The 56,926-nt window shown below is 71.5% G+C and carries 62 protein-coding genes, 1 tRNA gene and 1 pseudogene (1 of these 64 cut by a window edge); 33 read left to right on the forward strand and 31 right to left on the reverse strand.

Annotated elements, in window-relative coordinates:
• Positions 1-236: 236 nt before the first annotated feature.
• Positions 237-413: a hypothetical protein gene (locus KY462_02305; GenBank protein MBW3576573.1), complete on the forward strand. Its 177-nt coding sequence runs from the start codon at positions 237-239 to the stop codon at positions 411-413.
• On the opposite strand, the pseudogene KY462_02310 reads toward KY462_02305, so the two are convergent.
• A pseudogene (locus KY462_02310) lies at positions 376-1,081 on the reverse strand (hypothetical protein). The gene KY462_02305 and the pseudogene KY462_02310 sit on opposite strands and share 38 nt — an antisense overlap.
• A gap of 68 nt (positions 1,082-1,149) precedes the next feature.
• Positions 1,150-1,443: a hypothetical protein gene (locus KY462_02315; protein MBW3576574.1), complete on the reverse strand. Its 294-nt coding sequence runs from the start codon at positions 1,441-1,443 to the stop codon at positions 1,150-1,152.
• Positions 1,444-1,564: 121 nt separating this feature from the next.
• Between KY462_02315 and KY462_02320 the strand changes: the two genes are divergently transcribed.
• On the forward strand, positions 1,565-2,986 hold the full coding sequence (locus tag KY462_02320; protein ID MBW3576575.1) for an NAD(P)/FAD-dependent oxidoreductase: 1,422 nt from the start codon (positions 1,565-1,567) through the stop codon (positions 2,984-2,986).
• 408 nt (positions 2,987-3,394) lie between these two features.
• On the forward strand, positions 3,395-4,081 hold the full coding sequence (locus tag KY462_02325; GenBank protein ID MBW3576576.1) for an NAD(P)H-hydrate epimerase: 687 nt from the start codon (positions 3,395-3,397) through the stop codon (positions 4,079-4,081).
• A 463-nt stretch (positions 4,082-4,544) separates the two neighbouring features.
• On the opposite strand, the gene KY462_02330 is transcribed toward KY462_02325, so the two are convergent.
• On the reverse strand, positions 4,545-4,862 hold the full coding sequence (locus tag KY462_02330; protein MBW3576577.1) for a hypothetical protein: 318 nt from the start codon (positions 4,860-4,862) through the stop codon (positions 4,545-4,547).
• A gap of 111 nt (positions 4,863-4,973) precedes the next feature.
• Between KY462_02330 and KY462_02335 the strand changes: the two genes are divergently transcribed.
• Positions 4,974-5,243: a zf-HC2 domain-containing protein gene (locus KY462_02335; GenBank protein MBW3576578.1), complete on the forward strand. Its 270-nt coding sequence runs from the start codon at positions 4,974-4,976 to the stop codon at positions 5,241-5,243.
• Positions 5,244-5,385: 142 nt separating this feature from the next.
• Here KY462_02335 and KY462_02340 read toward each other — a convergent pair whose 3' ends face one another.
• Together KY462_02340 and KY462_02345 are read right to left on the reverse strand one after the other, a co-directional pair.
• Complete coding sequence (locus KY462_02340) at positions 5,386-6,291, reverse strand: sulfite exporter TauE/SafE family protein (GenBank protein MBW3576579.1); 906 nt, start codon at positions 6,289-6,291, stop codon at positions 5,386-5,388.
• A gap of 97 nt (positions 6,292-6,388) precedes the next feature.
• Positions 6,389-7,312, reverse strand: coding sequence for a patatin-like phospholipase family protein (locus KY462_02345; protein MBW3576580.1), 924 nt, complete (start codon positions 7,310-7,312; stop codon positions 6,389-6,391).
• A 368-nt stretch (positions 7,313-7,680) separates the two neighbouring features.
• On the opposite strand from KY462_02345, the gene KY462_02350 reads away from it, so the two are divergent.
• The 3 genes from KY462_02350 (at position 7,681) to KY462_02360 (ending at position 9,407) form a co-directional block, all read left to right on the forward strand.
• A complete protein-coding gene (locus KY462_02350) occupies positions 7,681-7,890 on the forward strand; it encodes a hypothetical protein (GenBank protein ID MBW3576581.1) in 210 nt (69 codons plus the stop codon).
• Between the two features lie 139 nt (positions 7,891-8,029).
• The gene (locus tag KY462_02355; GenBank protein MBW3576582.1) at positions 8,030-9,001 is read left to right on the forward strand and encodes an NAD(P)/FAD-dependent oxidoreductase; all 972 of its coding nucleotides are present in this window, start codon (positions 8,030-8,032) and stop codon (positions 8,999-9,001) included.
• A 148-nt stretch (positions 9,002-9,149) separates the two neighbouring features.
• Entirely contained in the window at positions 9,150-9,407 is a 258-nt protein-coding gene (locus KY462_02360; GenBank protein MBW3576583.1) for a hypothetical protein, read from the forward strand.
• On the opposite strand, the gene moeB is transcribed toward KY462_02360, so the two are convergent.
• From moeB to KY462_02440, 16 genes are all read right to left on the reverse strand, one after another.
• Positions 9,404-10,567, reverse strand: coding sequence for a molybdopterin-synthase adenylyltransferase MoeB (gene moeB / locus KY462_02365; protein ID MBW3576584.1), 1,164 nt, complete (start codon positions 10,565-10,567; stop codon positions 9,404-9,406). The genes KY462_02360 and moeB overlap by 4 nt on opposite strands.
• 87 nt (positions 10,568-10,654) lie before the next feature.
• The gene (locus tag KY462_02370; GenBank protein MBW3576585.1) at positions 10,655-12,478 is read right to left on the reverse strand and encodes a complex I subunit 5 family protein; all 1,824 of its coding nucleotides are present in this window, start codon (positions 12,476-12,478) and stop codon (positions 10,655-10,657) included.
• A 1-nt stretch (position 12,479) separates the two neighbouring features.
• Positions 12,480-12,830, reverse strand: a complete 351-nt coding sequence (locus KY462_02375) for an NADH-quinone oxidoreductase subunit K (protein ID MBW3576586.1) — start codon at positions 12,828-12,830, stop codon at positions 12,480-12,482.
• Positions 12,827-13,588 (reverse strand): sodium:proton antiporter, encoded by a 762-nt coding sequence (locus tag KY462_02380; protein ID MBW3576587.1) that lies wholly within the window; start codon positions 13,586-13,588, stop codon positions 12,827-12,829. The genes KY462_02375 and KY462_02380 overlap by 4 nt, the downstream gene beginning before the upstream one ends.
• Entirely contained in the window at positions 13,585-13,824 is a 240-nt protein-coding gene (locus tag KY462_02385; protein ID MBW3576588.1) for a DUF4040 domain-containing protein, read from the reverse strand. The genes KY462_02380 and KY462_02385 overlap by 4 nt, the downstream gene beginning before the upstream one ends.
• Positions 13,821-14,147, reverse strand: coding sequence for a monovalent cation/H(+) antiporter subunit G (locus tag KY462_02390; protein MBW3576589.1), 327 nt, complete (start codon positions 14,145-14,147; stop codon positions 13,821-13,823). The genes KY462_02385 and KY462_02390 overlap by 4 nt, the downstream gene beginning before the upstream one ends.
• The gene (locus KY462_02395; protein MBW3576590.1) at positions 14,144-14,404 is read right to left on the reverse strand and encodes an MrpF/PhaF family protein; all 261 of its coding nucleotides are present in this window, start codon (positions 14,402-14,404) and stop codon (positions 14,144-14,146) included. Before KY462_02395 ends, KY462_02390 begins: the two co-directional genes overlap by 4 nt.
• On the reverse strand, positions 14,392-14,880 hold the full coding sequence (locus KY462_02400) for a hypothetical protein (protein ID MBW3576591.1): 489 nt from the start codon (positions 14,878-14,880) through the stop codon (positions 14,392-14,394). The genes KY462_02395 and KY462_02400 overlap by 13 nt, the downstream gene beginning before the upstream one ends.
• A gap of 94 nt (positions 14,881-14,974) precedes the next feature.
• Positions 14,975-15,289, reverse strand: coding sequence for a metal-sulfur cluster assembly factor (locus tag KY462_02405; GenBank protein ID MBW3576592.1), 315 nt, complete (start codon positions 15,287-15,289; stop codon positions 14,975-14,977).
• Positions 15,290-15,447: 158 nt separating this feature from the next.
• Positions 15,448-15,924: an SUF system NifU family Fe-S cluster assembly protein gene (locus tag KY462_02410; GenBank protein ID MBW3576593.1), complete on the reverse strand. Its 477-nt coding sequence runs from the start codon at positions 15,922-15,924 to the stop codon at positions 15,448-15,450.
• 23 nt (positions 15,925-15,947) lie between these two features.
• Entirely contained in the window at positions 15,948-17,249 is a 1,302-nt protein-coding gene (locus KY462_02415; protein MBW3576594.1) for a SufS family cysteine desulfurase, read from the reverse strand.
• 103 nt (positions 17,250-17,352) lie between these two features.
• A complete protein-coding gene (sufC, locus tag KY462_02420; protein MBW3576595.1) occupies positions 17,353-18,105 on the reverse strand; it encodes a Fe-S cluster assembly ATPase SufC in 753 nt (250 codons plus the stop codon).
• A 74-nt stretch (positions 18,106-18,179) separates the two neighbouring features.
• Positions 18,180-18,524 (reverse strand): non-heme iron oxygenase ferredoxin subunit, encoded by a 345-nt coding sequence (locus KY462_02425; GenBank protein ID MBW3576596.1) that lies wholly within the window; start codon positions 18,522-18,524, stop codon positions 18,180-18,182.
• Positions 18,524-19,912, reverse strand: a complete 1,389-nt coding sequence (sufD, locus tag KY462_02430) for a Fe-S cluster assembly protein SufD (protein ID MBW3576597.1) — start codon at positions 19,910-19,912, stop codon at positions 18,524-18,526. The genes KY462_02425 and sufD overlap by 1 nt, the downstream gene beginning before the upstream one ends.
• Complete coding sequence (gene sufB / locus KY462_02435; protein ID MBW3576598.1) at positions 19,909-21,357, reverse strand: Fe-S cluster assembly protein SufB; 1,449 nt, start codon at positions 21,355-21,357, stop codon at positions 19,909-19,911. Before sufB ends, sufD begins: the two co-directional genes overlap by 4 nt.
• Positions 21,358-21,426: 69 nt before the next feature.
• Entirely contained in the window at positions 21,427-22,170 is a 744-nt protein-coding gene (locus KY462_02440) for a transcriptional regulator (GenBank protein ID MBW3576599.1), read from the reverse strand.
• A gap of 380 nt (positions 22,171-22,550) precedes the next feature.
• On the opposite strand from KY462_02440, the gene KY462_02445 reads away from it, so the two are divergent.
• From KY462_02445 to KY462_02455, 3 genes are all read left to right on the forward strand, one after another.
• Complete coding sequence (locus KY462_02445; protein MBW3576600.1) at positions 22,551-22,778, forward strand: hypothetical protein; 228 nt, start codon at positions 22,551-22,553, stop codon at positions 22,776-22,778.
• A 105-nt stretch (positions 22,779-22,883) separates the two neighbouring features.
• Positions 22,884-23,669, forward strand: a complete 786-nt coding sequence (locus tag KY462_02450; GenBank protein MBW3576601.1) for a PIG-L family deacetylase — start codon at positions 22,884-22,886, stop codon at positions 23,667-23,669.
• Entirely contained in the window at positions 23,666-24,685 is a 1,020-nt protein-coding gene (locus KY462_02455) for a GNAT family N-acetyltransferase (GenBank protein ID MBW3576602.1), read from the forward strand. The genes KY462_02450 and KY462_02455 overlap by 4 nt, the downstream gene beginning before the upstream one ends.
• Here the strand turns inward: KY462_02455 and KY462_02460 are convergent.
• Entirely contained in the window at positions 24,636-26,105 is a 1,470-nt protein-coding gene (locus tag KY462_02460; GenBank protein MBW3576603.1) for an MATE family efflux transporter, read from the reverse strand. The two genes, KY462_02455 and KY462_02460, sit on opposite strands and share 50 nt — an antisense overlap.
• Before the next feature lie 84 nt (positions 26,106-26,189).
• Here KY462_02460 and KY462_02465 point away from each other — a divergent pair, with 84 nt between their 5' ends.
• On the forward strand, positions 26,190-27,191 hold the full coding sequence (locus KY462_02465; GenBank protein MBW3576604.1) for a flippase-like domain-containing protein: 1,002 nt from the start codon (positions 26,190-26,192) through the stop codon (positions 27,189-27,191).
• Positions 27,192-27,217: 26 nt separating this feature from the next.
• Here KY462_02465 and KY462_02470 read toward each other — a convergent pair whose 3' ends face one another.
• The 5 genes from KY462_02470 to KY462_02490 form a co-directional block, all read right to left on the reverse strand.
• The gene (locus KY462_02470) at positions 27,218-27,631 is read right to left on the reverse strand and encodes an HIT family protein (protein MBW3576605.1); all 414 of its coding nucleotides are present in this window, start codon (positions 27,629-27,631) and stop codon (positions 27,218-27,220) included.
• A complete protein-coding gene (locus KY462_02475; protein ID MBW3576606.1) occupies positions 27,628-29,811 on the reverse strand; it encodes an AAA family ATPase in 2,184 nt (727 codons plus the stop codon). The genes KY462_02470 and KY462_02475 overlap by 4 nt, the downstream gene beginning before the upstream one ends.
• A gap of 116 nt (positions 29,812-29,927) precedes the next feature.
• Entirely contained in the window at positions 29,928-30,437 is a 510-nt protein-coding gene (locus tag KY462_02480) for a hypothetical protein (GenBank protein ID MBW3576607.1), read from the reverse strand.
• Positions 30,438-30,574: 137 nt separating this feature from the next.
• A complete protein-coding gene (locus KY462_02485) occupies positions 30,575-31,012 on the reverse strand; it encodes an HIT family protein (GenBank protein MBW3576608.1) in 438 nt (145 codons plus the stop codon).
• Positions 31,009-32,112: a saccharopine dehydrogenase NADP-binding domain-containing protein gene (locus KY462_02490; protein MBW3576609.1), complete on the reverse strand. Its 1,104-nt coding sequence runs from the start codon at positions 32,110-32,112 to the stop codon at positions 31,009-31,011. The genes KY462_02485 and KY462_02490 overlap by 4 nt, the downstream gene beginning before the upstream one ends.
• A 205-nt stretch (positions 32,113-32,317) precedes the next feature.
• Between KY462_02490 and KY462_02495 the strand changes: the two genes are divergently transcribed.
• The 8 genes from KY462_02495 to glpK all read left to right on the forward strand — a co-directional run bounded on the left by KY462_02495 (position 32,318) and on the right by glpK (position 41,517).
• Positions 32,318-32,662, forward strand: a complete 345-nt coding sequence (locus tag KY462_02495) for a hypothetical protein (protein ID MBW3576610.1) — start codon at positions 32,318-32,320, stop codon at positions 32,660-32,662.
• Positions 32,663-32,959: 297 nt separating this feature from the next.
• The gene (locus tag KY462_02500) at positions 32,960-33,547 is read left to right on the forward strand and encodes a hypothetical protein (protein MBW3576611.1); all 588 of its coding nucleotides are present in this window, start codon (positions 32,960-32,962) and stop codon (positions 33,545-33,547) included.
• A gap of 221 nt (positions 33,548-33,768) precedes the next feature.
• Positions 33,769-34,185 (forward strand): GatB/YqeY domain-containing protein, encoded by a 417-nt coding sequence (locus tag KY462_02505; protein ID MBW3576612.1) that lies wholly within the window; start codon positions 33,769-33,771, stop codon positions 34,183-34,185.
• A 113-nt stretch (positions 34,186-34,298) separates the two neighbouring features.
• Positions 34,299-35,906 carry a methylcrotonoyl-CoA carboxylase gene (locus tag KY462_02510; GenBank protein ID MBW3576613.1) on the forward strand — a complete coding sequence of 536 codons (1,608 nt, stop codon included), beginning with the start codon at positions 34,299-34,301 and terminating at the stop codon, positions 35,904-35,906.
• A gap of 57 nt (positions 35,907-35,963) precedes the next feature.
• Entirely contained in the window at positions 35,964-36,761 is a 798-nt protein-coding gene (locus tag KY462_02515; protein MBW3576614.1) for an enoyl-CoA hydratase/isomerase family protein, read from the forward strand.
• Positions 36,762-37,029: 268 nt separating this feature from the next.
• Positions 37,030-39,054 (forward strand): ATP-grasp domain-containing protein, encoded by a 2,025-nt coding sequence (locus KY462_02520; protein MBW3576615.1) that lies wholly within the window; start codon positions 37,030-37,032, stop codon positions 39,052-39,054.
• On the forward strand, positions 39,051-39,977 hold the full coding sequence (locus tag KY462_02525; protein ID MBW3576616.1) for a hydroxymethylglutaryl-CoA lyase: 927 nt from the start codon (positions 39,051-39,053) through the stop codon (positions 39,975-39,977). The genes KY462_02520 and KY462_02525 overlap by 4 nt, the downstream gene beginning before the upstream one ends.
• A gap of 37 nt (positions 39,978-40,014) precedes the next feature.
• Entirely contained in the window at positions 40,015-41,517 is a 1,503-nt protein-coding gene (glpK, locus tag KY462_02530) for a glycerol kinase GlpK (GenBank protein ID MBW3576617.1), read from the forward strand.
• A gap of 2 nt (positions 41,518-41,519) precedes the next feature.
• Here glpK and KY462_02535 read toward each other — a convergent pair whose 3' ends face one another.
• The gene (locus tag KY462_02535; protein MBW3576618.1) at positions 41,520-42,647 is read right to left on the reverse strand and encodes an aminotransferase class I/II-fold pyridoxal phosphate-dependent enzyme; all 1,128 of its coding nucleotides are present in this window, start codon (positions 42,645-42,647) and stop codon (positions 41,520-41,522) included.
• On the reverse strand, positions 42,644-43,096 hold the full coding sequence (locus KY462_02540; protein MBW3576619.1) for a PGPGW domain-containing protein: 453 nt from the start codon (positions 43,094-43,096) through the stop codon (positions 42,644-42,646). Before KY462_02540 ends, KY462_02535 begins: the two co-directional genes overlap by 4 nt.
• Positions 43,097-43,132: 36 nt before the next feature.
• Here KY462_02540 and KY462_02545 point away from each other — a divergent pair, with 36 nt between their 5' ends.
• Positions 43,133-44,221 (forward strand): ABC transporter ATP-binding protein, encoded by a 1,089-nt coding sequence (locus tag KY462_02545; protein MBW3576620.1) that lies wholly within the window; start codon positions 43,133-43,135, stop codon positions 44,219-44,221.
• Positions 44,222-44,230: 9 nt separating this feature from the next.
• Here the strand turns inward: KY462_02545 and KY462_02550 are convergent, their stop codons facing one another.
• Entirely contained in the window at positions 44,231-45,844 is a 1,614-nt protein-coding gene (locus KY462_02550; protein MBW3576621.1) for a flippase-like domain-containing protein, read from the reverse strand.
• 96 nt (positions 45,845-45,940) lie between these two features.
• Here KY462_02550 and KY462_02555 point away from each other — a divergent pair, with 96 nt between their 5' ends.
• From KY462_02555 to KY462_02595, 9 genes are all read left to right on the forward strand, one after another.
• The gene (locus KY462_02555; GenBank protein MBW3576622.1) at positions 45,941-46,867 is read left to right on the forward strand and encodes an NAD(P)-dependent oxidoreductase; all 927 of its coding nucleotides are present in this window, start codon (positions 45,941-45,943) and stop codon (positions 46,865-46,867) included.
• Positions 46,868-46,890: 23 nt separating this feature from the next.
• Positions 46,891-47,946 (forward strand): iron ABC transporter substrate-binding protein, encoded by a 1,056-nt coding sequence (locus KY462_02560; protein MBW3576623.1) that lies wholly within the window; start codon positions 46,891-46,893, stop codon positions 47,944-47,946.
• 16 nt (positions 47,947-47,962) lie between these two features.
• Positions 47,963-49,612, forward strand: coding sequence for an iron ABC transporter permease (locus KY462_02565; protein ID MBW3576624.1), 1,650 nt, complete (start codon positions 47,963-47,965; stop codon positions 49,610-49,612).
• A complete protein-coding gene (locus KY462_02570) occupies positions 49,609-51,219 on the forward strand; it encodes a hypothetical protein (protein ID MBW3576625.1) in 1,611 nt (536 codons plus the stop codon). Before KY462_02565 ends, KY462_02570 begins: the two co-directional genes overlap by 4 nt.
• Positions 51,220-51,383: 164 nt before the next feature.
• Positions 51,384-52,685, forward strand: a complete 1,302-nt coding sequence (gene icd, locus KY462_02575) for an NADP-dependent isocitrate dehydrogenase (protein MBW3576626.1) — start codon at positions 51,384-51,386, stop codon at positions 52,683-52,685.
• A gap of 249 nt (positions 52,686-52,934) precedes the next feature.
• Entirely contained in the window at positions 52,935-53,195 is a 261-nt protein-coding gene (locus KY462_02580) for a hypothetical protein (GenBank protein MBW3576627.1), read from the forward strand.
• Positions 53,196-53,592: 397 nt separating this feature from the next.
• Positions 53,593-53,964, forward strand: a complete 372-nt coding sequence (locus tag KY462_02585) for a type II toxin-antitoxin system Phd/YefM family antitoxin (GenBank protein ID MBW3576628.1) — start codon at positions 53,593-53,595, stop codon at positions 53,962-53,964.
• Positions 53,861-54,124, forward strand: a complete 264-nt coding sequence (locus KY462_02590) for a type II toxin-antitoxin system RelE/ParE family toxin (GenBank protein MBW3576629.1) — start codon at positions 53,861-53,863, stop codon at positions 54,122-54,124. The genes KY462_02585 and KY462_02590 overlap by 104 nt, the downstream gene beginning before the upstream one ends.
• Before the next feature lie 339 nt (positions 54,125-54,463).
• Entirely contained in the window at positions 54,464-54,910 is a 447-nt protein-coding gene (locus KY462_02595; GenBank protein ID MBW3576630.1) for a hypothetical protein, read from the forward strand.
• Positions 54,911-54,971: 61 nt separating this feature from the next.
• Here KY462_02595 and KY462_02600 read toward each other — a convergent pair.
• Positions 54,972-55,048 (reverse strand) — tRNA-Val (locus KY462_02600).
• Positions 55,049-55,279: 231 nt separating this feature from the next.
• On the opposite strand from KY462_02600, the gene KY462_02605 reads away from it, so the two are divergent.
• The 4 genes from KY462_02605 to KY462_02620 form a co-directional block, all read left to right on the forward strand.
• Positions 55,280-55,585, forward strand: a complete 306-nt coding sequence (locus KY462_02605; protein ID MBW3576631.1) for a WhiB family transcriptional regulator — start codon at positions 55,280-55,282, stop codon at positions 55,583-55,585.
• A gap of 3 nt (positions 55,586-55,588) precedes the next feature.
• Entirely contained in the window at positions 55,589-55,813 is a 225-nt protein-coding gene (locus KY462_02610; GenBank protein ID MBW3576632.1) for a hypothetical protein, read from the forward strand.
• Between the two features lie 87 nt (positions 55,814-55,900).
• Positions 55,901-56,572, forward strand: coding sequence for a metal-dependent transcriptional regulator (locus KY462_02615; protein ID MBW3576633.1), 672 nt, complete (start codon positions 55,901-55,903; stop codon positions 56,570-56,572).
• 86 nt (positions 56,573-56,658) lie between these two features.
• On the forward strand, positions 56,659-56,926 hold the start of the coding sequence (locus KY462_02620) for a citrate synthase (protein MBW3576634.1). Its footprint extends 869 nt past the window's final position; 268 of the gene's 1,137 nt are visible here — the first part of the coding sequence; it begins with the start codon at positions 56,659-56,661; its stop codon lies off the right edge, out of view.

A 56,926-nucleotide genomic window follows, 5' to 3' on the forward strand; every position in this document is an offset into this window, starting at 1 on the left:
CCGGACGATCGGCCCGCCCGGGGCGGAACCGCGTCAACGCCAGGTCGTCCCGTCGGCCCTCCGCCTCTTCGAGACCGCGACCGGCCCGGGGACGGTCGTCGACCTGCGACCTGCGACCGCGGCCTGGCACGCTGAGCGGTCGAGGCGGGAGCAGCGTCCGGCGCGTGGAAGCACGCGGGAGACGAACGGGTTAGACCTGTGGAGGGATTGATCCCGGCGATCGATGAGGGGCACGCTTGGAGGAGATCCTCCAACCAAGGACGGATGGCGGTGTCCTCGCGCAGGGCGCCATCATCGCGCTCGTGTTCGCTCTGGGCTTCATCCGCGTTCGCCACGACCGTGACTGGCGCCTGCTCCTCGCCGGCCTCGCGGTGTTCACCCTCGGCCTCTTCGCGCTCCGCGCGACCCACTGACAAGGAGCGAATGTCGTGACTGCCGCGCCGAACACCGGAGAACGTCCGCCTGAGTTCGACCTGCCCACCATCGAGGGCGGCGGTCGTGTTCATCGCGTTCGACGACCCCCGACTCCTGAGGTTGGCAGAGACGCCCAGGCGCACGACGTCTTTCGATTGCTCCCCGGTGGTGTGGTCGTTGCGCGCTGCCCTGCAGTGCTGCGAACACGGCCCTATCGAGGGCGTTGACGTGCTCCTCGTCGCACAACAGCATGGCACCGCGGGGCCGGGCAGGGTGTTGTGCGTCGTCGTTGAGATGACGGTGGCGTGGCCGACCGGTGAGGGGTGGGCACCGCCGACGATGAGCCTCGCGATGTGTGCGGTGTCGGCCACGAGGATCGTCTCGACCTCCCGGGGATCTCGGCGAAGGTGGCGAGGTCGATCCTGCGGGGAATGGCGGTGCCGCCGCACAAGATCGGCTTCGCTCGGTCGCGCTTGGCCACATCGCGGACCTCTTCGATGTGGATGCGTCCGGTGCCGTTGTGGACCCCATAGGAGACGCAGGACCACGACGTCCACGGCCGCAAGGAAGGGCGCCGAGCCGGCCGGCCTACGGTCGCACCGAGCAGCGCGAACGCGAACGCCCCCGGGGATGCGGTCGCACGACGTCGTGCGACCGTCGGATCGATGTCAGCCCGGCGACGTAGTCCAGTGCGTTGAACGGCGCGAGTGGGACGAGTCGCAGCACGAGAAGTGCCTACCCAGCATCGTCCCGGTCGCCGCTCCGAACAGCGCCCCGCCCACGGTCGTCACCACCGATCCGGGGCGCCATGAGGACCGTGAGGGTCGCGCAGGCGGCGATGTCGGCGATCGGGGATGAGCGCGCCCGCGCGGCGACCCAGCCCTCGACCGCCATGTCGGCAGAACCGCGGGCAACGATGGCCGCGACGGGACCTGCCAAGAGGAGCACGAGGACCACCATCCGCAACAGCGGCGACGTGACCAGCCGCACTGGTCGCTGGGGCGGGTCGTCGTGGAGGGTCATCGGCACGGCAACGCCGCGCTGCTGAGGGTCCTTCCACGACGTGGTCCTTCCGCAACACCGATGGACGGACGCTTTCGCGGCGCGGCCGTGTTCCCTGCAAGGACGGCACCCGACACCAGGAGCAGACGTGGGCGAGACGAGACGGTACGACGTCGTGGTCATCGGCGGCGGCTCGACAGGAGAGAACGTCGCGTGGTACGCGCGCGAGAACGATATGAGCGTCGCCCTCGTCGAGAGCGAACTCATCGGCGGGGAGTGCTCGTACTGGGCCTGCATGCCGTCCAAGGCGCTCCTGCGACCCGGCGAGGCGCTCGCCGCGGCACGCCGGGTCCCCGGTGCGGAGCGGGCCGTCACCGGCCAGGTCAGCGTGAAGCGGACGTTGTCCAGCCGTGACTCGTTCGCCAGCAGCTGGGACGACACGTCCCAGGCCAACTGGGTCGAGTCGGTCGGCGCGGACATCGTCCGTGGTCACGGCCGCATCGCGGGAGAGCGGAGGGTCGAGGTCGAGACCTCAGAAGGCGACGCCGTGACGCTCGAAGCGTCCCGGGCGGTGGTTGTCGCGACGGGAACGTTGGCGGCCCTCCCCCCGATCGACGCGATCCAGGAGGTCGGCGTCTGGGACAACCGCGACATCACCTCCGCTGAGCAGATCCCCTCCCGGCTGCTCGTCCTCGGCGGCGGGGTCGTCGGGGTGGAGATGGCCCAGGCGTTCCGCCGGCTGGGCTCGGAGAAGGTCACGATCGTGGAGATGACCGACCACCTGCTCCCTCCGGAGGAGGCGTTCGCCGGCCGGGAGCTGCGGGACGCGTTCGAACAGGAGGGGATCACCGTGCGCACTGATGCGCTCGGGACCGGCCTGCGACGGAACGACGGCGGTGAGGTCGTCCTCACCCTGAAGAACGGCGACGAGGTCATCGGCGACGAGATCCTCGTCGCGACCGGACGCCGGGCCCGCACGCAGAACATCGGGCTGGAGACCATCGGGTTGGAACCCGGCGGCTTCCTGGAGGTCGACGGCCACCTGCGCGTCACGGGCGTGGACGGCGACTGGTTGTACGCGGCCGGGGATGTGAACGGACGCGCGTTGCTCACCCACCAGGGCAAGTACCAGGCACGTGTCCTCGCCGACCTCCTCGGAGGCCGGGAAGGCCCCGAATGGCCAGGTACGGGCGCGTGGGCCGACGACCGCGCGATCCCCCGCGTCGTCTTCACCGACCCCCAGGTCGCCGCCGTGGGCCGCACCGAGCAGCAGGCCCGGGACGCGGGGCTGTCGGTGCGCACCGCCAGCTACGACATCGGCCACACCGCCGGCGGGGCGCTGCGCGGCAAGGGCGTCTCCGGCACCGCAAAGATCGTCATAGATAGCGACCGCAACGTGATCGTCGGCGCGACCCTCGTCGGCCCTGACGTGGGCGAGATGCTCCACGCCGCCACGATCGCGATCGTCGGAGAGGTTCCGGTCGACCGGCTCTGGCACGCTGTGCCCGCGTTCCCGACGATGAGTGAGATTTGGCTCCGCCTGCTCGAAGCCGACCGCGGCGTGTCGTGATGGCACGTACGGGCAGCGGCGAAGGCACCCCGGCAGTCCCACACTGATCGCGCAGGTCGTCCACCGCGTGGTCCTCACGCTCCTCGAAAGCCTGGTTGTGCAGGCACTCACCATCGGAAGTTGCGCTGCTGTGCGTCAGCGCGGCTCGATCCGCACGCCACCCCCCAGAAGGCCATGCGGTCGGATCTGGCGCGCCCGCCGGAACAGCGTCGGGTGCCACCAGGGGCTTTGCTGCCGGCATGCTCGATCCTGTCGTTGGTCTCGTCGTGGCAATCCGCCGCGGCAGTGGGCGCTCCGGCGGACGACGTGTGGCCGCAGCCGTGTTCCACTGCCGTGCGATGCGACGACCTCGACCTCGGACTCGATCTCGTGGACCCAGCCAGGGTCCCGTGGATCACGGTGGCCGCCATGCGGGAGATCGACCGGATCGCCACCGACGAGATCGGACTACCGCTGCTCCGCATGATGGAGGATGCCGGCCGCGGCGTCGCCGCGGTGGCTCGGCGGCTACTCGGGGATCGGGTGAGGGGTCGGAGGATCGCCGTGCTCGCCGGCTCCGGTGGGAACGGGGGCGGTGCCCTGGTCGCTGCACGTCACCTCGCAGAGGCCGGTGCGCAGGTCAGGCTGCACCTCGCCATGCAGCACCGAGACCCGATCAGGGCCACTGCGACGCAGCGCCGGCTCGCGGTCGCGGCCGGCGCCCGGATGGGCAAGCAACAGCCCGACGGCCACCTCGTGATCGATGGGCTGCTGGGATACGGGCAATCCGGCGCTCCCCGAGGTCGCCACGCCGAACTCATCGCCGCGGTCGAGGACACGCACGTGGTCGCGGTCGACGTCCCGTCGGGACTGGAGCTCGCCACCGGCACAAGGCACACGCCATGCGTCACCGCGGACGTCACGGTGACGCTCGCACTGCCCAAGCGGGCCCTTGCCTGGCATCCCGGCGTCGTCGGCCGGCTAGTCCTCGCCGACATCGGCATCCCGCCATCCGTGTATCGCCGAGCCGGCATCCCGTCACCGACCGTCCTCCCGGCGGGATCACTGGTCGAGATCGCGGCCAGCCTGACGGATCGAGAACCGCCGTGGCCCTGAAGGTCGGAACAGCCGCGCGTTGTGCGTGACCAGCCGACACAGGAGGCGCGGTGGTCGCGGAGGAAACGGATTGAGGGGGCGCGGGGTTGGTCGCGACGATCGTCATGACGCTCATGATGAGGGATCCACTGCGGCGGGGATCACGGACATGCCCCCGATGCCGCTCGTGTTCCTGCCTCTTCACAAGGGAACGGTAAGGCGCGCGCGCTACCACGTGGGTAGCGGCGCTCGCTCAGCCGACGTCGGGGCTCGGCGCCCCAGCCGACCGTGGCTGTGGGTCCGCGTCGCGTCGCTCCACAGGATCCTCGCGAAACGAGCCTCGTCCACACCGAACTCGCCAGCGAGCGCAGGGAAGACCGAGAGGTCGGTGACGTCGACCCCTCGACGTAGAACGCGCGCTGGAGACGTGCCATCCACCGCACGGTCTTCTCGGGCCGGAGCCCGCGCATCGCGACGACGGCCGTCAGGACGGCTCCATGTCATGCACCCAGTCGCCACGTTCGAGCGACGCGGTCGTGAACCGCTGCCCGGTCCGCTCGGCGACCTGCCGCCAGTAGCGTCCCAGGGACACACGGGCCGCCGGGCCCATCGGCTGGACGGCCGGTCCGGTGCACAGGCCGCCGACGACGGTGCGCACCGGCGCCCGGTAGCGCTCCAGGACCTCATCGAGGACCGGGGCGACCGCCCACCACCAGCTACACATCGGGTCGCCGACGTCGACGAGCTCGGTGTCGTCGACGGTGGTGGCTCCCGACCCCGGCTCGGCCGCCTCTCGCTGCATGCCGTGACCTCCTGCTGCTCCGCCACGGAACCCGGCGTCCGGTGTCCGTGTTCGACGTGACGCCGCCGACGGGAGGAATGATGCCCACGGTCGCGGGGTTCCCGGACCACGATGAGCAGATGGTGGAGCCCACGCAGCAACGGCCGCCCGGCGGATTGCCGGCAGGTCGCACGCGTCGTCCAGCAACACCTCGACGGGGAGTTGGACGAGCAGGCAGCGCGCGCCGTCGCGCAGCACCTCGAGGTGTGCCTGCACTGCGGGTTGGACGCCTCGACGTATCGGGAGCTGAAGCGACACCTGTCCCGGCTGCAGCACCCCGTCGATGACGCCGTCGTGAAACGCCTACGCCGCTTCGTGGATCAGCTCAGCGTTGAGAAGTGACCGCCCGAAGGCAGCTGCGAAGCCAGGGTTGCGCGCGGTCACGTAGCGACCAATGCCGCGGCGACCTCCGACGTGCCAATACGAGCGTGCTGATGGCGCCGCGCCTCGCCGGCGACATCTCGCGGCGGCAAATCAGTGTCGCTCAGCTGAAGGTGTCGCGGAAGACCGTGAAGGCCAGGAGGAACGTCACACCGATGATGAGGAACAGCCCGCTGAAGAAGAGGCGGGTCGCCCGCTCGGGGACCCGTCCTTGGAGCCACGTCCCGACCAGCGCCCCGACCACGGCGCCCGGCACGGCCCAGACGAGGAGGTTCCAGGGGATCGCCGCGAAGCCCCCTTCGATCGCGAGCTGAACGATGTGAGTAACCGCCGCCCCCGCCACCGTGCCCGCGACCACCACTGTCGAGGTTGCTGCCGCGACCGGAACCGGGTACCCGGACCGCCGCACGAGCGCGGGGAGCGTGGCCTCGCCGACACCGGTGGATATCAGGCCGGCGACGAGGCCCCCACCGCCCGACAACACACGCTGTAGTCCGATGCCCCTGGCACAGAAGCGGTAGACCTCACCATCGGCCGTCTCGATGACCCGCTGTTCCTCGTCATCGCGACAGGGACGGTCGGGACCGCCGCCCCCCCGCGCGATCGTCTTCTGTGCGCCGTACCCGCTCGGTTCGCGCATCAGCAGCGCCGCCAGACCGACCATTGCGGCCCCGTACCCGAGCCGGAGGGCGTCGGTCGGGGCGGCCTGGGCGATGACGGCGCCGAGCATCCCCGTCGGAATAGATACGACGACGAGGCGCTGGGCGGCGACCGTGTCGACAAGGCCACGACGCAGGTAGCGGTACAGGCCCGTGCCGAAGCCCGACGTCTCGAGGAAGAGGGACATCCCGATCGCAGCGACCGTGCCGATCGGCGGGACGTCGAGGAGTGGGAAGCCGAGGAGGAACAGCGGCATGAGCATCGCCGCTCCACTGATGCCGCTGAACATCGCGACGCTGGCGATGCCCACGCAGACCGGGAGCATGAACCAGTACACGGTCCAGTCCATCCGCTCGGACCTCCTTAGGGGTCCGTGTGCCGGCGAGGGGGGCGACTACGGGCATACGCTGGTCGGTGCGGTTGGCGGCGAGCCGGTACGACGCGCCTCACCGGTCGGGTGTGCTGGCGACGAGCGCGGGGTGGGAGTAGGCCCCGTCCTCGTGCATGTGGGGATGACCGGCCATCGCTCCGTCCGCCGGGGGGCCGGCGGTCGCGAGGAACTCCGATGTGAGGTGACGGGCGGGATCGATCAGCGTGGCGGCGCTGTCGAGATCGAGGGGATTCCTGTTCCGCGCGCACGGCCGCGGCAGGTAGACGAGAGGGACCCGGCGGGCGAGCAGCGGCGCTTCGAGCAGCACGCGCTGACGAATCGCCGTGTTCAGGGCGAGTACGATCCCCTCGGGTAGGGGACGCGGAGCGGTGTCGAGGTGACAGACGTCACCGGCATCGAGCACGACGATCGCCCTCGCACCGATTGAGACGGCGGGCACGAGCGGAACCTGGTCGGTCACGCCCCCATCCCACAACGTCCTCCGGCCGACACGGACGGGTGGCAACAGACCCGGTATCGCCGTGCTCGCCAGCAGGGCAGGCAGCAGGGGACCCTCCACGAGGGTGACGCTGTGCCCGGTACGCGCGTCCACAGCGACGACCGCGAGCGGGATGCGGAGCGTCTCGAACGATCGGACCGGGAGAGAGCGATCGATGAGGCGTCGCAAGCCCTCCGAGCTGTACAGGGTGCGCTGCCGTGTGAGGTTGCGTGCCTGTCGCAACACACCCCTGGGGAAGACATCAGCGGTCCGCAGTCCTTCCCACGTTGCTCTCAGTCGTCGGGCCGCGGCTCCCACATCGCCGCAACCGGCCAGCACTGCGCCGTTCAGCGAGCCGACCGAGCTGCCCACCACCACATCGGGCTCCGCCCCGACCTCGGCGAGTGCCTCCAGCATCCCCACCTGGGTCGCCCCGAGGCTCGCCCCTCCGGACAGCACGAAGGCGAGCGGGCGAGGCAGGTCGCCGATCCAGTGGCTCACGGCACCCTCCGCCCGAGCAGCTTCCTCTCATTCGGCAACCCCGAACACGCTCCACCACTTCCGTCCGGAACCGAGACGCGGCCGCCCGTCGCGTCCACTTGGGAAGGCGGCGGCGCGCCCGCGGACGGCGGTCGCCGCGCGTCGCCGACGTTCACGTCGAAGCTGAAGAAGGCGCAGCAGCGCGACTCTCGCTGGACGAACGCTCGGATGTCTTGCTCCAGCGTTCTTCCGGTCGAAGGTGAGCCGGACGCTGTCAGGTGTCCGCTGTCTGTCGTGCAGGCTCCGTTGGACCACGGCGGTCGTCGCTCACTGTGCGCACGAGCCACACGATCCCCGCGGCCACAGCTGCGAGCACGAGGATCGTGATGATGAGCATGAAGATCATCATCATCGGCCCGGCCATCATCATCCCGTCCTGCATCTACATCCGTTCCGTCATCGCGTCCGTGGTGGCAACCGTGGTCTCGCGGATGGTGCGCCAGGCCACCACCCCGGAGGCGAACGTCAGTGCTGTGGCGACGTGGACCGCGGCGACCAGCGACACCAGGCCGGACACGATCCCGGCGATGAGGGGGTAGGCGGCCTTCAGCAGGTCGATGTCGTGTCGGACGGCGTCCCCGTCGTCGGGCCGGCGTGGGACCGACGGACGACGGGACCTGCGATGTCACTGTCGAGGAATGCCTTAACGTCGCGTCGCAAAGCCGTTAGGAGCACTGGATGGACTACGACGCGGTCGTCGTGGGCGGCGGGCCAGCCGGACTGACGGCGGCGGGCTGGCTCGGCCGGTACCGGCGTCGGGTGCTGGTCGTCGACAGCGGCGAGTACCGCAACCGCTGGGTCGAACACGTCCACGGGTTGTTCGCCAACGACCCCGCCGACCCGGAGGACCTGCGGGCACGGAGCCGACGCGACCTCCAGCAGTACCCGCACGTCGAGGTCAGCGGCGGACGTGTCATCGACGCCGAGCAGCTGGCCGACGGTGGCTTCGCGGTGATCCTCGAAGGCGACCGGATCCGTGCTCGTCGGGTCGTGCTGGCGTCCGGCGTCCGGGACGCGTTCCCCGACGTGGAGCGCTTCTTCGAGTTCTACGGAGCCGACGTGTTCCACTGTCCGACGTGCGATGGGTTCGAGGCGCGCGGTGAGTCGGTTGCCGTATTCGGTTGGGAGCCGCACGTCGCAGGTTTCGCCGTCGAGCTGCTGGACTGGGCCGATCAGATCCGGATCATCACCGATGGCCGCCCGCTCGACATCGGGGAGCCTCGAGTTGCAGCCCTGGCCCGCTTCGGCATCGACGTGATCGAGGATCGGGCAGTTGAGCTCCTCGGTGAACGTGGCGATCTTCAGGGAGTACGCCTGGGCAGCGGTGCGCGGATCGACTGCACGATGGGGTTCTTCACGATCGACCACGACCCGGTGACCGACCTCGCCCAGAGGTTGGGCTGCAAACTCGACGACGACGGCTACGTCGGCGTCGACGACGAGGCCGAGACGACGGTCCGGGGCGTGTACGCGGCGGGCGACATCACGGGAGGGATGCAGCTGGTGGGGTTGGCTATCGGGGAGGGCACCGTTGCGGGTGTGGCATGCGCCCGCTCGCTCCGCGGCGACACGGCGCTTCCGCACATGCCGTCGCCGGCGCCATCCCCCCGCGAAGCGATGTCGCCGCGGCAGGTGGGCGATCAGCCGTGACAGCTTTCTGAACCAGCCCCGTCGACGAGTGGGGGCTCCCTGACGACGGTGTCGTCATGTTGAGGAGTCGACGCAATGGTCGACCCGTCGTCCATGCGTGGAGTGAGCATCATCAGCGTCAAGGTGGACGGAGCCCGCCACGACGGACGTGGGTGATCTCACCTTCCAGGTCGACGACCGGCCGCATCCCGCCGGGCGCGTGCGGGAGACGACGATCCAGCGCCCCTCGAGTGAGGTCATCGAGCGAGTGACGCACGTCGTGCCGGGCCAGTCGACGCTGCGCGACAAGTTCGGCGCGGACAACCGCGCGGTCACCGGCGTCCACGAGGGACACTCCGAGCGCTCCAGCGCCGTGCGCTGGTCGTGCTCCGCGGGTACGACGGGGACGAGCGAGGACGACGGCTAGTAGACCGGGATGCCGGGATCGATCTGCCGGGCGTAGGCGTTGATGCCGCCCCGCATCGAGCGGGCGCGGAAACCGGCGCCCCGCATGAGCTTCACGGCCTCGAGCGACCGGACCCCCGACTTGCAGTGCACAACGTACTCCCGGGCCGGATCCAGCTCGCTCAGCTTTCCCGGCAGCTCACCCTTCGGGATCAGGGTGGCGGCGGGGATGCGGCTGATCTGGTACTCGTGAGGCTCGCGGACATCGAGGAGGACGACCTGGTCCTTGCGTTCCTCGTATTCGGCCGGCAGGACCTCGAAGTCGACCAACGCGTCGATGACCTGCTCGCGATCGTGGGCGGGAACCCCGCAGAACTCCTCGTAGTCGATCAGCTCGGTGACGGTCGGGTTCTCGCTGCACACCGGGCAGTCGGGGTCCTTGGCCACCCGGACGTACGACCAGCGCGCATCGAGCGCGTCGTACAGGGCGAGCCTGCCGATCAGCGGCTCTCCGACTCCGGTGATCAGCTTCAGGGCTTCGGTGGCCTGCGCTGAACCGATCGTCCCGCAGATGATCCCGAACACCCCACCCTCGGCGCAGTTGGGGACCATCCCCGGCGGGGGCGGCTCCGGGAACATGCAGCGGTAGCAGGGTCCTTCCCTGGCGTAGAACACCGCGACCTGGCCCTCGAAGCGGAAGATGGAGCCGTAGACGTTGGGCTTGCCAAGCAGCACGCACGCGTCGTTGACCAGGTAGCGGGTCGGGAAGTTGTCGGTCCCGTCGATCACCAGGTCGTAGGGCTCGATGATCTCCAACGCGTTGTCGCTGGTCAGGTACGTCTCGTGGATCCGCACGTCGACGAACGGGTTCACCTCGTGGATCGACTCGCGGGCGGATTCGACCTTGCGTCGGCCGATGTCGGACTGGCCGTGGATGACCTGGCGGTGGAGGTTGGACTCGTCGACCAGGTCGGCGTCGACCAGGCCGATCGTGCCCACGCCCGCCGCAGCGAGGTACAGCGCCAGCGGGGAGCCGAGCCCGCCGGTCCCCACGAGCAGCACCTTGGCGGCCTTCAACCGTTCCTGACCGGCGATCGCGACCTCGGGGATGATCAGGTGGCGGCTGTAGCGCGCGATCTCGGCGTTCGTGAGCGGTTCGCGTTGTTCGACGAGCGGCTTCATGGCCTCACTTCCGGCGGTCGCGTCCGTTAGTCCAACGTCTCCCCCGTCGCCGCGCTTCCCTGCCAGTGGGAACGGTGCGAACGCTCGTCAGCGCAGGACGAGCAGGTACGAGCCGCCGAGGGCCGCGGCCCCGACCGTGATCCAGGCCACGTAGTCGCCCACGTGGCCACTTTGGATCCGTTCCAGGAAGGTCAGCGCCGGGACCGCGACGGCGGTCACCGGCCGGAGCAGTCGTTGGGGGATGCGGTCGCGGTTGAGCGCCCCCAGCGCGATGGCCACCGCCCCGCCGGCGGCGAGGGCGCCGAGGACCATCGCGGAGGCGTTCAGCGCGACGCCCGGCCGTGGTTCGAGACGGACCGTCGCTCCGTCCATCACGGCGGCCTGGTACGCCTGGACGTCGACGAACCGTTCCGCCGCCGACTCGGCCGCACCGGCCAGTGGGGCAGCCAGGCCGATCGCCACGGCGATCACCACCAGCGCCGCGGCCGGAAGCAGCATCACGGCGGGGGTGTGCTGACGGCCCGTGCCGTTGTCGTCGGTCTCGGGCAACGGCTCCTCCGCCGCCTGTTCGACGTCGCGACGGGGCGGCGGACCCCAGCCGAAGAACACGCGTCCCGCAGCCCGGAGTACCGCCCCGGCGGTGAGAGCCCCGGCCACCACGAACACGGCACCCACCCACTCGTAGTGCAGGTGGGCTGCGGCCTCCTCGATCAGCTGCTTGCCCAACGTGGTGCCGAACGGTGGGAGGCCGGCGAGGCCCAGCCCACCGGCGATGAAGACGGCAGCGGTCACCGGTTGCGACCGGCCGCGACCCCGCAGCCGACCTTCGTCGACGCTGCGATGGTGGTGCAGCAGGATCCCGACCGCCAGGAACAGCGCCCCCTTGACGGCGCCGTGGGCCAGCGTGTAGATCCCGGCGCCGGCCAGGGCGCCAGCGTCCAGCAGGCCGACGCCGATCAGGATCAACCCGGCGTGGCTCACCGACGAGAACGCCAGGAGGCGTTTGAGGTGCCACTGCGCCAGGGCCATGACCCCACCGACGATGGCCGTGAGCGTCCCGATGGCGACCAGGAGCACGCGCAGGTCCCCGACGTGCGGTTCGAGCTGGCCCGAGAACACCGTCCAGTACACCCGCGCCCAGCCGTACAGGCCGAGCTCGATCATCACGCCGGAGAACAGCACGCTCACCGGCGTGGGGGCCACCGCGTGCGCGTCGGGCAGCCAGAAGTGGAACGGCACGATCGCGGCCTTGACGAACAGCCCGGTCGAGATCAGCAGGAACGCCACGATCACGGTCGCGTCGGGCGGGCCGTCACCGAGCTCGCGGCCGATCTCGGCCAGGTTGAGCGTGCCGGTGCGCCCGTACAGGAACCCGATGCCGTGCACCAGCAGGAACGCGCCGATGGTGTTGGTGACCGCGAAGTTCAACGACCCCTGCAGCGGTGCGGGACGCTCGACCTCGTAGGCGGTGAGCGCGTACCCGGTGGTCGTCAGCAGCTCGAAGAAGACGAAGAGGTTGAACATGTCTCCGGTCAGGGCGAAACCGACCATGCCTCCCAGGAACAGCAGCATCAGGGTGTGGTAGAGGGCACCGATCGCCTCGAAGTACCGCCAGGAGAACAGCAGGGAGGCGGCGGTCAGCACGGCGGCGAGCGCGGCCGTCCCCGCCCCGAACGGGTCGATCGCGAAGTTCTGCCCGATGGCCTCCCCGCCGAGCGGCTCCCACCCGCCGAACCACGTCACCACCAGCGTGGAGGTCGTGGCCAGCAGCACGCACACCACCGCGGTGGCGGCTGCGGCCGCCGCCCCGGCGAGGTCGAGCACCGGGCGTCCGACCGCAGGTCCAACCGCCAACAGCGCCGTGGCCGACAGCAGCGGGATCACGACGGCCAGGGACGGGAGGGGCTCCACGTCACCCCCGCATGGTGCGCAAATCGTCGGGATCGAGCGTCCCGGTGCGCTTGTGGGCCTGGATCGCCAACGCCAGGAGCAGCGCGGTGACGGTCGCGCTGACGACCGCGTCGGTGACCGCCAACGACTGCACGATCGGGTCGACGGCCGGCGTGTCCAGCGGGGCGTCGGGGAAGATGGGGGGGATCGCGCCGGAACGGAACCCGACGGCCAACAGCAGCAGGTAGGTCGACGACTGCACGACCGTGACGCACACGACCAGGTGGACGAGGTTGCGGCTGGTGACGATGCCGTAGAGACCGGCCAGGAGCAGCCACCCGGCCACCACGTACGGCAGAGCCTCGAGGGTCATCGCCGGGTGCGCTCGTGGATCCGGACGGTCTGTTCCAGGAAGTGGGAGAAGATCAGGAGGAACCCGGCGGTCACCTCGAACCAGATGATGATGTTCAGACCCACGATCGTGCCCGAGGACACCAGTTCCCCCAGCGTCCCCATCGGCCCGATGTTGGTGAGGAAAGATCCAGCGACGACCAGCCCGACCAGGCCGACCACGATGTAGGCGCCGGCGCTGGCCGCCTCGATCTGCTCCAGCACGCGTTCGGACGTCAGCCGTGCGAACGTGTCGTACTCGTCGGCGAGGTACAGCGCCAGCACTCCCCCGGCCGTCAGCACGCCCGACTGGAAGCCGCCTCCCGGGGTGAACTGGGCGTGGAGGATGACGTAGAGGCTGGTGAGGAGGGCGATGCCTGCCAGCGCCGTGCCCGCCAGCTGCAGCGCCCCGCTGGTGGGCGGGACGTCCCTCCCGGGCAGCGCATCGAGCGGCGGATCGTCGGTCTCGGTGCGCTGCATGCGTAGGAGGAGCGCCACGGCGGCCACCGACGCGAACAGGATCAGCTGCTCTCCCATCGTGTCGAGACCGCGGTAGTCGAAGATGACGGCGCTGACCAGGTTGAACGAGTTGCGGTCGCGCACGCCGACGTCGAGGTAGTAGTTGCTGACGAAATCCTCGAAGTCGATCGCGTCGGGCAGGGCCAGGAGCCCCCACAACAGGATCGCAGCGAACCCCGCGGCCCCGACCAGGAACAGTGCCCTGCGGGCCTGCTCGCTCACCGCTGGTTCGCTCGCACCGCGGCCATGGTGAACAGCACCATCACCGGGACGGCGACGATCCCCACGACGATCATCGCCATCGCGACGCCCGGCGCCTCGAACAGCAGGAAGAGCACGGCCAGGGTGGACCCGAAGACGCTGGCCACGACCGATTGACGGACCGGGTCGCGGGTGGCCACGACCGCGGTCCCGGCCGCGGCGACCAGCAGCAACGCCAGGACGTGCGCCGGCGTCACGCGCTGCCCTCCTCGGCGACCTGCTCGTGGGGGCCGGCGAGCAACCTGCCGGTGCGCCGGATGCGCAGCGCCCGTGCCGTCGCACGGGTCAGGAAGGGGCTCGACAGCCACAGCACCGCACCGGTGGCCACCACCCGGGCCACGTGCGAGCCGGTGTGGGCGTCGAGCGCCACGGCCGCGACGATGAAGGCGGTCCCCACCACGGCGGCCGGCCCGACGAGATGCAGCCGGTCGAACGCGTCCGGTGCCAGCACAACGCCGACGGCGCAGATCAGCTCCGTCGCGACGCCGGCGGCCAGCAGCACGGCGACGATGACGGTCACAGCCATCGCTCCAGGAAGCGGGTGACGGTCAGCCCGCCGACGAGGATGATCAGCGCGAACACCAGCGCCACGTCGGAGTAGGAATCGTGCGCGTGGCGGGCGGACAGCACCAGCGTGATCAGGACGGCGATCACCCCGACCAGTTGTGCGGCCACCAGCCGGGTACCGACGTCGCCGGTCAGCGCCCCGGCCCCCGCGATAGCCAGCGCGATCAGGAGTCCGACCACCGCCAGGTCGACCGCGGTCACGTGGCCCACCGCGGGAACGAGCGCTTGGGGTCGGGTCGGGGCGCGAGCTGGTGCAGCAGCAGGCACTCCTGCCCTTCGATCAACGCCACGACGTAGGTGTTGGGTGCCACCGACGCCTCCAGGGTGATGGCCGCGTCCAGCGCCGCGTCGATGCGGTGGTCGACCGGGACGGCGATGAACCGCCCTTGCAGCGGCCGTCGCCGCAGCACGCGATCAGCGAGGGCTGCGGCCACCGCGCGCGTCTCGGCGATGAACACACGCGCGACCGCGGCGAGCCGGTGTAGCTGCGGCAAGGCGCCGGTGAAGCTGATCCCGGCTGCGCGGAGCGAGACCCGTGACAGCGCGACCGCAGCAGCAGCCACCAGGCTGGCGGCGATCAGCTCCTGCACCGACACCGACACGAAGAGCAGGTAGATCCCGGCGTAGGTGCCCCACCACACGACGTAGCCCCAGGGGAGCCGCCGCGCTGCACTCCGGTCGACCACGTCACCCTCCGGGTGGTGTCCCGGAGCATTCCACACCGTCGTCCACGCGCCAGGACGTGCAACTGTCCCGGTGGGCGCCGTCCGCGGCTTTCGCTCAGACGTTCATGCCCATCGCCTGCAGCTCGAGGCGCACCTCGTCGGAGATCATTTCCGGGCTCCACGGCGGAGTGAACGTGAAGTCGACGGTGACGTCCTCGACGCCCGGCAACGACCCCAGCACGACCGAGACCTGCTGGTCGATCAGCTCGGTGAGCGGGCAGCCCATGCTGGTCAGCGTCATGGTGACGTGCACCCGACCGTCCGATGCCTTGGTGATCTCGTACAGCAGCCCGAGGTCGACCACGTTGTACCCGATCTCGGGGTCCATCACGGCCTTCATCGCCTCGCGCATGACCTCGACCGATGGCATGCCGTCGTCCTCGAGCGGGAACCCGGCCGGTCGGGGTGCCCGTTCGGCCGCTTTCTCGGCCTCCTGCTCGGCCTGTCGCTCGACGTCCGATCCCGGCCCGGCGCCGGGCGTTGGCGGCTCGTGGAGCGTCGTCTCCTCGGGCGGTAGCGCAGCGTCGCTCATGTCTCCACCTCGTGCTCATGGGTCACCGTGTGTTGCGATCCGCCAGCGCGGTAGGTCTCCAACGCGTCGCGGAGCGCCATCCAGCCCAGCAGAGCGCACTTCACCCGCACCGGGAACTTCGCGACCCCCTGGAAGACGATCCCGTCGCCGAGGTCGTCCTCGCGGGCGGGCCGCTCGCCGTGCATCATCAGCCGGAACTGCTCGGCGAGGTCGAGCGCGTCGTCGAGCTCTCGACCCTTCACGGTCTCGGTCATGACGCTGGCCGACGCCTGGCTGATCGAGCAGCCATCCCCGTCGAACGCCAACGCGCGGACGCGGCCGTCCTCGACGTCGACGCGGAGGTCGAGTTCGTCGCCGCACAGGGGGTTGCTGTGGTGGACGTGCACGTCCTCACCCTCGAGCGCCGCGGCCCGGTTCTTCGGGCTGCGGTAGTGCTCGAGGATGATCTCCTGGTACAGGTCCTCGAGGGTCACGCGGGTCTCCTAGCGCGAGAGGATCAGGCCGGGCCGCCGATCGTCTCGGGGTCGCGTTCCTCGGTCACCGGCGCCACCGCGTCCGGGACCCGGCGGAAGAAGTCCTTGGCGGCCTCGATGCCGCGGACCAGCGGTGCGATGTCGTCCTCGTCGTTGTAGACGTAGAAGCTCGCTCGTGCGGTGGCTGCCACCCCCAGGTGGCGCATCAGCGGCTTGGCGCAGTGGTGGCCGACCCGCACGCACACCCCCTCATGGTCCAGGACCGTCCCCACGTCGTGGGCGTGGACGCCGTCGACCAGGAACGAGATCGACCCGCCGCGGTGGTCAACGTTGGCCGGGCCGTGGACGGTGACCCCGTCGACCTGCTGGAGCGCGGCCAGTGCCGTGCGGGTCAGCTCGACCTCGTGGCGGCGGATCTCCTCGGGATCGAGGTCCAGCAGGTAGTCGACCGCGGCGCCCAGGCCGATGACCTCGGCGATCGGCATGGTCCCGGCCTCGAACTTGTAGGGCAGGTCGTTCCAGGTGGCGCCCTCCAGCGTGACGTCGCGGATCATCTCGCCGCCGGTGAGGAACGGCGGCATCGCGTCCAGCAGCTCCGGGCGCGCGATCAGGACACCGACCCCGGTCGGGCCCAGCATCTTGTGCCCGCTGAAGGCCAGGAAGTCCGCCCCGAGTTCACCGAAGCGCACCGGCAGGTGCGGCACGGATTGGGCGCCGTCCACCAGCACCTTGCATGCCGGATTCGCGGCTCGTGCCTGCCTGGCCAGTGCCGCGACCGGGTTGATGGTGGCCAGCACGTTGCTCTGCTGGGTGATCGCCAGGAACGAGACCTTGCCGTCAGCCAGCAGGCCCGGGACGGCGTCCAGGTCCAGGTAGCCGGCGGCGGTCACCGGGATGAAGCGCAGCTCGAAGCCGACCTCCCGGGACGCCTCCAACCACGGCACCAGGTTGGCGTGATGCTCCATCTGGGTGGCCAGCAACGCGTCGCCGGGACCCAGCCGGCGCCGCACCCACGAGTAGGCCACCAGGTTGATCGACTCGGTGGTGTTGCGGGTGAAGACGGTCCCCTCGACCGGGGCGTCGACGAACGCGGCGACCTTCCGCCGGGCGTCCTCGTACGCGTCGGTGGCCTCGGTCGCGATCTGGTACACGCCGCGGGCCACGTTGGCGCGTCGCTGCTCGTAGTAGGCCGCCATCGCGTCGAGCACGGGCTGGGGGCTCTGGGCGCTGGCGGCGGAGTCGAGGTACACCAGCCGCTTGCCGTGCACCTGGCGGCGCAACGTCGGGAAGTCCTTCTTGATCCGGTCGACGTCGAAGCGGCCCATCAGCGTCCTTACCATCGTTGCCTCCATCGTGCCGCGGACCCCGCGCCCCGCCCACTCCCGGGCGGGGAAACCCTCCCGACGCGCGGTGTCGGCATGCCCGGCCTCACGCCGCGGGGGTCGCCGCCTCGCGGAACTCCTCGTAGCCCTTCTCCTCGAGCAGGTCGGCGAGCTCCGGGCCACCGGAGCGCACGATCCGCCCATCGAACATCACGTGCACCTCGTCGGCGTGGATGTAGCGCAGGATCCGGGTGTAGTGGGTGATCAGCAGCACCCCGAGGTCGGGGCCGACCATGCGTTTGACCCCCTCGGCGACGGTCTTCAGCGCGTCGATGTCGAGGCCGGAGTCGGTCTCGTCGAGGATCGCGACCGCGGGACGGATCAGCGCCATCTGCACGATCTCGAAGCGCTTCTTCTCGCCACCGGAGAAGCCCTCGTTCACGGATCGCTCGAGGAAGCGCTCGTCCATGTCGAGGTTGGCCATCTCCGTCTTCAGTCGCTGCATGAACTCGCGGACGGGGACGTCCTCGTCGCTCACGGCGTTCAGCGCCATGCGCAGGAAGTTGGTCAGCGACACGCCGGGGACCTCCACCGGGTACTGCATCGCCAGGAACAGCCCCGCCTGGGCCCGCTCGTCGGGGTTCATGGCCAGCACATCGCGCCCGTCGAGGGTCACCGACCCGCCGGTCACCGCGTAGGCAGGGTGGCCGGCGATCGCGTACGCCAGAGTGGATTTCCCGGATCCGTTGGGACCCATCAGGGCGTAGGTGCGACCCTGCTCGATGTCGAGGGTCACGCCTTTGAGGATCTCCTTGCCGTCGACCTCGACGGTGAGGTCGCGGATCTCGAGGAATGCCATCTTTTGTCGTCTCCTTGAAGTCTGTTGAGGGTCTCCGGTGTGGTGACCGGCCGAACCGTGCCGGCCGCTGGTCTCTAGTGGTCGGGGATCGGTGCGTCGTTCAGCTGCTGGTCGATGTCGACCAGGACGTCGTCGCCGTCGACCTTCGCCGCGAAGATCGGGATGGGTTCGGTCGCGGGGAGGGTCTCGGCCTCGCCGGTCTCCAGGTCGAACGTCGAGCCGTGCAGGGCGCACTCGATCGAGCAGCCCCACACCAGCCCCTCGTGCAGGGGATAGTCCTGGTGCGAGCACACGTCGTAGGCGGCCCGCACCGAACCGTCGTCGCAGGCAACCACGCAGATCGGGTGACCGTCGAGCTTGACCTGCAGCCCCGTCCCGGGGATGAGGTCGTCACGGGTGGCGACCTTCTCGAACACCACTACGCCGCACCTCGCTCGTTGGCTGCCACGCCGCGGCCTCGGCCGCGGCGGGCGATCGCCGTCAGGTCGGCGCGGTCGACCTCGGCCTCGATGTGCTGCAGCGTCCGTGCCTGCACCGCCGGCAGCGCGATGCGATCGAGCACCTCGGCGAAGAAGCCGAACACCACCAGGCGCAGAGCGTCGGCGGCGCTGATCCCCCGCGACTCGAGGTAGAACAGCTGCTCCTCATCGATCTGGCCGGTGGCCGAACCGTGCCCGGCCGTGACCTCCGCGCACTCGATCTCCAGGAACGGGGTGGAATCGGCCTTGGCGCCTTCGGACAGGATCAGGCTCTTGTTCACCTCGTTGGACGCGCTCCCGATCGCGTCACGGTGGACGAAGATGTGTCCGCGGAACACGGTGCGGCTGCGGCCCTGCAGCGCCCCCTTGTACAGCACCTCCGAGGAGGCGTGGCCGGCGACGTGCGCGATGAACGGATGGTGCTCGAAGTGCTGTCCTTCGTCGGAGAAGTAGATCCCGAGCGGCTCGATCCGCGACCCCGCGCCGACCAGGTGGACCTCGGGGCGCAGACGGACGGTGTCCCCACCGATGGTGACGGTGAGGTGGCGGAGCTGGGCGTCACGGTGGAGCGCCGCGGCGTGCACGACCAGATGGCCGACCCGTCCCTGCCAGTCCTGGATCGTCACCAGATCCAGGTGGGCACCGTCACCGACGACCACCTCCGCGACCTCGTCGACCGTTGTTGGGGTGTCCAGATCAGCTGATACGTGCTCGACGTACAGCTCGGCTCGGCTGTGGCGATCGGCGATGACCAGCAGGCGCGGCAGGTGCGCGCCGGACTGCGCCGCCTGGATCGAGATACCGATCGGTTCGGCGAGCTCCACCTCCGGCGGGATGTACACGAACACGCCAGCCGTCCACGCGGCGTCGTTGGTCGTCACCGTGCGGTCGTGGTCGGCGGTCAGCGAGCCGAGGTGCTGACCGACCAGGTCCTCGTGTGTGGTCGCGGCGGTGGCGAGGTCGGTGATGACCACGCCGAGCGCCTCGGCGTCGGAACAACCCATGACCGTCACCCGGCCATCGCGGAGCTCGACACGTCCGGCCAGGTCAACGTCGTCCAGGAGCGGCGACGGGACCGGCGCGGCCAGCTCCCCGTCGCCTGTGACGATCGGGACGTCGACGGCGAAGCGGGTGAACGGCGTGTCGCGCCACAGCTCCTCGCCGCGGAGCTGCGGCCATCGCTGGTCGACCCATGTCTTGAACGCCTCCAGGCGGCGGTCGCGGAGCCATCCGGGCTCGCCGGCCGCGTCGGCGCGACCAGCGAGGAACTCCTCGGTGAGGGCCTCGAGCGTGGTCCCCACTCGAGCGCCCGAGGTCGCGGAGGTCATCCGATCGCGCCCTCCATCTCCAGGGCGATCAACCGGTTGAGCTCGACCGCGTACTCCATCGGCAGCTCCGAGGCGATGTCGGACACGAACCCGCGGACGATCATCGTCTTGGCTTCGTCCTCGGAGACGCCCCGGCTCATCAGGTAGAACAGCTGGTCGTCACCGATCTTGGACACGGTCGCCTCGTGCTCGATGCGGGCGTCGTCGGCCTCGATCTCCATGTACGGGTAGGTGTCGCTCCGCGAGTGGGTGTCCAGCAGCAGCGCGTCGCACTGCACGTTGGACCCGCAGCGCTTGGCCTGCGGTTCGATGTGGACCAGCCCGCGGTAGGACGTGCGCCCCTGACCCTTCGAGATGGACTTGGAGATGATCCGCGACGACGTGTCGGACGCGTGGTGGACCATCTTCGCACCGGCGTCCTGGTGCTGACCGTCCGCGGCGTACGCCACCGACAGGACCTCACCCTGCGCGCCGCGGCCCATCAGCCACACCGCCGGGTACTTCATGGTCAGCTTCGAGCCGATGTTCGCGTCGATCCACTCCATGCGGGCGTCCTCGTAGGCAGCGGCTCGCTTGGTCACGAGGTTGTAGACGTTGTTCGACCAGTTCTGGATCGTGGTGTACCGCACCTGCGCGCCGGGCTTGACGATGATCTCGACCACCGCCGAGTGCAGCGAGTCACGCGAGTACACCGGAGCCGTGCAGCCCTCGACGTAGTGCACGTACGAGCCTGGCTCGGCGATGATCAGCGTCCGCTCGAACTGGCCCATGGACTCCTTGTTGATGCGGAAGTAGGCCTGCAGCGGGATGTCGACCTTGACGCCCTCGGGGATCCAGATGAACGACCCGCCCGACCACACCGCGGTGTTCAGCGCGGCGAACTTGTTGTCGTTGGGCGGGATCACCGTCGCGTAGTGCTCCTTGAAGAGATCCTCGTGCTGCTTCAAGGCGGTGTCGGTGTCGAGGAAGAGCACGCCCTGGCTCTCGAGGTCCTCGCGGACCTTGTGGTAGACGACCTCGCTCTCGTACTGGGCGGCCACGCCAGCGATCAGCCGCTGCTTCTCTGCCTCGGGGATGCCGAGCTTGTCGTAGGTGTTCTTGATGTCCTCGGGGAGCTCGTCCCACGACGTGGCCTGCTTCTCCGTCGCACGGACGAAGTAGTAGATGTCGTCGAAGTGGATCCCGGACAGGTCACCGCCCCACGACGGCATGGGCCGTCGGGTGAACGCCTGGTAAGCGCGCATCCGCAGGTCGCGCATCCACTTGGGCTCGTCCTTGAGGAACGAGATCTCCTCGACGACCTCGGCGGACAGCCCGCGCTTGGGCTCGAACACGTAGTTGTCTGGATCGTGCCAGCCGAACTTGTAACGGCTGAGCTCGTCGGCGACCTGCTGCTGCTGTGTGCGGGGCGCGGTCAGCCCGATCTCTGCGGCGGTCTTCGCCACGGTGGTCCTCCTCGGTGGTGTTCAGGTCTGTTCGGTGTTCCGGGTCGGTTGTTGTGCGCAGCTGTCGTCTCAGCAGCCGCAGTTGGCCGTGATGGTGCAGACGCAGGCGTTGGCGCCGCTCGCCAGCGTCTCGCGGCGCGAGATCCGCACATCGCCCAGGACGCGCCGGAACGTCGCGGCCTCATGGGCGCACATTTCCGGGTTGTCCTTGGCGACGTCGAAGATGGCGCAGTGGCTCTGGGTCAGCTCGAACCCGTCTCCGTCGCTCGTGACGCTGGCCTCGTAGCCGGCTTCGTTGAGCGCGTCGACCAACTGATCGAGCCGCCCTGCCAGGTCGTCCGCGTCGACCGCGCGGGCGTACGCCTCGGTCTGGCGATCCTGCCGCCAGCGCAGGAACGCCTGCAACCCGGCCCGGCCCTGCTGGTCCGCGATGAAGGCCAGCAGGTCCTCGACCATCTCGGCGTACCGATGCGGGAAGAGCTCCTCCCCCCGCTCGGTGAGCCGGTACCGGGCGACGGGGCGGCCGCGTTCCTGGCGAACCGTCCGCTCGGTGATCATCCCCTCGCTGTGCAGCATCGCCAGATGCTTGCGAACCGCGACGTCGGAGATGCCGAGCGCGTCCGCCAGTTCGGGGGCGCTCCGCTCGCCCTCTCCCTTCAAGGTCCGCACGATGGTCGCCCGGGTCTCGCCGAGCAGTGCGGCGAGCGATCGCGACAGGGTCCGCGTCTCCGGGCCCTGCGCGTTCGTCGCCGCGCGCTCCATCGTGTGGTCCCCTGCCTCGAGCTTGTCGACCGCAGACTCAGTGCTTCTCAACGTCAGTGCTTCTCAACGTCAGTGCGCTTCTCAACGTCAGAGTTTCTCAACTTCCTGGTTATGATATTACGCGCGGCGCACGACGCCCGCAACGGCCGCCCCGAGCGTCCGTCCCGAGCGTTCGCATGGCGCTGCTGGGGTTGCGCTCGCCGAAGACCCTGCGCCGTGGCAGGGCCATGCTCGGCCGGTCATGCGGCGCGGAAACGGCCCGCCGTCGGGTCACCCGGGGCCTGCGCCGTTCAAGGCACGGGGCTGGTCGGGCGGCTCCCTGGTCTTCCGCGCGACTCGGCGGACGTGCCGCCGCCCTAAAGCCGTCACGCAGCGTAACCGAACACTGCGGGGGGAGAACGTGGTCCCCGACCCGGCCATCGGAGGATGCCGTGGCACAGACGAAGGTCGCGGGCACACAGCCTGTGGGCACGGGGTCGCGCTGGCAGGGCGACGGACCGACGCGCGACGACGGTGGCCTGGTGCCGGTCGTCGACCGGCGCCGCGACGTGGTGCGTCGGCTGCTCGAGCGGGGCGTCGCAGTCCACGCCTTGCAGGTGCTGCTCCCGGGCTGGGACGACGAGATCAGGGCGGCGGTGGGCGACGGCGACAGGTCGTGACATCGATGTCGACCCCCACCTCGCTCGTGGCCCGGCAGGTCGCAGTCCTCGACCACTCCCCCACTCCGGCCGAGGCTGCGCGTCGCCTGCCTAGAGTTGGCCCTCGTGAGGGTGGATCTGCGGCGGCTGACGGCGCGGCTCGCGCCGCTCGTGCCTGACGCCGTTCTCGATCGCGTGCTCGAGTTGCGGTCGCGGCTCGGTGAGGGGCCTGTGATCGGGCTGCCGCGCTTCGACCGGGTCCTGGTGGTGGCGCCCCATCCCGACGACGAAACGCTGCTGTGCGGTGGGACGGTGTCGGCGCTGGCAGACCGGGGGGCCGACGTGCGGGTCGTCGTGGCCACCGACGGCACGGCGTCGCGGGTGCCGCTGGCCCCCGGCGAGCTGGCCCGGCGCCGCCGCGAGGAGACCCGACAGGCGTGCGCGACCCTCGGCGTCGGCGACCCGGTGTTCGTCGGCCTGCGCGACGGAGACCTCACCGCCCAGGTCGGGGCGCTGACCGATGCCGTGCAGGACCAGCTGGAGGCGTTCGCCCCGCACCTGGTCCTGGTCCCGTGGTTCGGCGACGCCCACCCTGATCACCGCGCGTGCAGTGCCGCCCTGGTGCGCACCACTCCCCTCGACGAGGTCGAGGTCTGGGGCGGCGAGGTGTGGATGCCCGCACCGATCAACCGGCTGGTGGACGTGTCGGAGACGATCGAGCGGAAGCGCGCGGCGCTGGCGGCTCATGCCACCGCGCAGCAGGCGTTCGACCTGGAGGCGATGCTGGCGCTGAACCGCTACCGCAGCGTGCACGGCCTGCGAGGCCGCGGGTTCGCCGAGGGGTACCTGGCCGCCCCGTTCCCCGACTACGCACGCTGGACGACCCACGCGCTCGAGTCCGACGCTCGATGAGCGAGCGACGGCTGCGTCGGGCCGGCCCCCGAGACACCGATGCGCTGGCGGCCCTGTTCGACACGGTGTTCCCCGACAACCCCAAGGCGGACCCGGCCGTGCTGCGCTGGCAATTCTGGGACAACCCGTTCGGCCGGGCGGCGTCGTGGGTGTTCGACGACGATGGGGAGCTGGTCTGCCACTTCGCGGTCCTGCCGGTCCCCGCCCGGCTCGACGCACGCCCCATCACCGCCGCCAAGCCGGCTGACGCGGCGACGCTGCCCGCCTACCGCGGGCAGGGCCTGATGGGGCGGGCCGCGAACGCGGTGTTCACCGAGTGCGCCGAACGCGGGATCCCGGTCACCCTGTGCCTGCCCAACCGGCTGGCCCGCGGTGCGCTCAGCAAGATCGGGATGGTCGAGGTGGCGCCGGTCCGGGCCTACGTCGCGGCGCTGGACGACACGTGGCTGGCCGAACGGTTCGGGTTGCCCCGGCCGCTGGCTCGCCTGGTCCGCCGGGCGGTGTTCCGCCTTCCCGACGTGGGACGAGCCCGCGAGGTCGAGCAGCCGCCCGACCAGCTCGACGCGCTGTGGGCGGCCACGGCCGAACAGGTGCCCAACGGCGTCGTGCACGATGCTGCGTGGTGGCGGTGGCGGTACGTCGAGCGCCCCGGCGGTGACTACCGCTTCTTCGCGGTCCGCGACGCCGGTCGCCTGCTCGCCGCCGCCGCCACCACGACGCGGGAGGCGTTCGGGGGGCGGTTCGTGCATCTGCTCGACCTCCAGGCCGTTCACGCCGGGGCCGGCCGGCAGGTGGTCGGTGCGGCCCTGGCCGGCACGGATGCGGTCGGTGTGGCCACCGTCGCCCTCCCCGGGACACGCATCGCCGGGCTCGTCCGGTCGGCGGGGCTCCGCCTGCTCCCCCGCCGGCTCGAGCCGGCGGAGCAGATCCTCGGCCTGTTCCACAACGACCCGTCGCTGGGCGACCTCACCGACCGCCAGTGGTCGGTGGCGTGGACCGATCTCGACCACCTGTGACGGCCTCGACCGGGGCAGCCGCCACGTCGCCCGCGGCCTGGCGCAGCCACCGCCCCGACCGCCACCACCGGCCCAGCAGCGCTGGTCGCACCACCGCATCGAGCACCACGCCGGCCTGGACCCCCACGGCGCCCCAACCCAGGACCAGCGCCATCAACGCCGACGAACCCAGCAGGAACCCGGCGATCCCCACCGCTGACGCGGCCAGCGGGAGCCGGGTCTCACCAGCTGCCTGCATGGCGCTCCGCAGGGCCTCGTAGACCGCGAGGAAGACGGTCGCCGCCCCGTACGTCCGCACCCAGCTCGCCATGACCGTGTGGACCTCGGGGTCACCGCCGCCGCCGAACGCGGTGGCGATCGGCCCGGCCGCGGCGACCAGGACCGCCGCGCCGGCCAGGCCGACGACCGCGGCCAGACCCACCGCTCCGTCCCCGTACCGCTCGGCGGCGACCGCGTCGCGACGGCCGAGGTTGGTCCCGACCAGGGCGCTGGCGGCCACCCCGACGCCGATCGCCGGCACCCGCGCGAACAGGTGCACCCGCCGACCGACGTGGAACCCGGCGTTGGCGGCCGTCCCGAACGCCAGCGTCAGGGCGTTGAGGGGGATCTCGGCCAGCACGTACAGGGTGCGCTCGGCCACCTGCGGTGCCCCGATCCGCACGATGCGGCGGCCGACGTCCGTGGCGCGGAGCCCGGCACGGCGGAACCGGACCCGGGCCCGCCCCGACCACAGCACGACCGCCAGGGCGGTGCCGCCGAGGATGTTGCCGACCGCCGTTCCCAGCGCGGCGCCGACGACCCCCAGCGCCGGGAAGGGTCCGGGGCCGCCGACCAGCGTGACGGTCAGCCCGATGTTGACCACGGTGGCGGTCACCCGCACCACCATTGGGGTGCGGGTGTCGCCGGCTGCCTGCAGGACCCGCGCCAGCATGATCGCCAGCACCCGCGGGACCGCCGTCGCCAGCACGATCCGCAGGTACACGGTGCCCGGACCGGCCACGTCCGGGCCGGCGCCCAGCAGCCGGAAGAACGGTCCGGCACCCAGCAGGCCCCCCACCGTGGCGAGGGCCCCCAACGTGACCGCCAGCAGCGCGGTCTGCGTGGCCGCGTCGGCGGCCGCGTCGTGCGCCCCGGCACCGTAGCGCTGTGACACGGTGGCGACGGTCCCGGCGCTGAGGCCCAACGCCACCATCAGCACCAGGCGCGCAGCGGTGTCCGCCACACCGACCGCTGCGACGCCGCTGGCGCCCACGACCAGGCCGACCACGATCAGGTCGACGGTGCGCATGGCGATACGGACCATGCCCGTGGCCACCGCAGGCCACGCCAAGCTGATCAGCCCTGGCCAGGTCGCCGGGACGCGGATGTTGTCCTCCAGTCCTCCGGGCTCGGTCGCGGGGAGCGGTCGCGACCGTCGCACGCGCCGGCGGTCGCCACCCCCGACGGTCGTTCAACACCTGGCGGTCGCGGCCAGCGCCACGGCGGGGCGTGCCAAGATGCGCCGGTGCAACCGCGCCCCGACTCCACGACCGGCGAGACGCCCACCGAGACGCCCGCGCGACCACAGCACCGTGGGCGGCGGGCGCTGGGGTGGGCCGCGTCACTGGGACTGCTGGCGGTCGCCGCGGCGGTGGCCCGTTCCCGGTGGCAGGCCGTCGGAGAGGCCGGCGGGATCCCCGGCTTGGAGCCTGCGGCCGTGGCGGTGGTGGCCTACCTGGTCGGGAACACGCTCCTGGCGCTCAACTGGCGCGAGCTGGTGTCGCTGGGCGCGCCGCGTCCGCCCGCTCGCACCGCCGTGTGGATCTGGTCGGTGTCGCAACTGGCGCGGTACACGGTCACGCTCGGGCAGGTGGCCGGCCGCGGGGTCGTGGCCCGTCGCTACGGGCTGACGGCCACCGCCGGGGCGGTCAGCACCTTGCTGGAGCTGACCTTCTACCTGTCGGTCAGCTCCGCACTGTCCCTGGCGACGTTGCCCTGGTGGCTCCCGCTGGTGCGGGCACGGTGGCTTGCGGTGGTCGGAGCCGTGCCGTTCCTGGTGCTCGCCGCGACCCTCACCCACCCCGACGCGGTGCTGCGCGGCCTGTCGCGTCTGCTCGACACGCGCCTGGGCCGGTGGGTGACGCGCGGGCGCCTGCAACGCGTCGACGAGCGGGTCGAGGTCTCCCGCGCGCGCCTCGCGCGCGTCGCCGGGTTGTACCTGGCCAACAGCGCGGTGAGGTTGGCCGCGTTCCTGGTGCTGCTCACCGCGGTGGGTGGCGACCCGACCCGGATCGGGTTGCAGGCCGTCGGGGCATACGCGGTCGGTCACCTCGCCGGCGGGCTGGTGGTGTTCGCGCCGGGGGGGATCGGCGCGCGCGAGGGTGCCACGACGCTGGTGTTGGCCCCGGCGATGGGCGCCGACGCCACCCTGGTGCTGGTCGCGGCCGTGCGACTCTTGGAGATCGCGGCCGAACTGTTGCTGGTGGGGATCGCGAGGGCGCTGCGAGGACCAGCGCCGGCCGGTTGAGGACCTGGCCGCACCGGCTGCCCTTTTCAGCCACCGCGCAGGACGTCAGCGACGGCCCCGAGCTCGTCGTCATCGGCGCGCAGCAACGGGCTCCACGGTCGCACGAGCTCCTCGGGGTCGTACCGGGGGACCACGTGCAGGTGGAGGTGGAACTCCGACTGGAAGGCGACCTCGCCGGTGGCCTGGAACAGGTTGACGCCATCGGCTCCCAGCCGGTCACGGACCAGCCGCGCGACGACCCAACCGGCGCGCATCACCCGAGCGGCGTCGTCCTGGTCGGCGTCCCACAGGTCGCGGACGTGACGCCGGGGGACGACCAGCGTATGCCCGCGCGTGGCGGGGTGGACGTCGAGGAACGCCACGGTGTGGGCGTCCTCGACTACCAGGTGGTGGGGTTGATCACCAGCCACGATGGCGCAGAACGTGCAATCCCCGCTCATGGCTGCACCGCCGGCCGCAGCCGTACGTCCAGCGCCGTCTGCCGGTTGCGCGGCCGGTCGTGCGCGGCCGCGGCCGCCAGCGCTGCGCTCTGGCCGACCACCACCAGCGCCTGCTGCGCCCGGGTGATGGCGGTGTAGGCCAGGTTGCGCCACAGCATCGCCCGGTGGGATCGGTCACAGACGAACACGACCACCGGCCACTCACCGCCCTGCGCCTTGTGCACGGTGATCGCCCAGGCGTCGGTGAGGTCGCGGGTCTGGGAGCGGTCGTAGGTGACCTCTCCGCGGGGGAACGTCACGCGCAGCTGCCCACGACGCGCGTCGACGTCGACCACGTACCCGATGTCGCCGTTCGAGACGTCCAGCTCAGCGTCGTTGCGGGTCTGCATCACCCGGTCGCCGGAGCGGAACCCCGCCACGGCCGCACCGCGGGGCGGGTTCAGAGCCGCCTTCAACGCCGCGTTGAGCGCATCGACGCCGGCGTCGCCGCGGTACACCGGCGCGATCACCTGGATGTCAGCGACCTCGACCCCGAAGTAGGCCGGCATGCGGTTGGCGACCGCCTCGACGACGCGCGGCACGATCCGCGCCCGCTTGGGCTCCTCCGCGACGATCACGTCGCCGTCGACGGCGCGGAGCTGTCCGAGGGTTCCGGTGTTGACCTCGGTGGCCAGCGACACGATCCGACTGGTGGCGGCCTGGCGGTGGACCTCCGTCAGCCTGACCGAGGGCACGAGCTGGGCGCGCAGCAGGTCCCGGACGACATCACCGGTGCCGACCGGGGGCAGCTGGTCGGGATCGCCCACCAGCAACAGGTGCGCCCCGTCGTCGACCGCAGCCACCAGCGACGCCGCCAACCACGTGTCGCACATCGACACCTCGTCGCAGACGACCAGATCGTGCGGCAGCCGCTCCCCCGCCCCGTAGCGGAACGCGAACCCCCGGCCGTGGCCGTCGCCGGAGGTCGTGGGACGCGCGTCGAGGAGGCGGTGCACGGTGGTGGCGGGGCGACCGACCAACTCCTCCAGGCGTTTGGCGGCCCTTCCGGTCGGCGCGCACAGGGCGACGTTGAGTCTGACGGCCTCGGCTGCGGCGACCACCTCCTGGACGGTGCGCGTCTTCCCGGTACCGGGTCCCCCGGTCAGGACCGTGACCGGCGCGTCGAACACCAACCGGACGGCCTCGCCCTGGCCGGCCGTGAGCTCCGGCGACGGGCCGATCCCGTCGCGGTGCGGTCGCAAGCGGGAGCGGCCGGTCGCGTGGAGACGGGCCAGGTCGTCGGCCAGTGCCTGCTCGGACGCCAGACCGGCGGGGGTGTACACCGCTTTGATCACCCCCCCGTCGACCGTGATCTCCTCGACGGTGAGGTCACCGCCCGCCACGGCCCGCGTCAGGCCATCGACGGCTGCGTTCATGTCGACCTGCGCCAGGCGGGCTGCCTCCTGCAGGCACTGCTCGCGCGTCAGGTACTGGTGCCCGTCACGGTGGCGTGCGGCGGCGTGGCCGGCGCGCGCTGCCGCCGCCAGGCGTCGCGGGTCGAGGCGATCCACGCCGAGGTGGCGGCCGAGCGTGTCGGCGTGCGCGAAGCGGCACCGGTCGGCGCCCAGCACTGCGTACGGATCGCGCCGGACGACCTCGGTCGCGTCCACGCCGAACCGGGCGAACACCGACCGCACCACCTCGTAGGGCAACCCAGCCGGCTCGATCAGCCGGACGAGCGCCGCCAGCGCGGCGCCCTGCTGCCAACGGGCGTGGATCGCCTCGGCCAGGTCGGAGCGGATCCCCGCCTCGGCCACCAGCCGGTGCGGCTCGCGCTCGATCACCGACCCGGCCGAGGGTCCGAACGCCGCCACGATCCGATCGACGGTCCGGGGCCCCACCCCCGGGAACCGCTCGGTCAGCAGGAACGCCCGCAACCCCGCGACCGTGGTCGGGACGGTCTGCTCGTAGTAGGTCGTCTCGAAGGTCCGCCCGAACCGCGGATGGTGCTGCCAGCTGCCGACCAGCCGCACGGTCTGGCCCTGGACCAGGTCGGCGAGCGGTCCGGCGCAACGCGCACCGCCTGCGTCACCACGCGGTTCGATGCCCAATTCCACGACGCCGAAGCCGGTCGCAGGGTCAGCGTGGTACACGCCGAGGACCTCGCCGTTCAGCTCGTCACCGGCGAACAGCTGTGGCACAGCGCCCCTCCGCGTGGTGCAGGGACGGAGCGTGCCATACGCGGGAGCCGGTGGACGCCTCACCGTGTCACGCGTTCACGCCGCCTTCAACGGTCGGGCGCGTGGTCGCCGACCGGCTACCGGCTGCTGACCGCCTTGACAGGAGCCTGCGCGAGACCTTCCTCACGCTCGTCCCACTGCTCCCGGTCGCGGCGCGGGCGAGCGACCAGCCAGCCCAGCAGGAACCCGATGGTCAACCCCACCAAGGCGAAGGTCACCCGCGGCCCCCAGGTGCGTACGGTCTCCTCGTCGACGTGCTCGTCGACGAAATCCCCGACCCGCTCGGCCGTGGCGCGCGTGCGTTCGGCGAAGAGCTCGGCAGCGCGCTGGGCCTCCTGCGTCGCCTCAGCCAGGCTCTGGCGGGCGTTGGCCAGGGACTCCTGCATGCGCTGTGCAGCGGGTTCGAGCCGCTCGGATGCGGCTTCACGGGCCGGCTCGAGGCGGTCGTCGACGGTCTCGGCGAGCTTCTCGGTGCGACTCTTGGTGGGTGTCACCTTGTCGACGAGCCGTTCGGCTGTGCTGGGGTCGGATCCGATCCGCTCCTGGACGCGCGTGCGCATCTTCTGCGCGGTTCCGCCGGATCTCACGGTGGCTCCTTGTGTCGGCGCGGCGTGTGACGGTGTTGCGACCGACCGTAGCCCCCGGGACCGCACGACGCTGACCGCGGGGCGGCGCCTTCCGTCCAGTGGCCCGGATCCGCGGACGGTCGGGGTTGGCTGATCATCTACGACACGGTGTCGGCTTGACGGTCCAGCGCGTCGCGGATCGCGGCGGCGACCTGCGCCGCATGCTGGTCGGAGTCGTACTCGTGGCGCGGCCAGAAGAACCCGCGAAGCCCGTCCTTGGGCGTGCGTGGCACGACGTGGACGTGCAGGTGCGGCACGCTCTGGCTGACCCGGTTGTTGATCGCCACGAACGTGCCGGCGGCGTCGACCGCGGCGGGCACCGCGGCGGCCAGCCTCTGCACCGCGCCGAAGAGGTCACCGAGCCGGGCCGGCGGGAGGTCGATCAGGGTGTGACGATGCTGGCGGGGAACCACGAGGACGTGGCCGGGGAACAGCGGACGTCGGTCGAGGAAGGCCACCACGTCCGGCTGATCCAGCACCGTGTTGGCGTCGGCCTCGCCGGCGACGATGCGACAGAACGCGCACTCGCGGTTCACGTGCCTCCCAGCGGCGGCGGCGGGCGGACCGACCAGCGCATCCGGGCCTCGACCGCCAGCTCGTCGAGGAGGTCAGCGGCGTCGAAGGCCTCGGCCGGAGCGACCACCCCCTGTGCGTGCGCGTCACCGGCCACCAGACGCGCAACGACCGTGGCGATCGCCTCGGCCGTGAAGCCGTAGACGTCGCGTCCGTGCGCCCACGCGCGCGCCACGTCTCCGTCGGCGCCGACCACCTCGGCCACACAGGCCCAGCGTGTCTGTCGTCGCCGATCGGGGGCAGGACCCTCCGGACCGGCCGCCACCAGACGGTCGAGCAGGGCCCGGGCAGGCGCCCACCGCAACAGCCACTTGCCCAGGGGCGCCAGGTCGGCGACCACACCCGGGATGGCCACGTACGACCTGACCTCACGTGCGTGCGGGACGTGCCGCGGGACGAGGACGGGTTCGCCGCCAGGGAAACCGACCACGTGATGGGGACCGATCGGACGCGGGAACCACGCCAGGCGGCGCACCTGCCCCGGTTCCTCCTGCTCCAGGCCGTCGACGTAGGCGAACCCGGGGGCGGCGAGCACGCCGACCATGGTGCGTCGGGTTCCGCGTGACGCCCACCCACCGGAGCCGCGCACGAGGTAGGCGACGTGTACGTCGCGGGCCGACTCGACCTGGGTCCCTGCGACGTCGGCCAGGAGATCGCCGGGCAGGTAGTCGAACCCGCAGGCGGGCACGGCCGTGGTGCCGGCACGAGCGGCCGCCGTGGCACGCTCGTCGAACGCCCACCGCAGGAACGGCTGCTCTCCGGTGCTATCGACGTAGTCGACACCGGCGCGGATCGCGGCGTCCAGCACCGGCGGTCCCAGATCGACGAACGGTCCGGCGGTACTGACGACCACGTCGACCCCTGACAGCAGGTCGCCGAGGCCGTCCCGATCGGTGACGTCCACGGCGCGGACCTCGGTCACGGCTGGTAGGTGGCCGACAGCTCGCTGCACGCGACCGGCGTCACGAGCCGCGGCGATCAGGTTCACGCGGCGGCGGTCGAGCGCCTGGGCCACCAACCGACCGGTGTAGCCACTGGCGCCGAGTAGGCCGACCTGCGCCACGCCACCTCCCTCAAGACGGCAGCTGCGGGGAAGCGACCGTAGTTGACGCAACTGCGTGGACGCTCCGGGGTGCGGGCCGCGATCGGCGCCCGCATCTGCTCCGGGTACGTGACTCGGCGGCCCGGGGATGCCACCATCCCAGCCCCGCGCGTGGAAGGCCGGCATGCGAACTCGCTGCGCATCGAGCGTCCCGACCGAGGCCACGTTGTTGCGTATCCCCGTGGTCGCGGACGGTTGGGTGGCTGCGCTCCCACCCGTCCCGGACGGCCACGACGCGTCGATCAGCGTCAGCGACGCCGGCTTGATCGGTGCGCGCAGCGACCTCGAGGCGCTCGGCTACACGCTCGTCGGGGTGAACGCCACCCTGGTTGGACCCGGGTGCCGCGTCGCGGACATCCTGGTCAGCGATGCCTCGGCGACCGCCCGACCGGACTGGTACCGCGACCTGGCACGGCAGGCCGAGCGTGCCTTCCCCCTGGCGATGGGTCCGGTGATGGCCGTGCTCGACGAGTTGGTCGCGATGCACCAGGCCAGCTGCAGTCGGATGTGACACGACCTCGATGAGGTGCTAACGTCAGCACGCAACGGGGTCCCTCCCCCGCCTCGGGTCGACCCGGCGCGCGGCCGTGAGGCCCGAGATCTCCCCGTCTCTGCGTCCGAAGGCGCCACCGCACACCCCCGTGCGCTTGCAATAGTTAGCGGAATGGGGTTTACTGGTGGCGAGACGGGACCGAGAGTCGGTCCAGCGCCGTCGGGAGCGGCCCGGTGTGGACCAGCCATCCCGGTCGCACCGGTGGCCGTCTCACGACCATGTCCCCGCACACCACATCAGATCGGAGAGCACCACATGGCGACCCAGACCCAGACCAAGCAGACCGCCAAGCACGCCGCCAAGGCCAACACGACCAAGCGCACATCTGGTCGCCTGGCGGGCGTGCCCGTCCACGAACGTGACCCGAAGGTGATCGCCGTCGACACCGCCTACGTCTTCGCGGGGCTGGCCAACAACGCTGCCCAGCTCGCCGGCGAAGCGGTGACGGCCGCCCGGACATTCCCGGGTCGCATCCGCAGCACCGACGCCAAGCGCACCCGCACCGATCTCGAGAAGCGGGTGCGCGACCTGCGCAACCGACTCGAGTCCCGCTTCGACGAGAAGGCCGCCGAGGGTCGGACCCTCGCCGACGACCTGCTCAAGGATCGCCGGGTGCGCAACGTCCTCGACCAGGCCGGCAACGCCCGCAGCCAGGTGAAGGCCGCGGTCACCTCGGTGCGCCGGACGGCCCGCCGCAGCGTCGAGGCCGGTGCCGCGGCAGGCCGCGACCAGGCGCAGACCGCCCGGTCGCAGACCAAGGCGGCGGTCACGTCGGTGCAGAAGACGGCCGATGCCGTGGTCGAGGCCGTGACCGGCTCCAAGACCGACGAGCAGGACAGCTAGGCAGCCAGGAGCCTCCCCGGTGAGGCGATCCCCGCCCCGCCTCGCCCCCGCACCCGCGCGGTGCCGCCGACCGCCCTCTCCCCGCGGAGAGGGCGGTCGGCTGTTCGCCCACGTCGTCGTCCGCCCACAGTTGGCGCGGCAGCTGCCTGGCTACGATCGTGTGCCATCCAGGAGTGCCCGTGTCCCTCCAGCAACGCATCCACTCGGACCTCACGGCGGCCATGAAGGCCCGCGACCGCCAGCGGGTCAGCGCGCTTCGGATGATCGTGGCCGAGATCAAGAACGCAGCGGTGGACGCCCGTGTGGGAGCGCAGGGCCAGCTCCCCGACGACGTGGTCGAGCAGCTGCTGCAGCGCGAGGTCAAGCGTCGCCGCGAGGCCGCCCAGACGTACCGTGACGCGGGCCGGCAGGAGCGCGCGGCCGCCGAGGCCGCCGAGGCCGACATCTACCGCGAGTACCTGCCGGAGCCGCTCAGCGACGAGGAGCTGCGCACGCTCGTCGACGCCGCCATCGCCGAGGTGGGGGCCGAAACGTCCCGAGACATCGGCAAGGTCATGGGCGTGGTGATGCCCCAGGTCGGCACCCGCGCCCAGGGTGCGCGCGTCACCACCATCGTCAGGTCGCGCCTGTCGGGCTGATCGTGCGGTCGTGGGGAAGCACCGGCCGCTGCTCGCGCCTGGCCACGGCCGGCGGCGCTCCACGCGGGGCGGGGCGCCGGGCGGTCATCGTGCGTGAAGTACCCTCCTCGTCCATGGCCGTTGTCCGGAGTCGGGTGGATCCGACGTCGGCTGCGTTCGCCGCGAACCGCGCGCACAACGAGGCCCTGGTGGCCGACCTCCGCGAACAGCTGACCCGGGCGGCGCAGGGCGGTCCGCAGCGGGCCCGGGAACGTCACGTCGACCGCGGCAAGCTGCTGCCACGCCAGCGGGTCGAGGCACTGATCGATCCCGGCACCCCGTTCCTGGAGCTGTCACCGCTGGCGGCACACGGCATGTACGGCGGGGACGCGCCGGGCGCCGGGCTGATCACCGGGATCGGTCGGATCGCGGGGGTCGAGTGTGTGGTGGTCGCCAACGACGCGACCGTCAAGGGCGGGACCTACTACCCGATGACGGTGAAGAAGCACCTGCGCGCCCAGGAGATCGCCGCCGCCAACCACCTGCCGTGCGTGTACCTGGTCGACTCGGGTGGGGCGTTCCTGCCCAAGCAGGACGAGGTCTTCCCCGACCGTGACGACTTCGGCCGCATCTTCTACAACCAGGCGAGGTTGTCGGCCGCCGGGATCCCACAGCTCGCGGTCGTGATGGGGTCGTGCACGGCGGGTGGGGCGTACGTCCCGGCGATGAGCGACGAGACGATCATCGTGGCGGAGCAGGGCACGATCTTCCTCGGCGGTCCCCCACTGGTGAAGGCCGCAACCGGCGAACAGGTCTCCGCCGAGGAGCTGGGAGGCGGAGACGTCCACGCACGTCGCTCCGGCGTGGCGGACCACCTGGCGGTCGACGACCGCCACGCCCTGCAGCTGGCCCGGGACGCCGTCGACAACCTCAACCGGAGCACGACCACGCGCCTCGACGTGTCGACGCCCGAGGACCCGGCGTACGACCCGAGTGAGCTGTACGGGATCGTCCCGCGCGACCTCAAGGAACCGTTCGACGTTCGGGACGTCATCGCCCGCCTGGTGGACGGCTCGCGGTTCCACGAGTTCAAGCACCTGTACGGCACCACGCTGGTCACCGGGTTCGCGCGGATCCACGGCTTCCCGATCGGGGTCGTCGCCAACAACGGGATCCTGTTCAGCGAGTCGGCGCTGAAGGGCGCCCACTTCATCCAGCTGTGCAACCAGCGCGCCATCCCCCTGGTCTTCCTGCAGAACGTCACCGGGTTCATGGTCGGTCGGGAGTACGAGGCCGGCGGGATCGCCAAGGACGGGGCGAAGATGGTCTCGGCGGTGGCGTGCTCGTCGGTGCCGAAGTTCACCGTCATCATCGGCGGCTCCTTTGGTGCCGGGAACTACGCCATGTGCGGCCGCGCGTACGGACCGAGGCTGTTGTGGATGTGGCCGAATGCCCGCATCTCGGTGATGGGCGGCGAACAGGCGGCCACCGTGCTCGCCACGGTCCGCCGCGACAACCTGGAGGCACGGGGCGAGAGGTGGTCGAGCGACGAGGAGCAGGCGTTCAAGACGCCGATCCGCGAGCAGTACGAGCGGCAGGGCCACCCCTACTACGCCACGGCTCGGCTGTGGGACGACGGCATCATCGACCCCGTGGACACCCGTGACCTCCTCGGGCTCGCGATCAGCGCTGCGCTGAACGCCCCGATCGCGCAGCCCACGTGGGGTGTGTTCAGGATGTAGGGCTCGCGGCCCGGGGGCCCGATGAGTCCCAACTCGGTCGCGGCGGAGGTGGCGACGATGCCAGACGCAGCGTCGGTGCGTGTGCAGCGAGACGGGCGAGGGATCGTGACGGTCACTCTCGAACGCCCCGAGGTGCGCAACGCCTTCGACGCCGCGCTCCTCGCGGGACTGCGCGCCACGTTCTCCGAAGTCGCCGATGACCACGGGGTCCGGGTTGTGGTGCTGACCGGGGCCGGGCCGACCTTCTGCGCCGGCGCGGACCTGCGCTGGATGCGCAGGGCCGCCGACCGTTCCGTCGACGACAACCTCCGCGACGCCCGGGAACTCGAGGCGACGCTCCGTACCGTCCACGACTGTCCGCACCCCGTCGTCGCTCGCGTCAACGGCCACGCGTTCGGCGGCGGGATCGGGCTGCTGGCCTGCGCCGACGTGGTGGTCGCGGGGCGCGGTGCCCGGTTCGGCTTCGGCGAGGTCCGGGTGGGTCTGGCGCCGGCGGTGATCGCTCCCTACGTCGTGCGACGCACCGGACCAGCTCGAGGCCGGCGCCTGTTCCTCACCGGAGAGCGTTTCGACGCTGAGGCCGGGGTCCGCTTCGGTCTGGTGGACCACGCCGTGGCTGACGACGAGCTCGACACCGCGGTTGCCGACGTGGTCGGCGACCTGCTGCGCGGCGGTCCCGAGGCGCAGCGAGAGGTGAAGGCGTTGGTGGCGCGGGTGACAGCCACCGCCAGCTTGGAGGACGCCGCTGCGATCACCACCGAAGCGATCTCCCGCCTCCGCGTCTCCGCCGAAGCGCAGGACGGCATGTTGGCTTTCCTGGAGAAGCGCCCCGCCGCGTGGGCCCCCGACGACTGACAGCGCCGGCACCAGCCTCGGACGTCGGTCGTGCGGGCGCGACCGCATCACCTCTCCGTCGAAGGTGTGGCTGCGGGTCTCGCGGATGGTGATGCCTTCCACGGCCGAGAAGACGCCCGAAGCTGGGGGTGCGCGCACCCGCCAGCCGCGCCTCCGGTCCGCGCAAGGCCCGTCCGTTCGGGTGTCGCGGCGGGCTCCGGCGTCACGGTGAACCCGCGCCGAGAGGCTGTCCTAGCCTGGCCGTCCCAACACCGCTGCGGGAGGTGGTGTGTTCGCCAAGGTGCTGATCGCCAACCGCGGCGAGATCGCCCGACGCGTGGTTCGAACCTGCCGCGAGCTGGGGGTCGCCACGGTCGCCGTGTACAGCGACGCCGACGCGCACGAGCCGCACGTCCACGAGGCCGACGAGGCGGTCCGGCTGGGTCCCGCCCCGGCCGCGGAGAGCTACCTGAACGTGCAGCGGATCGTCGCGGCCGCCGTGCGAACCGCGGTGGAGGCGGTCCACCCCGGTTACGGGTTCCTGGCCGAGAACGCCGACCTGGCCCAGGCCTGCGAGGACAAGGGTGTCGTGTTCGTGGGGCCGCGCCCGGCCACGCTGCGGCTCGTGGGGAACAAGGCGGCCGCCAAGCGGTCCGCGCAAGGCGCCGGCATCCCGGTCATACCGGGCGTGCACGATCCCGACCTCGATGATGGGGCCCTGGTCGCTGCGGCGCAGGCCGTGGGCTACCCGCTGCTCGTGAAGGCGGTCGCGGGCGGTGGCGGCCGCGGGCTGCGGCGCGTGGACCGGCCTGGCGATGTCGCAGATGCGCTCGTCGCCGCGCGGCAGGAGTCCCGCGCGGCGTTCGGTGACGACCGGCTGTTCCTCGAGAAGCTCGTGCAGCGACCACGCCACATCGAGATCCAGATCTTCGGTGACCGCCACGGTGACGTGGTGCACCTGTTCGAGCGCGAATGCTCGGTGCAGCGCCGCTACCAGAAGCTGGTCGAGGAGGCGCCGTCCCCGGCCCTCGACGAGGACCTGCGCCAGGCGATGGCCGAGGCCGCGGTCGCGGCCGCCCGGTCGGTGGACTACGTCGGGGCGGGCACTGTGGAGCTGCTGCTGTCGGACGTCTCGCGCGACTTCTGGTTCCTGGAGATGAACGCCCGCCTGCAGGTCGAACACCCCGTGACCGAGGCGATCACGGGGATCGACCTGGTGGAGTGGCAGCTGCGGATCGCCGCTGGCCAACCCCTGCCGCTGCGGCAGGACGAGCTGTCCCGCGACGGACACGCCATCGAGGCCCGCGTGTACGCCGAGGATCCCGCACGGGGGCACCTGCCCCAGACCGGCCGGATCCTCACCTTCGACGTCCCCGCCTCCCCCGGCGTCCGTGTCGACGCCGGCGTCGTCCCGGGCAGCCGCGTGACCCCCCACTACGACGCGCTGCTGGCCAAGCTGATCGTGCACGGCCGTTCCCGCCGGGAGGCGGTGGCCCGCATGCGACGGCTCCTGGCGGATACCTCGGTGTTGGGCGTGACGACGAACGTGGCGTTCCTGCACGACATCATCGACCACGGCGCGTTCACCGCCGCGGCGTTGACGACCGCCTTCCTGCACGACCACCTGCGCGGTTGGGTGCCTCCTGCCCCGCCGGTGGAGGCGTTGGCCGCCGCCGCAGCCGCGCTGGTTCGGCGGGGCGCTGGCCACGGTCGAGGCGGCGACCCGTGGGAGACGTTGGGCCCGTGGCGGGTCGCTGGGGTCGGGGGCTGGCGGGTCACCCTCCGCGACGACCGCGGCACAGCCCACGCGCTCGTCGTCGGTGGGCGTGGCGACCGTCTGCGCGTTCAGGTCGGCGGATCCTCACACGACGTCGTCGTCACCGCCGACGAGCCGCTCCTCAACAGGCTGGACCTCGAGGTGGACGGCCGCGAGGCCGCGACGCGGGTGGCGATCGACGTCAGTGACCGCCCCCACGGGGAGGGGGGTGAGGTGGTGTGGGTGCACACCAGCGGTGTCACGACCTGGTTCGGTGTCGTCGCCCCGACCCGCCACCCTCAGCGGCGTCTGCTGACGGCGGGCGCGGCGTTGACGTCGCCGATGCCGGGGACGGTGACATCGGTGCCCGTGACCGCCGGTGACCACGTCGACGGCGGCCAGGTCCTCGTCACGGTCGAAGCGATGAAGGTGCAGCATCCCGTCCGCGCGCCCGCGCCAGGGACGGTGACCGCCGTCCGCGTGGCGGCCGGCGACGTGGTGGACGCGGACCAACCGCTGGTGGAGGTCGGGCCGGACATGGAGGGCGACGGGGGATGAGGCTGCCGGACCGCGTCACGATCGTGGAGGTGGGGCCGCGCGACGGTCTGCAGAACGAGCCGGCGACGGTCCCCACCGCCGTGAAGGTGGAGTTCATCGAGCGGCTGGCCCGGTGCGGGCTCGAGGTCATCGAGGCGACCTCGTTCGTGCATCCGGAGTGGGTGCCGCAGCTGGCGGACGCAGCCGATGTGATGGCCGCGATCCGACGCCTGCCCGACGTTCGTTACCCGGTGCTGGTCCCCAACGAGCGGGGGCTCGATGACGCGCTGGGCGCCGGGGCGGACGAGATCGCGGTGCTCACGGCCGCCAGCGACGCCTTCTGCAAGGCCAACCTCAACCGGACGGTCGACGGGAGCCTGAAGATGCTCGCCCCGGTCATCCAGCGGGCATCGGAGGCGGGAGTGCGCGCACGCGGCTACCTGTCGACCGTCCTGGGATGCCCCTACCAGGGCGCGGTGCCCACCGCCGACGTGGTCCGCGTCACCGTGGCGCTGTTCGAGCTCGGCTGCGCGGAGGTCAGCCTGGGCGACACGATCGGCGTCGGGACGCCCGGCGAGGTCCGCAGGCTCCTGGACACACTGCGGCGCCACGTGGCGCTCGACCGGCTGGCGGTGCACATGCACGACACGTTCGGGCAGGGTCTGGCCAACACCTTGGCGGCGTTCGATGCCGGCGTCACGGTCGCCGACACGTCAGCCGGTGGGTTGGGCGGATGCCCGTACGCACCGGGCGCCACGGGCAACCTCGCCACCGAGGACCTGGTGTACAGCCTGGAACGCAGCGGGCTCGACACCGGGGTGGATCTCGACGCTCTGGTCGACACCACAGCCTGGATGGCGTCGCAGCTGCGTCGTCCACCCGCGTCACGGGCCGCCCAGGCGATCCTGGCCCAACGCCGTCTGGCCGCAGCGCAGCGCCCGTAGCCTGCGCGCGGGACGCCACCGCGACGAGGAGCGACACGTGGGCAGCCACATCCTGGCGATCGACCAGGGCACGACCGGTACCAAGGCCCTGGTGGTCACCCCAGACGCCGATGTGGCCGGCCAGGCGTACTCGGAGTTCCGCCAGCACTACCCGCGGCCGGGCTGGGTCGAGCACGATCCGGAAGAGATCTGGGAAGTCAGCCGCCGGGTCGCCGAGCAGGCTGTCGACGCTGCCGGGCTCGACGCCGCGGACCTCGCCGCCATCGGGATCACCAACCAGCGCGAGACCACCGTGCTGTGGGACCGTGCCACCGGCGAGCCGGTTCACAACGCGATCGTGTGGCAAGACCGCCGCACCGCGGGGCTGTGCGAGCGGTTGAAGGCCGAGGGGCTGCAGGACCAGGTCCGCCACCGCACCGGCCTGGTCATCGACGCGTACTTCTCGGGGACCAAGGTCGCGTGGCTCCTCGACCACGTGGACGGGTTGCGGGGACGCGCGGAGGCCGGTGAGGTCTGCTTCGGCACGATCGATTCGTGGCTGGTGTGGAAGCTCAGCGGCGGCCGCACGCACGTCACCGACTACACCAACGCCTCGCGGACGCTGCTGTACGACATCTACGAGCGGTGCTGGGACGGCGAGCTCCTCGAACACCTCGGGATACCCCACGCGGTCCTGCCGGAGGTCGTGGCCAGTTCGGGGCAGCTGGCCCAGACCGCCGACGGGGCGTTCCTCACCGACGGGATCCCGGTCGCGGGGATCGCCGGGGATCAGCAGGCTGCGCTGTTCGCGCAGGCCTGCTACGAGGAAGGCCTGGCCAAGAACACGTACGGGACCGGTTCGTTCGTGCTGATGAACCAGGGAACGGAAGTGGAACGGGTCACGCGTGGGCCGCTGGCCACGATCGCGTGGGGGATCGGCGACGAGCCGGTCGAGTACGCACTGGAGGGTGCGATCTTCGTCACGGGCTCGGCGGTGCAGTGGCTCCGTGACGAGTTGCGCATCATCGACGACGCCGCTGACACCGAAGAGCTCGCGGCCAGCGTCGACAGCAACGACGACGTGTACTTCGTGCCGGCGCTCACCGGGCTCGGCGCCCCGCACTGGGACCCCTACGCCCGCGGAACGGTGGTGGGCCTGACCCGTGGCACGAGCCGGGCGCACCTGGTCCGCGCCACGCTCGAGAGCATCGCCTACCAGACGCGCGACGTGGTGGTGTCCATGACCGAAGAGACGGGGATCGCGGTGGACGAGCTCCGCGTCGACGGCGGGGCGGTCGCCAACCGGTGGCTGATGCAGTTCCAAGCCGACATCCTCGGTGTCCCGGTGGTGATCCCCCGGATCACGGAGACCACTGCGCTGGGCTCGGCCTACCTCGCCGGGCTGGCGACCGGTGTGTGGTCGGGGAAGGACGAGCTGGCGGACCGTTGGACGGTGCAGACCCGGTACGAGCCGGCCATGGGCGCCGACCAGCGCGAGGCGCTGCACGCCCGCTGGCAGCAGGCCGTCGACCGCGCTCGCGACTGGGCCCGCCCAGACTGACGTCAGCGGCGACGCGACGCGACGTCGGCCAGCACCTCACCGGAGACGTCGAGGAACACGTCGAGCTCGTGGGGCGTGCCGACGGTGACGCGGAAGTGGTGGTCGAGGCGGTAGGGCGCCAGCGTCCGGACCCCGACACCGTGGTCGGCGTATGCCGCGGCAACCGGCCCGGCCGGCTCCCCCGCGTCGACCAGGACGAAGTTGCCCAGCCCGTCAACGAACGGGACCCCGAGCTGTGTCAGCCCCGCGGCCAGGCGCCGCCGCCCCGCGACGGTGCCGGCCACGGTGCGCTGCAGGTGTCCGTCGTCGCCGATCGCCGCGACGGCTGCCGCCTGCGCCAGCGCGTTGACGTTGAACCTGACCCGTGCGGTGTCCACGGCGGCGACCAGGTCGCGGGGGCCGAGGAGGTAGCCGACCCGCAAGCCCGCGAGCGCGTACGCCTTGGAGAACGTGCGCAGTGTGATCAGGCGGGGGTGGTCGACGCCGAGCTCAGCGACCGGCACGTACCCGCGGTGGCCGCGCGCGAACTGGTGGTAGGCCTCGTCGACCACGATCGTGACGTCGGCGGGGACGGCGTCGATCACCGCGCGGAGCTGGTCGCCGTCCAGATGCGCGCCGGTCGGGTTGGCGGGGTTGTCGATCGTGACGATCCGTGTGTCCGCCGAGACGCGGTCGAGGAGCGCGTCGGCCGTCCGGGCGAAGCCGTCACCCAGCGGAGCCTCGTCGAACCGGGCGCGGGCGACCTGCGCGCCGAGCCGGTAGACGATGAACGCCCGGTCGTAGGCCAGGACCGACCCTGCGCCGCTCCCCCGGTCGGTGCGGCGTGCCTCGTGCGCGATCAGGTCCATCAGCAGCGCAGCCGAACCGTTCCCGACCACCACCTGCTCGACGCCGACGTCTTCGAGGCGGGCGATGACGGCGCGCAGCTCGGCGCTCTGGTCGTCGGGGTAACGGTTGGCGTCGCCGGCGCGGGTGGTCAGGACGTCGACGACCGCGGGCGACGGCCCGAACGGCGACTCGTTCGATGACAACCGCACCTGCATGCCCGGTGGAGGGCCGACCGCCGCTGCCGATGCCACCGTGAGAGGCGGCGCTGCACGACCTCGATGCATCGGGCGGTCGTCGCTCACCCCTTCACGTCGGTGCCGCCGCCGAACGCGCCGGTCTCGCGGTGGGCGCCGTGCCGGTCGCCTTCGCCGTCGGCGTCGCCGCGTCCCGGCAGGCGGCCCCGCACCTCGTCCAGGGCCCTCCTGCCGCGCCGGTCGCCCTCGCCGTCGGCGTCGCCGCGTCCCGGCATGCGGGCCCACACCTCATCCAGGACCTTCCTCGCCCATCGGAACTGCGTGGCCAGGATCGCCAGGCCCGCGGGGATCGCGAGGATGGCGGGACCCGGCAGGACGATCATCGCGACGCCCGCCACCAGGACCACGGATCCGACGATGCTGACGGCGACGCGCTTGCCTTCACGCCGGACGAGCGCGCGCATCCGACCTCCCCGCCCGTCTCCCTGCTGCGCGTCGGACACGATCCCTCCTCGGTCGACCGCCGACCACGTCCTGCCCACCGCTGCGATGGACATCCCGCAGCCATCACATGAAGGGTAGCCTTACCTTCGATGGAGACCTCCACCGGCCTCCCCCCGGCGGCCACCGACGACGCGGCAGCTGCACTGCCGGCGGTGTGCTGCATCGACGTCAGCCGATCGTTCGGGGACGTGGTCGCGGTACGGGAACTCGACCTGAAGGTCGCGCGCGGTTGCATCACCGCGCTGCTGGGACCATCCGGTTGCGGCAAGACCACGACGCTCCGGCTGATCGCCGGGTTCGAGCAACCCGACGCCGGGCACATCGAGCTCGACGGCCACGTGGTCGCCACGCCCGCACGATCGGTGCCTCCCGAGCGTCGCAAGGTCGGGATGGTGTTCCAGGACCACGCGCTGTTCCCGCACCTGACCGTCGCGGGGAACGTCGCGTACGGGTTGCATCGTTGGCCCCGGCAGCAGCGGCGCGACCGGATCGCACAGGTGGTCGACCTGGTCGACCTGACCGGCCTCGAGCAACGCCTCCCGTCAGCGCTGTCGGGAGGTCAGCAGCAGCGTGTCGCGCTCGCGCGTGCTCTGGCACCCCGCCCCGAGGTGGTCCTCCTGGACGAGCCGTTCTCGAACCTCGACGCGGCACTGCGCACGACGGTCCGCGCGGACGTGCGACGCATCCTCAAGGACGCCGGTGCCACCGCGGTGTTCGTGACCCACGACCAGGAGGAAGCGCTGTCGCTGGCCGACGAGGTCGCGGTGATGGGCGCGGGGCGCATCCACCAGGTTGCCGACCCTCACACCCTGTACACCCGCCCCGCCGACCGCTTCGTCGCGACGTTCGTCGGCGACGCGGACGTGCTCCCCGCCGAGCGGGTCGACCGCTACCGGGTCGTGACCCCCCTGGGGATGGTGGCCACGGTCGGGCCGGTGCCGGCGTCGAGCGTCGAGGTGGTGGTCCGACCGGAGGCGCTGACACTGACCGCCAACAGCTCGGGTCGCGCACACGTCCAGGCGGTGTCGTACTTCGGACACGACCAGCTGGTGCAGCTGCAGCTGGCGGACGGGACGTCGCTGCGGTCACGGCTGGGACCCGAGCCACGTTTCCGCCCCGGCGACCGGGTCGACGTCGACGTGCGCGGTGCGGTGGTCACGCTGGGCTCCGAGCGGTGAGCGCCGCGATCAGGCGGCGTTCAGCTCCCGGTACACGGCGGGGACCACCGCGCGCACGTACCGCCCGAGGCGGACGAACGACTCGCCGGTCTCGCGGAAGCGGTAGCTGATCGGGACCTCGGCGTACCGGTAGCCCTTGGCCAGCAGGTCGAGGGTGAGGACCTGGGCGTAGTTGAAGTCGTGGACGATCTCCGCTGCGGCGGCTGCGGCCGGCGACAACGCCCGGTAGCCGCTCTGCCCGTCGCTGACCGGGTGGCGGGACACGATCCGCAGCAGCGCCGTGAGCACGAGGTTGCCGACGCGGCGGTGCGGGAGCATCCGCTGGATGCGGCCACCGAAGCGCGTCCCGACGACGTAGTCGGCGGTCGCGTCCAGGATCGGGGCGACCAGCGCCTCGAGCTCCTCGGGGGCGTACTCGCCGTCGGCATCGCAGAACGCCACCGCGGCCGCGTCGCGGTCGACGGCCTCGGCCAACCCGCGCCGCACCGCCGCGCCGAGCCCACGGTTGGCGGCGAAGCGCACCACGGCAGCGCCCGCGGCCGCCGCCCGCTCCGCGGTCGCATCGGTCGAGCCGTCGTCGACCACCACGACCTCGACCGGGTGGCCGCGCACCGAACTCGGCGCACGTGCGACGACCCCGGCGACGGTCGCCTCCTCGTCGTGGGCAGGCAGGAACAGCACCACGGGGCGCTGGCGCTCAGCGGCGGGGGCGGGTTGCCTGCGGCGTGGCCGGTGGCGTTCCAGCCGCAGACGTCCCAGCATGCCCGGCGCGGGAACGACGAGCGCGACGGCCCCTGCGGCCAGCGCGTAGACCGTCTTGACCGCGTGGGCGACGAGCGCCACGGCCAGCGCCGTCCCGGCAGGCAGCCCCAGAGCGACGAGTGTCGTGGCGGCCGCGGCTTCGTAGGTCCCGAAGCCGCCGGGCGCCACCGCGACGACCTGCGCGGCGATCGTCACGGCGGTGACCAGCACCGCCTCCCGGATGCTGAGCGCGGCCCCCGCCCAACGGGCCGCCTGCCACACCACCGCGGCCTCCAGCAGCCACGAGACGACCGTGCCCAGCGCCACGGCCGGGCCCGGCGGACGGGTGCGGGCCGAGCCATGGGTCCGTCGCAGCCACCACGTGCCGGCGGCCACCCCGGCCGCCGCGAGCACCAGAACCCCCCCGGCCCCGGCCCCCACCACGCGACCGGCCACCGGGGCGCCGAGAGCGACCGCCAGGCTCCCCACCGTCAGGAGGTCTGCGGCCCGCAGCGTGACCACGGACGCAGCCGCGGGTCGCAGCGGCACGCCCGCCCGGCGCACCACGCTGGCCACGCGCAACGGCTCACCCAGCCGCAACGGCAGGACGTGGTTCCCGGCCAGGGAGACGTGCAGAGCGGCCAGGGCCTGACCGAACCGCAGCTGCGGCACGACCCGGCGCCACACCGCCGCGCGGACGACGAAAGCCGCGGCGTACGCGGCGAGCACCGCGGTCAGCGTCAGCGGGTGAACGACCGCTGCCCGCGCCGCTGTCTCCAGCGCCGCACCGTCCACGCTGCGCGCAACCACCACGAGCGTCACGGCTGTGACCGCGGCGGCGGCGACCCACGCTCCCCAGCGAGGACGGCGGCGTGCCCCCACGGACCTTCCCCACGTCGACTGGCCAGCTGAGGTTAGGCTCCCCTAAGGTCACGCGTCCAGAGCGGCGGGGCGCCGCTCGCACGATCGGAGATCGACGTGCCCCTGGCTGTGGTCACCGGCGCGTCCGGCTTCATCGGACGCCACCTCGTCGGCCGCCTGGCCGCGGACGGGCTCGACGTGTGCGGGGTCGACCGCCGGCCACCGCCCCGCGGCGCTCCCGGCTCGGCGGTCGTCGCCGACCTCGCGGAACACGATCCGGCGGTCGATGCGATCCTGCGCCGCGCCGACGTCGCCTACCACCTCGCCGGATGCCCCGGTGTCCGCGGTGACGGTCCCGGCGTCGCGGACCGCCGGTGGCGGGACAACGTGGTCGCCGCCGAGCACGTCCTCGACATCGTCGCCGAACGCGTGCCGGTGGTGGTCACGTCCTCCTCGTCGGTGTACGGGGGGGCCACCCACACGCCGGACGGCCTGCGTCCGTGCCGCGAGAGCGACCGGTTGCGTCCGCGCGGCGGGTACGCCCGGTCGAAAGTGGTCCTCGAACGCCGCTGCGCCGACCGGGTGGCGCGCGGAGGGCTGGTCGCGGTCGCCCGTCCGTTCACGGTCGCCGGTGAGCACCAGCGCCCCGACATGGCCATCGCCCGGTGGCTGGCCGCAGCACGCACCGGAGGTCCGCTGGCGGTCTTCGGCTCGCTGCACCGGGTCCGCGACGTCACCGACGTGGGGCACGTGGTCGACGGGCTGGTGCGCTTGGCGGCGCTGCGCCGGCCCGCGACGGTCAACCTGGGGACCGGTGTCGGCCATGCCCTGGCCGGCCTCGTCGCCGCAGTGACCGCGGTCGCCGGTCGGGCGCCGGTCGAGATCCTTCCCGCACACCTCGACGAGGTTTCCGCGACGCTGGCGGACACCGAACGTTGCCAACGGCTGCTCGGCTTCCGACCGATGACCGACCTCGCGGATCTCGTCGCCCGCCAGTGGGCCGCCGCCCAGGTCCGTGCCCCGGACTTGGTGGAGGCACCGTGACGCGACCCGAGCGTGGCACCACGCTGACCGGCGCGACCGGCCCACGTGCCCCGGGGCGATCCCCGCGCTGCCTCGGCCGCCGCCTCCGGCTGGGCGCCGCGGCGTTCCTGGCTGTCGGCCTGCTCGCGGCCGCATCGTCTGCGTGCGCCGGGGGCGAGGATGCGCTCACGATCTACTCCGGCCGTGGCCGCAGCCTGGTCGGGCCGCTCCTGGACCGCTTCGCGCAGGAGGCGGGCATCCCGATCGAGGTCCGCTACGGCAACTCGGCGGAGCTGGCGCTGCTGATCAGCGAGGAGGGCGAACGTACCCCGGCGGACGTCTTCTACGCACAGAACCCCGGCGCCGTCGGTTTCCTCGCCGAACGCGACCTGCTGCAACCCCTGTCCGACACGATCCTGGCGACCGTCGATGCGCGCTTCCGCAGCGATCGCGGGCATTGGGTCGGGGTGACCGGCCGCCAACGCGTGCTGGTGTACAACACCGAGCAGGTGGACGACCAACAGCTGCCACGGTCGGTGTTCGACCTGACCCATGAGCGCTACCGCGGACGGGTGGGGGTGGCTCCCACCAACGGTTCGTTCCAGGACTTCGTCAGCGCGATGCAGCAGGTGTACGGCGAGGAACGCACGCTGCAGTGGCTGACCGCGCTGGCGAACAACGAACCCCGGACCTACGGGAACAACAACGCCATCGTCGAGGCGGTGGCGCGCGGCGAGGTCGCCATGGGACTGGTCAACCACTACTACAACCACCGCTGGCTCGACGAGGACCCGACCCTGCCCAGCCGCAACTACGTCTTCCCCGACGGCGACATCGGGGCACTGCTGATCGCCTCCACCGTCAGCGTGGTGTCCGACGATCCACGCGCGCAGCGGTTCGTCGGGTTCCTCGTCTCCGAGGAGGCACAGCGGTACTTCGCCGAGGAGACCTTCGAGTACCCGCTGGCCCGCGGTGTCCAGCCCGCTGCGGATCTGCCACCCCTGGGCAGCCTCACCCTCCCGAAGGTCGACATCGAGGAGCTCGGCGATGAGCTGCGCGCCACGATCGATCTGATCGAGCGCAGCGGGCTGCGCAGGTAAGGGGTCGCTCTCAACGGTGGAACCGCTCACGTCCGCGCCGGCACCCGAACGCGCGCTGCGCCCGCACCGGGGCGTGGCACCCGGGACCCCGGGTCGCGCCCCGCGCTGGCTGGCCGCCGGCGTGGTCACCGTGGGGATGGTCTTCGCGGTCCCGTTCGGCTACCTCGTGGTGCGCAACCTCGCCGACGTCCGCCGGTCCGCTGCGTTGCTCATGGCACCCGCCGCGGTCGCGCCCCTGGCGCGATCGCTGGTCCTGGCCACGACGGTCGCGGCCGCCGCCGCGGCGGTGGGGACCGCCGCCGCGTGGCTGGTGACCCGCACGGACGTGCCCGCCCGGCGCCTGTGGCGCATCCTGCTACCGCTTCCTCTGGTGATCCCCTCGTTCATCGGGGCGTTCGCCTTGATCGCGGCGTTCGCGCCGGGAGGCCTGGCCGAGCGGCTGATCGGTGTGCGGGTCCCCGGTGGCCTGCGCGGCTTCGGTGGCGCGTTCCTGGTCCTGACGCTGCTGACCTACCCCTACGTCTTCCTCCCGGTCGCCGCACGCCTGCAGCAGCTCCCGTCGTCGCTTGAGGAAGCCGGCCGGCTGCTGGGGCGCCGACCCACGCGGGTGTTCGCGTCCGTGGTCGTGCCACAGATCCGCGGCGCCATCCTGGCCGGGGCGCTGCTGACGTTCCTGTACGCGATCAGCGACTGGGGCGCGGTCGAGCTGCTGCGCTACGACACCCTCACGCGGGTGATCTTCGTCAACGTCCTCGATCCGCCGACGGCACTCGCGCTCAGCCTGGAGCTCGGTGCGCTGGCCGTGGCGGTCGTGGTGCTCGAGCGGATGGTCACCGGCGGCCTGCGTCAGGTCGAAGGGGCCCACGCCACCCGCGGCCTGCAGATCTCCCTCGGGGGTTGGCGCCCGGTGGCGACGGGAGGCCTGGCCGCCCTGCTGTTCGCCGCGCTGGTCGCACCGGTCGGGGTGCTGGCGTTCTGGTCGGTCCGTGGTCTGGCGCGGGGCGCGGCACGCGCCGGGGCGGTGGTCACCGATCCCGGGCAGCTGCTCGGGCCGGCGCTCAACACGGTCGGGATCAGCCTGGCCACCGCCGGGATCGCCGTGGCGGTCGCCGCCCCGGTCGCCTACCTCACGGTCCGCTACCGCAGCCGCGCCGGGCAGGCCGTCAACGCGGTGATCGTGGCCGGCTTCGCCCTACCCGGGCTGGTCATCGCGCTGGCCCTGACCTTCTGGACGCTCGGCGCCCCGGGCCCGATCGTGACCGCCTACCAGACGCTGCACCTCCTCGTCACCGCGTACGTGATCCACTTCGGGGCGCAGGCACTGCGCGCTGCGGAGGTCACCGTCGCCAGCGTCCCGCGCAGGCTCGACGACGCCGCGCGGGCGCTCGGCGCGGGCCGTGGACGCCGGTTGCTGACGGTGGAGCTGCCGCTGATGACACCGGGGTTGCTGGCCGGTGGCGGGTTGGTGCTGCTGTCGACGATGAAGGAGCTGCCTGCCACGCTGCTCCTCGCTCCCCCGGGGTTCGACACGCTCGCGACCCGCATCTGGACCTCGGCCGAGGACGCGTTCCTCGCCGACGCCAGCGTCGCGTCGTTGCTGCTGATCGTGCTGTCCGGGGTGGTGATCTGGGTGCTCGGGGTCCGCCGCTCCGAGGTGCTGCGGTGATCCGGCAACCGTCAGCGGGCGCTCACCACGCCGACGTGCGGCCGCTCACGCGGCGGCGCCTCGCGGTCGTCATCGCCGCGGTCGCGTGCGTGGCCGCTGCGGCCGCGGCGGGTGGGGCGGCAGGTCGGGCGACGACCGGCAACCACACCAGCGGGGACGAGCCGCACTACCTGCTCACCGCGCTGAGTCTCGCCCACGATCTCGACCTGGACGTCAGCGACGAGATCCACCGCGACGCGTACCGCCCCTTCCACGAGCAGACGCTGGTGCCCCAGGCGCGGCGTCGCCCAGACGGGACGATGGTGGTCCCCCACGACCCGCTTCTCCCGACGCTCCTCGCCGTCCCGATGCGCCTGGGGGGGTGGGTGGCCGCCAAGCTCGCGCTGGCGGTGCTCAACGCCGCCCTGGCCGGGCTGCTGGTGTGGACGATGGTGCGCCGCTTCGGCGTCCCGCTGCGCACGGCGGCGGTGACTGCCCTCGTGATGGGCGCCGCCGCCCCCCTGGCGGTGTACGGCCAGCAGGTCTACCCGGAGGTCCCGGCCGCCCTGGCGGTGACCGCGGCGATCGCCGGCCTGGCCGGGCCGCTGCGTCGGGGCGGGATCGCGGTCGTCGGCGGGGCGGTGGTGGCCCTTCCGTGGCTGTCGGCGAAGTTCGTTCCGGTGGCGGCCGCGCTGGCAGGGCTGGCGGTGCTCCGGGTGATCCGCCGCGGCGACCGCGCCACCGCCGGGATCGTGGTCGGGGTGCTGGCGGTCGCGGGGATCGCCTACCTGGCACTGCACCTGGCCTGGTACGGCGGGGCGACCAGCTACGCGTCGGGCGCGTTCTTCGCCGAACACGGTGGGCAACTGGCGGTCGTCGGGCTGGCCCCCCGCTACCTCGCGCGCAGCCAGCGGCTGCTGGGCCTGCTGGTCGACCGCGGGTTCGGGGTGGCCGCCTGGCAGCCGGCGTGGCTGCTGGCGGTGCCGGCGCTGGCGGCGCTGGCCCGCCGCAGCCGCCCCGCGGCTGCGGTGGTCGGCGTGCCGCTCGTGGCCGGGTGGTTCACCGCGGCGTTCGTCGCGGTGACCATGCACGGCTGGTGGTTCCCGGGCCGACAGGTCGTGGCGGTGCTGCCGTGCGCGGCCGTGGCGGTGGGCTGGTGGGTCGGCCGCGACCGGAGACGGCTGACCTTGCTGGCGGTGCTTGGAACCGTCGGCGTGGTCGCGCATGCCTGGCTGGCGGTGGAGGCCGCGCGTGGAGAGCTGACCTGGGTGGTGGACTTCGCCGCCACCGCCAACCCCTGGTACCGCGGCTGGCGGCTGACGCTCCCCGACTACCTCCGGCCGGGCGTCGCGACCTGGGTCCGCCACGGCGCTTGGGCGGTCGCAGCCGTGGCGCTCGCCGGGTGGGGCTGGGCGGGCGCCTCAGTAGGCGCCGCGAGTGGCGGGCGTGCCCGGCGCCGTCGGTGTCTGGGTGCCCGTCTGGGTGCCCGTCTGGGTGCCCGTCACCGTGTCGCCGCCCCCGTCGATCTCGCGGACACCGGCGCCGTCGTCGCCACCACAGGCGGCCAGCACGGCGAACACCAGACTGGCCGCCACGACGAGGCGGGGCGTGAAGCGACGCAAGCGTGACATCCGGGGCTCCTGGAACGTCGGCTGACGTGAGGTGAGCAGAACCTAATACAACGCCGTGCTCACGTGGCAACCCGCCCCGGGGCGACAGCGTCCGTCGGGTGCACCAGTGGCTAGCCTCGCTCCGAGCCTCGTCCGCCCGTCCCCCGCCGAGGAGACCACCGGTGCCCTACGACAAGATCCGTGTCCCCGACGACGGACGAGCCATCTCGATCCACGACGGCAAGCTCGCCGTGCCCGACACCCCGGTCATCGCGTTCATCGAGGGGGACGGCACCGGACCCGACATCTGGGCGGCCGCCCACCGCGTGCTCGAGGCCGCCGTCGAGCGTGCCTACGGCGCTGACCGGCGGATCGTGTGGATGGAGGTGTACGCCGGTGAGAAGGCCAACCGCGTCTACGGCGAGGACGTGTGGCTCCCCGACGAGACGATCGACGCCTTCGGCGAGTTCCACGTCGGGATCAAGGGGCCGCTCACCACCCCGGTCGGCGGCGGCATCCGCTCGTTGAACGTCACGCTACGCAAGCGGCTGGACCTGTACGCCTGCGTCCGCCCCGTCCGGCACATCCCCGGTGTCCCGTCCCCGGTCAAACAACCCGAGGACGTCGACATGGTGATCTTCCGGGAGAACACCGAGGACGTCTACGCCGGCATCGAGTGGGAGGCCGGAACCGACGAGGCTCGCCGGCTGATGGCCTTCCTCCGCCAGGAGCTGGGCGTCGCCGACGAGGTCCGCTTCCCCGACACCGCCGCGTTCGGCATCAAGCCGATCTCGGAGGAAGGCACCAAGCGGCTGGTGCGCTCCGCCATCGACTACGCGATCAACCGTGGGCGCCGCAGCGTCACGCTGGTCCACAAGGGCAACATCATGAAGTTCACCGAGGGAGCCTTCCGCAGCTGGGGGTACGACGTCGCCGAGGAGGAGTACCCCGGCGAGACCTACACCTGGCGTCAGTGGGACCGCACCGCTGAACGCGACGGTCGGGCCGTCGCCAACGACGAACAGCGCGAGGCCGAGGAAGCCGGGAAGGTCGTGATCAAGGACGTCATCGCCGACGCGTTCCTGCAGCAGATCCTCACGCGCGCGGACCAGTACGACGTCATCGCGACCATGAACCTGAACGGCGACTACATCTCCGATGCCCTTGCCGCTCAGGTCGGCGGGATCGGCATCGCGCCAGGCGGCAACGTCAATTACAACACTGGCCACGCCGTCTTCGAGGCCACGCACGGGACCGCCCCCAAGTACGCAGGGCAGGACAAGGTCAACCCCTCGTCGTTGATCCTGTCCGGGGAGATGATGTTCCGCTACCTGGGGTGGGACCAGGCAGCGGACGCCATCGTCCGGGCGATGGAGAAGACCATCTCGGCCAAGAGGGTGACCTACGACTTCGCGCGGATGATGCAGGGGGCCACCGAGCTCCGCACCAGCGAGTTCGGCGATGCCCTGATCGAGAACATGTGAGCCCCAGCGAGCGGAAACCCCCTCTGAGACGACCTGGGGAAACGCTGTCAGGCGTCTTTCTCGTTCCGCGAGGATTCCGCGAGAGAACATAAGCGTCGTCGACCGCGGCGCGCGCCGGTCGTCGCTCGCGGGCATCACGTGCGCGTACGTGCACAGCGTGAAGCCTGGGTCGGAATGGCCGAGGTGCTCCGCGAGGGCCCGGATCGAGATCCGGCCGTCCGTATCGGTGGACGGGCAGCCTCGATCCTGATGGCACGCGCGACGACCACCGACCGCAAGGCCTCCGCCGAGGAGGTCCGCAAGCACGCGGACGGCCTGTGCTCGATGGCCGCCGAGCTGGGGGTCGCGCCGGTGGGTGTGCGCGACGACGGGACCGTCGTGGTGCACGCCGACGAGCCCGGGTACCGGCAGGCGCTGGAGATGTCGGAACGAGCCAGCGCACTCGTGGGCAGCTACGTCCACGTCATCACCGACGACGTTCCTGGCGCGGTCGACGCCCAGGAGTTGTGAACGGGCCGCTTCTGGTCGACCAACTGGTCGAGGTGCTCGACCAGATCGGTGATCTCCTGCCCGACGACAAAGCCACGTGGGACGACGACACGCGGACACGGCTGGCGGTCGAACGGCTGTGGATTACCGCCGGCAACGTCGCCGAAGTCCACCCGGCCGCCGCGGGCCTCGAGGTCGGCAATGAACCGTGGGCGGAGCTGTCCCGGTTCCGCAACCTGCTCGGGCACGCCCTGCCGTCCTGGGGCAAGGGCGCCACCCGAAGGCCTGTCCGTTCCATATCGCCCACGCCGAGAGGTCTCGACCCCCGATCAGTGGCGGGCGCTATGCACAGCAGGCGCCAAGCGCCCACCAGACATATGTGTACACGATGTGGTACACTCTGGGTATGCCGAAGACCGTGCCAGTCCGAGAGTTCCGCAGCCACCTCGCCGACCTTCTCGATGAGGTCGCGCAACGCCGTGAGCACGTGACCATCACTCGCCACGGTCGACCCGAAGCCGTCTTGATCCCGGTCGACGAGTACGAGGAGCTCGAAGAGACCGCCGAGATCCTCTCCGATGACGACACTCTCGCAGCGATCCAGCGAGGACTGGATGACCTAGCCGCTGGTGACCTCGTGCCACTGGACGAGGTGCGCCGTCAGTTCGAGCAACCGTCGAGTCCTAGTGGCGCGGGTCTTCCTGACCCGTTCCGCGCGGACGGCACTCGAGGGGCTCGACCACCTACGGGCACAGGCCGTCCTCGACGCGCTCGCAGAGCTAGAACGTGATCCGGGGGCCGGTTACCGACTCCGGCGGCGACTAGCCGGACTTCGGTCGCTGCGGGTCGGCGTGTACCGGATCATCTACGAGCTCCGCGACGACGACAAGACCGTGAGGGTCGTCGCGATCCGCCACCGGGGCCAGGCGTACGACACCGACCCTCGCTGAAGCGGCCTGGAGCCGCCGCATCTCCGAGCGCGGTATGGGTGGACTTGCCGGGAGCGATACCAGCCGCCTACGACTCCGGCTCTGCTGGTCGAGGGACCCTTGACCTCCGGCATGTGCCGTCCAAGTACGGTCGGTCTCCTTGGCCATCTAGGACTTCGCGTGCAACATCAGACGCACTCTGCAGTGAACAGACCCTTCGGTCCAGGCACGAGTCCGAGGACTTCCGACCGCTTTTCCCACGTCAGAGCGGGATTCGGGCCATCTCCCCAGGTCAGCGGGATTCCGTGTTCTGACCGAGAACATGTAGCCGCTTCAGCGGTCCTCGACACGCCACGGGGGATGTTCGACCGCGGTGGGGCCGGCGCTCGTATCCTGTTCAGCGTGGATCCCGACCGGCGGCCACCCGCCTACGCCTGGGACTGGTTCGCGCGGCAGCGGCTGCTGTGGCGTGAGGCCCGTCGACGGCTGGCGACCGGAGGCCACGCCAGCGCCGCACTGTTCCGGGAGGCCGAGACCCGCGGTGACGTCGTGGCACTGCTGCGTGTCGAGTACGCCCGCGACGAGGTGGTGCGGACGACCGTCCGGCGGGTCATCGCGGAGCTGACGTTCTTGGGACGGACCGACGTCGCGTTCGAGAGCCTCAGGGTCCGCACTCCCCCGCGCGGCATGCGCTGGTGGTGGACCACGCTGACCGGCGAGGAGCTGGACGCGGCCGTGCCCCGCCCGACTCAGCCCGTCGCGACACAGCTCAGCCTCGACGAGGTCCACCAGGGCTTCGGCGGCTGACGTCGTCAGGTCCCGGGCGATCGTTCAAGCGTATGGGTGAGGCGCGCGGGCAGGCGGAAAGTGGTGGGGCGCGAGGGAGTCGAACCCCCGACCTCTTGCGTGTCGAGCAAGCGCTCTAGCCAACTGAGCTAGCGCCCCGAGCGGAACGAGAAGGTACCAGAGCCCCCCGAGGGGGTCGAGCGCACCGGCGGCCCGCCCTGCGACGGCACCCGCGCGCCGACCCGTCGGGATCGTTCGACGTTGAAGCCACTGGCGCCACGCGACGCGAAGGCGGCCAACCCATGGACGTTCGGTCACTCCCGTGAACGCTGCGTGCTCGTCCACTCTTGCTGACGAACGCCCCAAACCGCGCGGCTGGATCAGGGGTCGATGAGCGAGCTGCTGCACACCTTCGTCGGTTCGTACGGAGCGCTGACCACCGCGTGGCTCGACCGGGCGGCGTGTCGTCACGAGGACCCCGAGCTGTTCTTCCCCGCCGGCACGAGCGGGACCGCGGGTTCCCAGGTCGCTGCGGCCAAGCAGGTGTGCGCCCGCTGCCCTGTCCGCACACCGTGTCTGCGGTTCGCGCTCAGCAACGGCGAGACCGACGGCATCTGGGGCGGGCTGACCGAGGACGAGCGCCGGGCGCTGCTCCGCGCCGAGCGCAAACGTCGTGCGCTGGCCGGAGCGCGGTGACCGGTGGCTGCTGACCAAGACCGTCAGGAACACCAGGACGACCTTGACGACCCTGACGACCGCCCCGACGACGAACGTCTCGACGAAGAAGGCACTGAGCCGGGTCCACGCCGCGACGCCGACCCGGAGACGCAAGCCGACGCCGGCCTGACCGGTGGTGTGGCGGAGGCGGACGTCGGCGAGCGGGTCGGGACCGACGACGACGGCCACGGCACCCGATCCGGCTGAGCCGTCGGGCAACGAGGGCCTCCGGTAGCCTGCTGGACTGGGCGGAAGGAGCCCGTCGTGACCAGCGACCTCATCGACACCACCGAGATGTACGTGCGCACGGTGTGGGAGCTCGAGGAGGAAGGCATCCCGGCCATCCGGGCGCGTCTCACGGAACGGCTGGGTCTATCGGCCCCGTCAGTGAGCGAGACGGTCGCCCGTCTGCAGCAGGACGGCCTACTGCGTCTGAACGCCGACCGCACCCTCGAGCTCACCCACGACGGTCGTGAGCTGGCGGTGAGCGTCATGCGCAAACACCGGCTCGCCGAGCGGCTGCTGGTGGACGTGATCGGCCTCGAGTGGGAACACGTGCACGTCGAGGCGTGCCGCTGGGAGCATGTCATCTCCGATGACGTGGAACACAAGCTGGTCGAGCTGCTGGAGCGACCGGAGCGCGATCCGCACGGCAACACCATCCCCGATCGGGAACGTGGGGACCACCCAGCGCATGGTCTGCCGTCGCTGACGCAAGCGGCCAAGGACGGCGCCGGAGCCGTCCGAATCGACCGCATGTCCGAACACCTGCAGGCCGACATCGACGCGATGCGTTTCCTCGCCGGCCATCAGCTGCGCCCGGGCGCGGTCGTGTCGATCGAACGCACGGAGGGCGACGCGGTGGTGGTCGACGACGGCAGCGGCCCGGTTCGGGTGGACGATGTGCTCGCCAGCCTGGTCTACGTCACGGTGTCGAGCACCGCGCCAGCGGCCACCCACGCCTGAACACGACCTCGGGGAGCCGCCACAGCGTGCATCCCCAGGGCTAGGATCGGGAACGGTTCTCCCCGCGGGGTTCTCCCCGCTCGCTCGTGACGGAAGGCCATCCTGTGCCTGCTAGTGGACTCGAAGGTGTCATCGCTGCCCAGACCGCGTTGTCGTGGATCGACGGCCAGCGGGGGATGCTCGTCTACCGCGGGTACACCATCGACGACCTGGCTCGCCACGCCACCTTCGAGGAGGTCGTCCACCTCCTGCTGGAGGGCAGCCTCCCCACGCGCGCACAACTCGATGAGACGCGGGCGCGACTCGCCAAGCTGGCGACGCTCCCACAGCGCGTCGTGGACAGTTTGCGCGCGT

The sequence above is a fragment of the Actinomycetota bacterium genome (assembly GCA_019347675.1).
GTDB lineage: Bacteria > Actinomycetota > Nitriliruptoria > Nitriliruptorales > JAHWKO01 > JAHWKW01.

What these genes read in the sequence shown, in the direction of transcription:
- KY462_02335 (MBW3576578.1), top strand. Translation starts at nt 4,974, where the DNA reads ATGAGCAGATGGTGGAGCCCACGCAGCAACGGCCGCCCGGCGGATTGC.
- moeB (MBW3576584.1), bottom strand. Translation starts at nt 10,567, where the DNA reads ATGAAGCCGCTCGTCGAACAACGCGAACCGCTCACGAACGCCGAGATC.
- KY462_02615 (MBW3576633.1), top strand. Translation starts at nt 55,901, where the DNA reads ATGTACGTGCGCACGGTGTGGGAGCTCGAGGAGGAAGGCATCCCGGCC.
- KY462_02595 (MBW3576630.1), top strand. Translation starts at nt 54,464, where the DNA reads ATGTTCGACCGCGGTGGGGCCGGCGCTCGTATCCTGTTCAGCGTGGAT.
- KY462_02455 (MBW3576602.1), top strand. Translation starts at nt 23,666, where the DNA reads ATGAGCGAGCGACGGCTGCGTCGGGCCGGCCCCCGAGACACCGATGCG.
- KY462_02350 (MBW3576581.1), top strand. Translation starts at nt 7,681, where the DNA reads ATGAGCATGAAGATCATCATCATCGGCCCGGCCATCATCATCCCGTCC.
- sufD (MBW3576597.1), bottom strand. Translation starts at nt 19,912, where the DNA reads ATGACCTCCGCGACCTCGGGCGCTCGAGTGGGGACCACGCTCGAGGCC.
- KY462_02500 (MBW3576611.1), top strand. Translation starts at nt 32,960, where the DNA reads ATGGCGACCCAGACCCAGACCAAGCAGACCGCCAAGCACGCCGCCAAG.
- KY462_02325 (MBW3576576.1), top strand. Translation starts at nt 3,395, where the DNA reads ATGCGGGAGATCGACCGGATCGCCACCGACGAGATCGGACTACCGCTG.
- KY462_02545 (MBW3576620.1), top strand. Translation starts at nt 43,133, where the DNA reads ATGGAGACCTCCACCGGCCTCCCCCCGGCGGCCACCGACGACGCGGCA.
- KY462_02540 (MBW3576619.1), bottom strand. Translation starts at nt 43,096, where the DNA reads ATGTCCATCGCAGCGGTGGGCAGGACGTGGTCGGCGGTCGACCGAGGA.
- KY462_02355 (MBW3576582.1), top strand. Translation starts at nt 8,030, where the DNA reads ATGGACTACGACGCGGTCGTCGTGGGCGGCGGGCCAGCCGGACTGACG.
- KY462_02525 (MBW3576616.1), top strand. Translation starts at nt 39,051, where the DNA reads ATGAGGCTGCCGGACCGCGTCACGATCGTGGAGGTGGGGCCGCGCGAC.
- KY462_02340 (MBW3576579.1), bottom strand. Translation starts at nt 6,291, where the DNA reads ATGGACTGGACCGTGTACTGGTTCATGCTCCCGGTCTGCGTGGGCATC.
- KY462_02505 (MBW3576612.1), top strand. Translation starts at nt 33,769, where the DNA reads ATGAAGGCCCGCGACCGCCAGCGGGTCAGCGCGCTTCGGATGATCGTG.
- KY462_02375 (MBW3576586.1), bottom strand. Translation starts at nt 12,830, where the DNA reads ATGACCCTCGAGGCTCTGCCGTACGTGGTGGCCGGGTGGCTGCTCCTG.
- KY462_02515 (MBW3576614.1), top strand. Translation starts at nt 35,964, where the DNA reads ATGCCAGACGCAGCGTCGGTGCGTGTGCAGCGAGACGGGCGAGGGATC.
- KY462_02405 (MBW3576592.1), bottom strand. Translation starts at nt 15,289, where the DNA reads ATGCCATCGGTCGAGGTCATGCGCGAGGCGATGAAGGCCGTGATGGAC.
- sufC (MBW3576595.1), bottom strand. Translation starts at nt 18,105, where the DNA reads ATGGCATTCCTCGAGATCCGCGACCTCACCGTCGAGGTCGACGGCAAG.
- KY462_02330 (MBW3576577.1), bottom strand. Translation starts at nt 4,862, where the DNA reads ATGCAGCGAGAGGCGGCCGAGCCGGGGTCGGGAGCCACCACCGTCGAC.
- KY462_02510 (MBW3576613.1), top strand. Translation starts at nt 34,299, where the DNA reads ATGGCCGTTGTCCGGAGTCGGGTGGATCCGACGTCGGCTGCGTTCGCC.
- KY462_02605 (MBW3576631.1), top strand. Translation starts at nt 55,280, where the DNA reads ATGAGCGAGCTGCTGCACACCTTCGTCGGTTCGTACGGAGCGCTGACC.
- KY462_02580 (MBW3576627.1), top strand. Translation starts at nt 52,935, where the DNA reads ATGGCACGCGCGACGACCACCGACCGCAAGGCCTCCGCCGAGGAGGTC.
- KY462_02470 (MBW3576605.1), bottom strand. Translation starts at nt 27,631, where the DNA reads ATGAGCGGGGATTGCACGTTCTGCGCCATCGTGGCTGGTGATCAACCC.
- KY462_02415 (MBW3576594.1), bottom strand. Translation starts at nt 17,249, where the DNA reads ATGGGCCGCTTCGACGTCGACCGGATCAAGAAGGACTTCCCGACGTTG.